This is a genomic window from Pseudomonas sp. 20-5 (genome assembly GCF_056782835.1).
Genome location: NZ_CM165584.1, coordinates 2,985,688 through 3,042,179, shown reverse-complemented (window position 1 = coordinate 3,042,179; position 56,492 = coordinate 2,985,688). Strand labels below are relative to the sequence as shown.

Here is a 56,492-nt window from a genome sequence, read left to right as displayed (position 1 = left end):
ATCTGCACGATGCACAGGCCTTCCGGCAGCACCTTGTGGGTTCGCAGCGGCTCGGTGAAGCTCAGGTCGCAATCGAAATACTGCATCGACGGGCGCACCGTCCGCGCCTGGTAGTGACCGGTGGCGCTGCCGAGCATTTCGCGCGCGTCGAGGATCTGCGACTGGCACAGGGGTGAAGGAGCGTCGAAATAGAGCTCCGTGTCGTGGTAGGGATTCCAGCTTTCCATGGCGTAGGTATCGGTGGGACGCAACCATCTGAACCGGTTCAGGCAGCGGCTTTCCAGGATGGTTCCGTGCGCTGATCGAACCGAACCTGTGGGCGACGACACTTTTCCTGTGAGCGGCGGCCGCCTCGGTTGTTCGTGGCTCGCGCCTGTATTAATAGATGCGCCCCTTTTACATCGCGTTGCCAAAGGGGGCGAGAATGATAGCAAAGTGGACTGCGGCGCTGCTGATGGGCGCACTGGCGTGGGGATCCTGCACGGCGCAGGCCGAAGAGGCGCGGCCGCCAGTCGCCGACAAGGTGGTGGCCTATCAGGGCCAGCAGGGGCTCAAGGTCTGGACCCTGCGTATCGGCGAGGCGGCGGCCGGCGAAGCGCTGTTGCAGGTCGAAGGACTGGACCACGACTGGGACCGCCTGATCCACAAGGTAAAGGTGGAAAAGAGCGCCAGGGACAGTCGCTACTCCACCGAACTGAACGGCAGCAAGTATGTGATCCTGATCGTGCGCGACGGCTGGGGCGAGCTCTACCTGCCCGGCGAACAGCAGACGCGGCAGGTCGCCTATAGCGAGTCGCTGTCGTCCGCAGGCGAGCCCCAGGCATTCCTGACCGACTACCTCGAGCAGAAATAAACGCGGATGAGCCACGATACGCTGCGGGTAAGGCTGCTCGCATTCCTCTTCCTGATTCCCCTGGCGCTCTACGCCTGGTCCGCCGTGCAGGCCTTCCGGGTCGACTCGACCCTGCGCGACGAACAGTTCATGCGCGACTGGAGCGCCTCGGTGCGCAACGACCCGGACACCGCCGGCGCCATTCCCCGTCACCTGTTCCGTCCGGCCTATGGCGTCGAAGGTCATCTTCACCAGTTCGCCGAAGACGCCGAGGCCATCCGCCGCGACCATCCTTGGCTGGCTCTGCGCGGCTGGCTGGCCGCTATCGGCAAGCTCTGCGCGCTGGCGTCGGCGCTGGTCGCGGCCGCCTTGCTGGCGAGACTGGAATACGACGGGCGCCGCTCGATGCGCTCGCAAGCCTACCTGCTCGGCCACCTCGCGCCGGCCTGGCGGCGCCTCGGTCGACTGGTCCCGCTGCACGCCGGCCTGCTGGTCGCCGCCCTGGCCAGCCAGTTGCTCTACGAAGCGCTGTGGAGCTACAGCCACTGGCACAGCCACGGCTTCGTCGCCCTGCTCTTCTCACTGCCGCTGTGGCTGCTGTTCCTCGGCGGCCTGCTCATGCTGCGGCGCCTGCGCGGCGAACTGCTGCCGCTGGAGGAACCGGTGCTCCACCTGCTCGGCCGCGAACTCGACCGCGTCGCCGCGCCCGGCCTCTGGCAATGGCTGGGACAGATCGCCGACCGCGCCGGAGCGCCGCTACCGGACCATGTCGTCACCGGCATCGAGCACTGCTACTTCGTCACCCAGGCCAAGGTCCTGCTGGCACCCCGCGGCATTCCGCTGGAGGGGCGTACCCTGTACATCCCGCTGACCTATGCCTCGGTCATGAGCGAGGCCGAAAGCGCCGCGATCATCGGCCACGAACTGGGCCACTTCGCCGCCGGCGACACCGCCCACGGTGCATCCCTGTCGCTCCTGCAGCGGCAGGTGCGCCTGCGCATCGAACGCATCGCCGCCCCCGAGGATGGGCATGTCGGCCTGCTCGGCAAGCCGGGCCTGTGGGCCGCGCTGTACTTCCTCGATCGCTTCGAGCGCGCCTACCTGCACTGGAATCGCCGCCAGGAACTGGCCGCCGACAAGGTCGGGGCGCGGGTAGCCGGCGCGCGGGTCTTCGCCATCGCGCTGCTACGCACCTGCGCCCTTGCAGGACTGATCGAACGCCTGCTGGCCAGCCCGCAGACGCGCAACCTGGTGCATGCGCTGACCGACCATCTGCGCGGGAACTCCCTGGAACTGGACGAACACGACAGCGCTCGCCGCCTGGAACACCCCTTCGACAGTCACCCGCCGACCTTCCAGCGGATCGCGGACCTTTCCCTGGCGCTCGACGACGACCTGCTGCGACAGGCAAGGCGCATCGTCAGCGCCGACGACACGCAGTGGCTCAACCGCCTGCTCGATGCAGGCCACGGGGAAAGCCGGTGATCCCGCCGGGCGCGCAAACGCCCTGCCCCGCCGGGACAAGGGGCGACGAAGCCACGCAGTTGCGGCGCTTCGTCGCCAGCGTCCCCAACCGGATAAGCATCGGCGCCGCCCGTGGCGCGGCGCCGCTGTCCGCCCTGCTCGGCCTGCTGCTGCTCGGCGGCGCCTGGACCTTGCGCGACCACCCCGGTCCCGGGCATGAGGCGGCGGCGCTGTGCCTGCTGGCGGCGGCCGCCCTCCTCATGTGCCTGGCCTGCCTGCAGCGCAACGCCAGGAACGCGCCGTTCCTCGTCCTCGGCCAGGGGCGCCTGCGCGCCCGCAGCCTGTCGGCGCCGCTGGACCTGCTGGAGGTCGCCGACCTGCGCCTGGAGGACGGGGTCTGGTTCTCCGCGATAGTCCTCGAACTGCACGGCAAGGCGCTACCGGCACCATCCACGCGCCCGCTCGATCCGTTCGCCGCGCGTGCCGTCAGCGAATGCCGGGACGGCCCACGGGTTCGCCTGCTGTCCCCCGGCTGGCGCCTCAACGGTCGCAACCTGTCGCTACTGGAAGCCGCGGAGGTCATCGACCTCTACCTGGACATCGCCCGCGCCCAGGCCCGGCTCCGCCAACTGGGCGAGATCCCGCCCAGTGCTTCCTCTTCACTCCCAACTCCAAGGATATTTCCATGAGCAACCAGGAACCCCGGGACCTCGTCTCCAACCTCGCCGAAACCCTCGGTGCCGAACACGAAGAGCTGAACCAGGCGAAGACCGCCGAGGTCATCGCCCACCTGGAGCGGGTGATCGCCAACGTACCGCCGGCCACCGAGTTCACCAATACCCGCAAGTACGTGGTGCTGGGTCCGCTGCTGAGCATCGTGCCCTTCATCATGACCGGCATGTGGTTCTCCCAGGGCAAGCCGGGGGTCGGCGTCGTCGGCTTGCTGCTCGGCCTGTTCGGGCTGTTCCTCGGCTACCAGCATCGCAACTCCGGCAAGACCCCCTTCATGCGCCTGACCCGTACCCAGCTCTGGGCCGACAGCCTGTCGGCTCCGGTCGAGCTGGCCGACGTCATCGATTTCAGCGTCAAGGCCGACATGCTGCAAACCACCCAGACCCTCCACCTGCGGCCCGAAACGCCGCTGCCGACCCATCGCGCCGTACGCCAGGTGTTCGCCTCCCAGGCCATGGCCTTCAAAGGCAAGGACCCGCGCATCACCATCATGTCGGCCGGCCTGCAGAGCGATGGCAAGAAGCTGGACTGCGACGACATGGCGGCGATCCTCGACGCCTACATCCAGGCCGCCCACGCCCAGCGCTACCTGCAACAACTGCGCAGCCAGGGCTGAGTGAAGGGCACGGTCCATCCGCGAAGGCTGCTGCTTTGCCTGGTGCTGGTTCCAGCGCTGCTGGCGGGGCTCGGCGCCTGGCAGTCCTGGCGCGCCGAGCAGCAGGCCGAGCGACTGGGCGCCGCGCAGCAGCGGGTCGAGCGCGCGCTCGCCGAAGCGCGGGCGCTGCCGCCGAGGGCCAGCGTCCGGGTGGACGGCCGGGCCTATGTGCGCGACCTGGCCCTGGCGCGGCTCGACGAGCAACTCGCCGACACACGAAGCGCACAGCGCCTGAATCGCTTTGCCGCCGTCCTCGCCGATAGCGGAGCCTGCCTGGCGGCGCTGGTCGCCGTATTGGGAGCCGTCTCCCTGGCCGGCATCGCCGGCGCCGCACGCAGCGCACTGCGCTCGCGTCGCTGCCTGCTCCTGTGGTTCGAGCTGGGCCGACGCCTGCTGCCCTGCCTGCTCCTCGCCCAGATCGGCCTGCTCGCCCTGGCCCTGGCCTGTGCCGGAACGTTCGAGATCCTCGGGCTGTGGCGGGTCGGCCAGGTTCCGGTCAGCGAAGGACGCACCCAACTGAGCGTGGCGCTGATCCTTCTCGGCCTGCTGGCGTCGGCGTGGCAAATGCTGGCGAAGATCAGCCGCTTGCGCCTGCGCCCGGCGCCGGCCCTGGATGTCATCGGCCGCCGGCTGGGCGAAGAGGATGCACCGGAACTCTGGACGCTACTGCGCGAGCTGGCGGCGCGCCTCGACACGCCAGCCCCGCAGCACCTGTTGGTAGGTCTCTGCGACGGCTTCTACGTGACCGCCAACCGCGTCTGCCTGCAACCTTCCGGCGAGCATCTGGAAGGACGCAGCCTATACCTCTCGCTACCGTTGCTGGGCCTGCTGGACCGCGCCGAACTGAGTGCAGTGATCGCTCACGAACTGGCCCACTTCGCCGGCCGCGACGCCCATTACAGCCTGCACTTCCTGCCGATCTACCAGGGCGCCGCGAGCCAACTGGCCGCCATCGAGGAGCAGGAAGCCAACGTCTTCGAACGTGCGGCACTGGAACCGGCGCGACTGTTGGCCGGGTACTTCCTCGAACGTTTCGGCCTCGCCGTGAACCACTGGAGCCGCCTGCGCGAATTCGCCGCCGACCGCCGCGCCGCACAACTGGCCGGTGCGCCGGCGATGGCCTCGGCCCTGCTGCGCAGCGCGGCGGCCGGCGCGCCGATACGGGCGTTCCTCGAACACTGCCTGCTCGCTCCGGCGCGCGCGCCGGACAACCTGGTGGACGCCATCCACGTCTACCTGGGCCAGTCCGACCTGGAAGCACCGGCCCCCGGGGCGGAGGGACTCCAGGTCCATCCGCAGGATACCCACCCTCCGCTGGGCCTGCGCTGCACGGCGCTGGGAGAGAGCTTCGAACGCACCTGGGCCGGGACCGCCGGCCGGGCCGTTCCGACACGACCGCCGAGCCAGGCGCTGGGCGTCTGGTTCGGCGCCCCCCTGGCGTTGAGCCGAGCGCTCAGCGCCGACCTGCTCGGCAAGACCTGTGAGAATCCCCATGCAAGAAACTGACGAAACCCTCGACGAACTGCCGCCGCTGGAAGCCCGCTGCGAGATCCGCGAGGTCTCGCGGGGCACCGCCTGCGTTGCCCTGCTCGCTGGCCTGGTGGCTGGCGCCACCGGTCTCTGGCTCGCTTCGCTGCCCAACGCCTGGCGCCTGGCCAGTGGCCAATGGCTGTTCTGGCTGCCAGCCGCGCTGCTGCTGGGCGGCGGCCTGTACGCCTGCCTGGCGGGCGTGTTCCTCTACCGGCGCCACGGCCAGGTCGCGCTCACCCTGACGCCGGAGAGCATCGCCTTCGCCAACGCGCCGCAGGTGCCGATGTACACCTTCCAGTCGCTGGAGATCGAGCGCGGGCGCTGGCTGGAACTCACCTTCGCGACCACCTTCGATTGCACGGCACCGCGCTTCGACAGCCATGCCCGTTTCGACCCGCGGGCTTTCGCCCGCCCCGAAGCCCGCGCGGTGGCCGGCGGCAAGCGGGTCAAGCTGGCGCTGTGCGGCGCCGCGCTGAACGGCCAGAAAATGGAGCTGGAGCCGCTCGCACGACTGATCTACCGGTACATCCTCGCCGGCCATCGCCAGCGCGCCCTGCAACATCATCGCGCGCCCGGGAGCGACGGCAGCGGGGCCTGAAGCGAGCAACGCTCAGGCTGCGCGCTGGCGTTGCCAGTCCACCGCGGCTTTCAGGCGCGCCACCACCTTGCGCACGAAGAGCGGGTCGTCCGCCACGCAGAGCTCCGCGCTGACCCACTCCGGCCAGCCGGCCCCCTGGCGTTCGCGGGCACCCAGCAGGCGCTCGACTTCGTCGCGCACGGCGCGCTCCAGGCGTTCGCTGGCACGATTGCGGGACAGGTGGAGGCGCAGGCAGGCCTGTTTCTCGCGCTCCAGGGCGCGGCGTCGGGACAGCGGCAGTTCGGCAAGGTTGTGGCTCATGATCGGTGCTCCTTGTCGCGCAGGCAGGCGATTTCCGATTACTGTACATTCATACAGTAATCGGAATTGACGACGCTGACAAGGGCTGGCCGGGTAGCGCGAACAAGCGCATCCGGCACTTCAGAACTGGTATTCGACCCCGGCTCCCGCGTACCAGGACAGCCCGGGGGCCGCTTCGTAGTAACGCCGGTTGCCGTCGCCGACGATGACCGAGCCGACGTACTGGCGGTCGAACAGGTTGTCCAGGCGCACCAGCTGGTGGAAGGCCCAGGCTCCCAGGCGCTGCTCGAAGCGGGTGCGCCAGTTGAATACCGCATAGCTCGGCGCGGCCTTTTCGCTGTTGCTGTCCTCGACGTAGACCTGGCTGCGGTACATGCCTTCCCAGCCCATGCTGATGCCCTCCGCGGGCTTCCACACCAGTTCGCCGAACAGGCTGCTTTCCGGCACGCCCGGCAGGTGCTTGCCCTTGCCGATGGTCTTGCCGCCGGCCTCGAAATCCGAATCGTAGGTGGCGGATAGCCGGGTATAGGCCAGGTTGGCGTTCCAGTGCTCGCTCAGTTCGCTCTCCAGGCCCAGTTCGAAGCCGCGACGCAGGGTCTTGCCGGCGTTCTGGTAGCTGGTGCGACCGCCGAGGGAGCTGGCGACGACGATCTCGTCCTCGGTGCGGATCTGGAAGATCGCCGCGTTGACCCGCGTATTGCCCCACAGGCGCGCCTTCAGCCCGGCTTCGTACTGGCTGCTGGTGGCTGGCTTGAGGCCGAAGTTGAAGACGTCCGGCGCGTTCGCCGCCACCGGCGCATAGGCCATCTCCGCCTGGGTCGGAGTCTCGAAGCCCTTGCCGGCGCTGAGGTAGCCGTGCAGGTCGGGGGTGAAGGCGTACATCACCGAGAACGACGGGGTGTTCTTCCGGTAGCGCCGCGAGCCGCTGGCATCGCCGTTGCTCAGGTAGCGGTCGTCGACCTCCATCTTCATGGTGCTGTGGCGCACCCCGGCCTGCAGGGTCCAGGCGTCGATGGCCCAGCTCGCCTGCAGGTAGGGATCGAGGCTGGTGGCGGTGTCCACCTCGTCGCGACGCAACTCGCCCTTCACGCCGAGCTGGTCGCCGTTGAAGTTCTGGTAGCCGCGGCGGTCGTCGCGGCTCTGGTCGTAGTCGAGGCCGACGGTCAGGTTCAGCTCGCCCGGCGCCTGGCGTACCGGTTGCAGCCAGCGCACGGTGCCACCGTGGAAGTCGCGGTCGAAGTCCACCACGCCGCCACCGCGCTGACTGTTGGAGGCCACCCCCCTGGGGATCGACAGGTACTGCACGACACTGCGCTTGCCCACGTAGGCGTTGACCTGCAAGGTCGCCTCGCCGAAGTAGCGCTCGTAGTTCATCCCGGCCTGCTGGTGGTCGATGCTCTTGCGCGTGTCGTACAGCTCGGCGTTGGCGGTGACGGAGCGCGGGTCGTGCTTGTAGGCGTCCCAGGTCTGCCCCAGCGGATCTTCAGTGTCGTTCTGCTCCAGGCTGCTGTAGATCAGCGCCAGGCGGCTGTCGGCGTCGGGCCTGAAGTTGAGCTTGGCGAAGGTCTGGTCGCGGCGCGCGGCGCTGTGGTCGCGGTAGCCGTCGGTGTCCATCCGCGAGGCATCCACCAGGAAACCGACCCCGTCGCCCTCGCCTTCCGTGTACAGGTGGTTGCGGCTCAGGCCATCGCTGCCGACGGTGGTTTCCGCGCCGACCCGCGGGGCGCCCTGGCCGTCGCGGGAGAACATCTGGATCACCCCGCCGGCGTTGCTGCCGTAGATCGTCGAGGCCGGCCCGCGCAGTACCTCGATGCGCTCGGCGACATCGAGGTTGAGGGTCGCGGCCTGGCCCTGGCCATCCGGCGTGCTGGCCGGGATGCCGTCGGCGAGCAGCTTCAGCCCGCGGATACCGAAGGCCGAGCGGGCGCCGTAGCCGCGCGAGGAGATTTGCAGGTCCTGGGCGTAGTTCTGGCGGTTCTGCACCACCAGGCCGGGTACCCGCGGCAGGACTTCGGAGAGGTTGATGCCGAGCTGGCCGTCGGCGATCTGCCGGCGCTCGATGCTATCCACCGAGAACGGCAGGTCGAAGGTATCGCTGGGGTTGTAGCTGCCGGTCACCACCATGGGTTCGAGGCTGCGTCGCTCCTCGCCCTGGACGGCGCAGGCGATGGCCAGGCCGCAGAGCGCGAGGGAGCCGGGCAACAGGTGGGAGACGAAGCTGGGACGGGGTCGGGACGGCATGCAGGGTTCCGCGGGTCGCAAGGTATCGAAGGGGCTTTGCCAAGGGCGGGAACGCGCCTCCCCTTGGCAAAGCCCCTTCCGGGCCGAGGCCCGGAAGGCCGGGAGCCGGCTGTGGGCTCCCGGTGGGCGGGTCATTGCCTGGGCAGGGCGTAGGCGATGATGTAGTCGCCCATGCGGGTGCCGAAGGAGCCGTGTCCGCCAGCGACGATCAGCACGTACTGGCGACCGTCCTTGCCGGTGTAGCTCATCGGCGTGGCCTGGCCGCCGGCCGGCAGGCGCGCCTGCCAGAGCTGCTTGCCGTCCTTCACGTCGTAGGCGCGCAGGTACTGGTCGAGCGTACCGCTGAGGAAGGCCACGCCGCCGGCGGTGGTGATCGAGCCGCCCATGCTCGGTACGCCGACGGTGAGGCCGATCGGCACCGGGGTGTTGTCGCGGCTGGTGCCGTTCTTGTGCTGCCAGACGACCTTGGCGGTGGTCAGGTCGATACCCGCCACGTCACCCCAGGACGGCGCCTGGCACGGCAGGCCGATGGGCGACATGAACGGATGCATGATCACCGCGTAGGGCGCGCCGGTGTTCGGCTGCACGCCGCTGGTCTCGCCCTCGCGCTTGCTTCCGCTGGGCACCTTGTCGCGCGGCACCATCTGCGAGACGAAGGCCATGTAGTTGGGGCTGGTGAAGAGGATCTGGCGCACCGGGTCGACCGACACCCCGCCCCAGTTGAACACTCCGACGTTGCCCGGATAGATCAGGCTGCCCTGCTCCGACGGCGGGGTGTACTGGCCCTCGTAGCGCAGCGAGCGGAACTGGATGCGGCAGAGCATCTGGTCGAACGGGCTGCTGCCCCACATGTCGCGCTCGGTCAGCGGCGGGCGCAGCAGGTTGAGGTCGGAACGCGCCTGGGTCGGCGCGGTATGGTCGCCCTCCACCGCGCCCTGCGGCGCCGGCACTTCGCGGATCGGCACGATCGGCGTGCCGTCGCGGCGGTCCAGCACGTACAGGCTGCCCTGCTTGGTCGGCGCGATCAGCGCCGGCTTGACGCCATCGGCGGTCTTCAGGTCGAGCAGGGTCGGCTGGCTGCCGACGTCCATGTCCCACAGGTCGTGGTGGGTGAACTGGTAGTTCCAGCGCAGCTTGCCGGTGTTCAGGTCGAGGGCCACCAGGCCGGCGCTGAACTTCTCGGCGCCGGGGGTGCGGTTGCCGCCCCACTGGTCGGGCATCTGGTTGCCCAGCGGCAGGTAGACCTGGCCGAGCTTCTCGTCGACGCTGGCCAGCGACCACATGTTCGGCGAGTTGCGGGTATAGAACTTGCCGGGAGCCAGGGGCTCGGTCTCGTCCGGGTTGCCGCTGTCCCAGTTCCACACCAGCTTGCCGTCGTGCACGTCGAAGGCGCGGATCACCCCGGACGGCTCGTTGGTCGACTCGTTGTCGGTGACGTGGCCGCCGATGATCACCAGATTGCGGGTGACCGCCGCCGGCGAGGTGGAGTAGTAGCCGCCCGGGGTGAACGGACCGATGCCGGCCGTCAGGTCGACCGCGCCCTTGACCCCGAAGTCCTCGCAGACCTTGCCGTTGTCGGCGTTGATCGCGATCAGGCGGGCGTCGGCGGTGGGCAGGAACAGGCGCCGCGGACAACTGGCGGCGACCGCCTTGCCGGCCTCGGAGAGCGCGGCCGGCGGCGCGCCGACGTCGCTCCTGGCGTACTGCTCTTCGTCGTAGTAGGAGACGCCACGGCAAGTCATGTGGGCGAAGCCCTTGAAGCCTACCGGGCTCTGGATCTGCGGATCGAAGCGCCAGATTTCCGCGCCGGTGTCCGGGTCGAGGGCCAGCACCTTGCTGTGCGCGGTGCAGGCGTAGAGCATGCCGTTGACCTTCAGCGGGGTGTTCTCGTTGGTCAGTTCGAGCGGATCGTCGGCGGTCGGCAGGTCGCCGGTACGGATGCGCCAGGCTTCCTCGAGCTGGCCGACGTTGGCCGGGGTGATCTGCTTCAACGGCGAGTAGCGGTCGCCGAACTCGGTGCGCCCGTAGGCCTGCCAGTCGCCGTCCGGCATCGCCGGGGCGGTGCTGGTCATGCCGCTGTCGCGGTCGATGCGACCGACGATCTGCCCCGGATTGGTGAACTGGCTGCCCACCGCGGCGGCGCCGGCCAGGACCACCGCCACGCCCAGCGCCGCGGTGCCCAGCGGCGCCGGACCGTCGGCCAGCAGCGGGCGGCGGAACCAGGGCAGCCAGAGCAGCAGGCCGAAGACGAACCACAGAGCCAGGCGCGGCACCAGTTGCCACCAGTCCAGGCCGACTTCCCACAGCGCCCAGACGGTGCTGGCGAACAGCACCAGAGCGTACAGGCCTAGCGCCGCACGCTTGCCCAGCAGCAGCAACAGTCCGCTCAGGGCCAGGCCGATGCCGGCCAGCAGGTAGTACAGCGAGCCGCCCAGGCTCGCCAGCTTGATGCCGCCGGCCAGCAGCGCCAGGCCGGACAGCAGGATCAACAGGCCGAGCAGGCTCGGCAGCAGGCGCGATCGACTGCGGTTACCTTCGCTCATCGTCCGGTACTCCCTTCGGGGTTGATGACAGGCATTGCTTACTCTCCTATTACGTTCTGCACGCCGGGCTGTTCAGCCCGCCGCGCCGCGTTGGGCGGCGCTGAAGAAATGGCCGCTGGCCATGACCGAATCGCGGTTGTCCGAAGCAACAGCCTAGAACACCGTCTGGATCTTGATCCCCGCCACCAGCGCGTTGTCGACCTCGTCGACCCCGCCCGGCTGCTTGATGTATTGCAGGTTCGGCCGCACCGTCAGCCAGTCGGTCACATGCACCCCGTAGTACAGCTCGGCGTTGTACTCGGTGTCCTGCAGCGGCTGGTACAGCGGGTTGTCGTAATCGTCGATGCCGTTCACCTGGTTCACCAGGCGCTGGCGCTTCTTCACATCGTCGTTGACATGGATGCGCGCGATGCCCAGGCCGATGTCGTCCTTCGGCCGCGCGTCGAACGGACCCTTGTAGACCACCCCGAGCTGCTGGTAGTTGTCCACCACGTTGGTCGCCTTGTCGTGGACCGTCAGGTTGGCGAACAGGCTCAACCCGCGCGAGGCATCGCCGTTGTGCGAAGTGACCTGCTGCTGCGCCACCATCCACCAGCCATGCTTGCTGCCGCGCGACTTGAAGTCGTTGCCGGTCAGCCCCTGCGGCTGGCCGTCGACGTCGTCGTAGACGTCATCGGCCTTCGCCGTGCTGTAGTAGTAACCCAGCCGGTACTCGCCCGGCAGTTGCTCGGCGCCGACCTTCGGCTGCCAGATCAGCTCCACCGGCAGCAGCGCGCCCTTGGTCCCGCTGCCGCTCATCTTGAAGCCGTTGCCGGTCTCCAGGTTCGACGGGTTCTGCTCGTAGGCGCCGACCTGCACGTACCAGTCCGGCGCGAAGTTGTACTTCACCCGCAACGCCCACTGGCTGACCGGCCAGTTGTACCAGATGCTCCCCGCCCAGTTGCCCACCTGCGAGCCGCAGAAGGCCAGGTTCTGGAAATCGCAGGGGAAGCTGTTGAAGTCCTCGCCCTCGCCGAAACGGCCGAATTTCACGTCCAGCGCGCCGTCGAAGTACTGCTGCTTGAGCCATAGCTGGGTCAGCCGCCAGGTCTGCCCGCGGCCCCAGACCTCCTGCACCGAGCTGATGTGCCCGGCACGCGGGTCGCCGATGCGGTCGTTGGAAAGGTTCTTGCCGTTGCGCTCGGTGACGGTGAACTGGAACTCGGTAGCCTTCCAGCCGAGGATCTTCTCCAGGTCCATGTGCACGCCCAGGGCGAACTGGTCGGTGTAGCGTCCGGTCTTGTCGTCGTCATAGCCGCCGTCGAGGTTGGCCGCCGCCTCGCCGACGTACTCCAGCTTGAAGTCGTAGCCCTTCTCCAGCAGCTCGGTGCGCTTGCCGCCCCAGTCGCCGAGCATCCATTTCGAGTTCGGGGAGAACGCCTCGGCGGCGTGCACCGCGTTGCACAGCAGGGAGGCGGACAATAGGCCGCCGGCCACGGGGCGCAGGGCCGGGCGGAGAAGATGGGATTTCACGCGAACGCTTCCTCGTTGCGAATGGTCGACTGGCCGCACGCAGCGACCGCTCTACTTCCTCGATAACCTTGCAAGGAGCAAGGGTTTATGAAGAGGACTCATGATCTGAGCCAAGCAGAACAATGGTTAATTTGCGAATGATAAGGTCTTTGCAAGTAAAGCTGAAACGTTTCAGGCTGGAAAACAGTGTTACGGAAACGACAACGAAGCCAGGCGGCGGGCCTTCGAGCGGGTCACCCGGGTGGTGGCCGTGGCGGGACGGGGACAACGCAGGGAGTGGCAACAATCTGAAACCCATGAACGCGCTTCACGTTGTTGCCGGGAGCGGAACAATACCCGCCTCAGAGTTCGTCGCGCAGATAGGACCAGGGGTAGATACCGCGCTCGTGGCCATCGTCGAACAGCAACTGCACGCCGTAGCCCTGCAGGCGGATATCGCGCAGGCGCACGCCCTGCTCCGCCGCGACGATCCGTCCGCGCAGGCGCTGCGCCCGGCATTGCGCACAGGGACAGGCGGCGCGCAGGCGAGCATGGTCGATCCGGCTGACCGCGCCGTCCGCCCATTCGAGCATCAGCCAGCCGTCCCTGGCGGAATTGCGCAGGCGCAGCGGCGGCTGGGTCATGCCGGCACCCGCAGTTGCGCCAGGGCGATACGCACCGCCTTGCGCACCTCGGGATCGCCGTCGCCTTCGGCGACCCGCAAGGCCTGGGCCGAGGCCGGGTCCGCCAGTTCGCCGAGGGCCAGGGCGGCCTCCTTGCGCAGGTTGCCGATGGGATGGCCGAGCAATGCTTCCAGCGCCTCCCGCGCCGGCCGGTGGCGCAAGCGCCCGAGCGCCCGCGCGGCGCGCAGGCGGACCTGCCAGTAGTCGTCCGCCAGGGCCTTCAGCAGCGGCTCGCCGGCCTCCTCCCGGCCCAGCTTGCCAAGGGTCGTCGCCGCCTCTTCGCGAACCTGCCATTGAGCGTCCGCCAGCGCCGCGCAGAGCGCCGGCAGCACCGTCGCCTCGCGGCTCAGGCCGAGGGCGCCGGTGGCCGCCCGGCGTACCTCCGGGTCGACATCGGCGCTGGCCAGCCTGGCCAGTTCGGCCAGGGCCGGCTGGTGGCGGAGCCAGCCGAGTACCGCCACCGCCTCGCGGCGCACCGCCGCCTGCGGATCGCCGAGGGCGGCCAGGGCCGGCACGGCGCTCTCCTCCAGGCGCAGTTCGCGCAACGCACGCAATACGCTGGCGCGGACGAAGGCATCGGCATGCCCGAGCCACGGCAGCAGGCGCCGCCCGGCGGCCGGTTCCTTGAGTTCGCCAAGGCTCTGCGCGGCGGCATCGGCCACCGCCGGCACCGGATCGGCCAGGGCCGCACAGAGCGCATCGACCACTGCGTCTTCCTCCCAGGCCTCCAGCAGGCGCGCGGCCTCGCCGCGCACGCCGGGGTCGGGATCGCCGCGCAGGGCCGCAACCAGCAACGGCAGCGCCTCCGGCAGCTCCAGGTCGGCCAGTTCGATCAGCGCCAGGCGGCGTACGCCGGGGTCGGCGTCCTCCAGGCGCGGCGACAGTTCGAGGATTTCGGGCAGGGTGGCGTTTTTACAGGTCATATGGCGATCCGCAGTCGGTCCGGGGTGATGCCCGGCGGCAAGCCGAGCGGGGTCAGGCGCGGCAACTGGCGGCCGTCGTCGTGGTCGAGCAGTTCCAGGCAGTGGCGTTTCAGGCGCACGAAGTCGGCGCTGGTCACCAGCCGGGTGTCGCGAGGGCGCGGGAAGTCCAGCGCCAGGTCGGCGATGATCCGTCCCGGACGGGGGCTCATCACCAGCACCCTGTCCGCCAGGTACAGGGCCTCGTCGATGTCGTGGGTGACGAACAGCACCGTGGTGCGGACCCGCGCCCATACGTCCAGCAGCAAGGTCTGCATCTTCAGCCGGGTCTGCGCGTCGAGGGCGCCGAAGGGCTCGTCCATCAGCAGCAGGCGCGGCCGGTTGACCAGCACCCGGGCGATCTCCACGCGCTGCTGCATACCCCCGGACAGTTGGCCGGGCCAGCGCCCGGCGAAGTCCGCCAGCCCCACCAGTCCGAGCATCTCCATGGCGCGCCGGTTGCGCTCGGCGCGGGCCAGGCCCTGCATCTTCAGGCCGAAGGCGACGTTGTCGCGGACCCGCCGCCAGGGGAACAGGGTGTGCTGCTGGAATACCATGCCACGCTGCGGCGAAGGTCCTTCCACGCTCCGGCCGTCGACCCTCACGCTGCCGGCGCTTGGCCGCAGGTGGCCGGCCAGGGCGCCGAGCAGGGTCGACTTGCCGCATCCCGAAGGCCCGAGCAGGCAGACGAACTCGCCCGGCCGCGCCTCCAGGCTCAGATCGCGGACCGCCTCGAAGGCTTCGCTCCCCTGCCCCAGGCGGATGCTCAGGTCGCGGATCTGGATGCGCCCCAGGCTGTTGCCGGCCGTCGTCATCGGACCTTGCCTCCCGCCGCGTACCAGGGCGTCAGCGACGCGCCGACGCGCTTCACCAACCCACTGCTGCCCATGCCGAAGAGGCCGATGAGCAGCATGCCGACCACCACCTCGTCGTAGTTCTGGATGTTGTAGGAAGCCCAGGTGTAGTAACCCAGTCCCCATTGCCCGGAGATCATCTCGGCGGTCACCAGGCAGAACCAGGAGGTGCCCATGCCGATCGCCAGGCCGGTGAAGATGCCCGGTCCGGCGCCGGGCAGCAGCACCTCGCGCAGCAGTGCCCGGCGCCCCGCCCCCAGGCTGCGCGCCGAAGCCAGCAGGCGCGGATCGAGCGCCTCCACGCCATGCACGGTATTGAGCAGGATCGGGAACAGCGCGCCGGTGAAGGTAATGAAGATCATCGAGGCCTCCGACGAAGGGAACATCAGGATCGCCAGGGGAATCCAGGCCACCGCCGGGATCGGCCGCAGCACTTCCAGCGGCGGCAGCAGCAAGGCCTCGGCCCAGGCCGAGCGGCCGATCGCCAGGCCGAGGGCGATGCCCAGCGCGGCGGCCAGCAGATAGCCGGCGAAGACCCGCGCCAGACTGGCGCCGAGGTGCGCCAGGAGCACGCTGGACTGGGCCAGGTTGCAGGCCGCCAGCAACACCGCACCGGGCGTCGGCACGTTGGCGAAGGTCACCAGGCCCAGATTCAGTTGCAGACCGGCGGCGAGCTGCCAGAACGCCAGGCAGGCCGCCAGCGAAGCGGCGCGGGTGGCCCAGCGCCAGGGTCGGGAGATCGGAAGCGAACTCATGGGCGGACTCCGAAGACGCCCGCCTCAGCGGAGCGCCAGCGCCTGCTGGCTGGCGGCGGCAAAGTCGCGTACCTCGCCGCCATGGCGGCGGGCATAGTCCTGGGCCTGCTCGCGGAGCAGGAAGGCGTTGAGGCGACCCTCGCCGTCGCGGACGAACCACGCCTGGTTGGCCAGCAGCTTGATCCCGCTGTCACGATCCTGGGCGTAGATCGCACGAATCGCCTTGCCCTGCGCCTTCAGCTCGGCAAGATCGGCCAGGGCCGACTCCGGCGAAGCGTAATGGCGCACCCTGGCCTCGCCCTTCACCCAGATCTGCGCTACCCGTTCGAACTCCTCGATCGGCCGGCCGCTGCGCGCGTCGCTGGCGCGCAGCGGCGACGGTGCGTAGTCTGCCAGCGCCGCCTGGTAGTCCAGCCCGGCCTGACGGTAGGCCTCGCGGATGTAGCGGTCGTCGACGAAACGCTCGACGTCCAGCCCACGGTCGGCCTTCTTCAGCAGCTTCAGGGTGTCGATGGAGGTCGCCAGCGCCTGGCGGTATTCGGGTTTCCAGGCCTGGTCGCGGGTCTGCAGGCCGAGCGGACCGTGGAACAGGTAATTGACCTCGGCCTCGATGCCGGTGACCTTCTCGATCAGCTCGCTGTATTTCTCCGGTTCGGCGGCCAGCAGTCGATTGGCTTCGATGCTCGCCCGCAGGTAGGCCACCACCACCTCCGGATAGCGCTCGGCGTAGGCGGCGTCCACCAGCGCGCCATGGAAGGTCGGCGCGTTGGCCTGGGAACCGTCGTAGATCTTGCGGGCGAAGCCGCGATTGGGGAACAGCTCGGCGAAGGGTACGAAGTCGGCATGGGCGGCAATCTTGTTCGCCTGCAAGGCCGAACCGGCGATTTCCGGCGGCTGGGCGATGATGGTCACGTCGCGCTGCGGGTCCCAGCCTTGCGCCGCCACCGCGCGCAGCAGCATGCCATGGGCGGTGGAGGCGAACGGTACGGAGATGGTCTGGCCTTTCAGTTCGGCCAGCGACTGCACCGGCGAGCCGCTCGGTACCACGATGCCGTTGCCGCTGCCACGGGTGCTGCCGGACAGCACGCTGATGAACAGGCTGCGCTTGCCGGCGGCGGCGAAGGCCACGCCGTTGAAGGTGCCGGGAAAGTCGGCCATGGCGCCGAAGTCGAGCTTGCCGGCGACCATCTCGTTGGTCAGCGGTGCGCCACTGGTGAAGTTCTTCCACTCCACCCGGTAGTCCGCATCCTTGTAGCGGCCGTCGCGCGGCAGGTATTTCTCCAGCAGGCCCAGCTCGCGGATCAGCAGCCCGCCGGCGGCGCAGTTGATGGTGGTGTCCTGAGTGCCGATGGCCACGCGGATGGTTTCCGCCTGGGCACCCAGGGAAGTCAGGGCCAGCGCCAGGCTGGCCAGGATTGCACGCAGTCGCATGGGGATTCCCCTCGAATCATGGTCATGGGAATCGTCTCCGCCACCCGGACGGTGGTGGGAAACGAGGGGTGTTTCAGGGTGGCGTCCGGGAGTGGCCGGATGGCGGGTTCTGCCTCGCTTGCCGGGAGCGGGCGTCAGCGCAGCAGGTAGGGAATCTCGACCTTCACCGCGCCGGTCGGGCAGTCCTTTTCGCAAGGCATGCAGTACCAGCACTCGTCGTAGGCCATGTAGGCCTTGCGGGTCGTCGGATCGATGGCCAGCAGGTCCATCGGGCAGACCTCGACGCAGACGGTGCAGCCCTTGTCGGCGATGCAGCGGTCTTCGTCGATGGTCACCGGGGCGCTGCTGCGGAAGAAGATGTCCTGGGGTCGGTAGGCCATGGCACGCGGTCCTCGTGGTTCGATCTGGCCCGCTTTCGTGGCGGCGGGCTCGGTGTCTAGCGGTACTACGCCGGGGCGTGGGGCCCTAGGCGGCGTCGTTCCTCAGCCGCAGGCGCTGGTAGGCCTGCTGTTCGCCCTCGTCGATGGCGAACAGGTAGGGTTCGACCGGTTTCCTGAAGCTGGCCATGCGTCCCTGCTCGTCCTTCTTCAGGTGCGCGTGGCAGAACCAGGCAGCGTCGTCGCGCCGCGGATAGTCCACCCGGTGGTGGTACAGGCCCCAGCGGCTCTCGGTGCGGAACAGCGAGGCGCGCGCGGCCATCTCCGCGCAATCGCGGATAACGCTGACTTCCAGGGCGCGCATCAGCTCGTGGGGGTTGTCCGCCTTGATCCGCTCCAGGTCCTCGGCGATGGCCTGGATGCGTTGCAGGCCCAATTCCATCTTGCGGGTCACCTTGGGCGGTTGCAGGTAGTCGTTGACCAGCCGGCGCAGCTTGTACTCCACCTGCGCCGCCGGCAGGCCATGCTCGCGCAGCAGCGGCGCCTCGATCCGCGCACGCTCGCGCTCGACCTGGGCGCGGTCGACCGCGCTGAAGGCGCGCCCGGCGACGTATTCGGCGGCGTTGCGCCCGGCGAACCAGCCATAGGTGAAGGCGCCGAGCATGTAGTTGTGCGGCACCGCGGCCATGTCGCCGGCGGCGTAGAGGCCCTTCACGCTGGTCTCGGCCTTCTCGTTGACCCACACGCCGGAGGCCGAGTGGCCGGAGCAGAAGCCGATCTCGGAAATGTGCATCTCGACCATCTGCTGGCGGTAGTCGGTGCCGCGCCCGGCGTGGAACTGCCCGCGACTGGGGCGTTCGTTGCCATGGAGGATGTCCTCGATGGTCTGGATGGTTTCCTCCGCCAGGTGGTCGAGCTTGAGGAACACCGGGCCATTGCCGCCTTCGAGTTCCTGGTGGAACTCCCACATCATCTGCCCGCTCCAGTAGTCGCATTCGATGAAGCGCTCACCCCTGGCGTTGGCGGTATAGCCACCCAGCGGGCCGGTGACGTAGGCACAGGCCGGGCCGTTGTAGTCCTTGATCAGCGGGTTGATCTGGAAGCATTCCAGGTTGGCCAGCTCGGCGCCGGCATGATAGGCCATGGCGTAGCCGTCGCCGGCGTTGGTCGGGTTCTCGTAGGTACCCATCAGGTAGCCCGAGGACGGCAGGCCCAGGCGGCCCGCCGCGCCGCAGCAAAGGATCACCGCCTTGGCGCGGATCACATGGAAGTCGCCGCTGCGGCAGTCGAAACCGAGTACGCCGTTCACCGCGCCCTCGGCATCGGTGAGCAGGCGGGTGCAGACCAGGCGGTTGGCGATGGGGATCCGCGCACGCTTGAGCTGGCGGTAGAGCACCTTCTTGATGTCGTGCCCTTCCGGCATCGGCAGCACATAGGCGCCCATGTGGTGGACCTTCTTCACCGCATAGTCGCCGGTCTCGTCCTTTTCGAACCTGACGCCCCAGCGATCCAGCTGCCGCAGGGTCTCGAAGCTGTGGCTGGCATAGGCGTATACCGCCGCCTGGTTGACGATGCCGTCGTTGGCCACGGTGATTTCCCGAGTGTACTGCTCGGCCGTGGCGTGGCCGGGGACGATGGCGTTGTTCAACCCGTCCATGCCCATGCTGATGGCGCCGCTGCGCTTGACGTTGGCCTTGTCCACCAGCAGCACGCGCAGTTCGCGGTCGTGCTCCTTGGCCTTGATCGCCGCCATCGGCCCGGCGGTGCCGCCGCCGATCACCACGATGTCGTATTCCTGCTCCAGGGTGTTCATGCCCGCTCTCCCTTCTGCCGATCGATGCGCAGGCGATACTGGAAAGCGTCGCCGCGGTAGTAGAGGTATTCGAAGTCCAGCGGCGCGCCGTCGGCGGCATGGGTCAGGCGCTCGATACGCATGATCGGCGCGCCCTCCTCGACCGCCAGGGCGCGGGTCAGGTCGGCATCGGCGAGCACCGCGTCGATGGCCAGGTCGGCATGGCCGAGGGGAATGCCGCAATCGTTCTCGAGGATCAGGAAGATGTCACGGGTCACCAGGTCGGCCTTCTCCAGGCGCTCGCCGAGCGCCTGCGGCAGGTAGGTGACTTCCAGCGAAACCGGCTCGCGGTTGACCAGCCGCACCCGCTTGATCTCGCACACAGGGCTGCCCTCTTCCACCCGCAGGCGCTCGGCCACCCGCGCGCCGGCCGGCACGTAGCGCAGGCCATGCAGGCGGTTGATGACCTCGTAGCCCATCTGCGTCATGGACTCGCCCAGGCCTTGCAGGGTGCTGACGTTCTGGAACGCCTTCGGCCGGGCGACGAAGGTGCCCTTGCCGTGGATCTTGAAGATCAGCCCTTCCTTCTGCAGGTCGCCGAGCGCCTGGCGCACGGTGATGCGGCTGACGTCGAAGGCCTTGCCCAGCTCGTTCTCCGAGGGCATGCGGCTGAGCGGCGGGTAGACGCCGTCGAGGATGCGCCCGCGCAGCAGCTCCTTGAGCTGGCTGTACAGCGGCACGGGAGAAAGCGGGAGCAGTTTGCCCATGGTCGGATTCGCTTGTCGGAGTGGCTCGGACACTTGTTATAACAAGTTATGCTGTGATGGTAAACGCCATGAACGATCAAGCGGAAATACCGAAAACGCATATGGATATGGCGCCACCCGTGCGTGGCTCTCGCCGGCCAAAGGACCGGCCCGCAGCGCGGACCGGCCCGCCCCCTCAGCGCAGCGGCCGCCAGAGGGTGAAGGCTACCGGCGGCGTCCAGCCGCTGTTGGAGGTGTGCGCCTGCAGGCAGAGATAGCGCAGCCCCTCGTAGGTCACCCCATCGTCGACCCGATAGGCCTGGTTTTCCCGCCATTGCGGGAATTGCGGATCCACCGCCCCGCCGCTGGTGCTGACCTCCAGGCCTTCGCTGGGCAGCGACTGGTTGCCCTGGGTATCGGTGGCGGTGACGAAATAGCTGTAGCGGGTGTCCGCCGTCAGGCCGCTGTCGGTGGAACCCAGCGCGGCGCTCTGGCCAACCATGGCGCCGTCGCGATAGAGGCTGTAGTAATCGATCGGACGCTGCCCGCTGGAGGCGTTCCAGGCCAGCACCAGGCTGGTCTCGCCGCGCTCCAGCAGACGCAGGCCCTGCGGCGCCGCCGGGCGCTGGTCGCCGCCCTCGCCGTCATGGATGAGGCTGGCGTAGCGCTTGCGGAACTCCCAGTTGTAGCGCTCGCCGCGCTTGTTCAGGCCATCGTCCCAGTTCACCGACCAGGTCATCAGGCCCTTGATCGCGTGACCGGCGGCTTCCAGGCGGCGAAACGCGTTGCTCACCGCGGCGGGATCGATCACGTAGCCGGTGGCCGCCGCATCGACGTTGCTCGGCAGGCCGATGGCCAGGCGCTGCGCCGGGATCCGCACGAAGTCGCGGCTGCCGGTGGCCAGGCTCTCGGTGAGGTAGTAGAGGAAGTCTTCTTTCATCGCGTCGTTGTTCTGCGCGATCCAGGCGCCCTTGCCGCCGTTCGCCTCCTGGACCCACAGGCCGTCGCCGCCCTGGTTGTAGTACTGCGGCGCGATGAAGTCGTAGACACCTTCCAGGGCCTGCAGATAAGGCACGTACTTGCCGTTCTTGTGCAGATAGGGGAACTCCGGGGCCATGCTGACGATGAAGTGCTTGCCCTGCCCGGTGTAGTGCTCGCGCACCAGCTTGAGGGCCGCCGGCAGCACCCGCTGGTTGTCGGCCAGGTCGATGGCGCTCTGCTCGAGGTCGATGTCCAGGCCGTCGAAACCGTAGGTTTCCACCAGGCGGACGATCTCGGCGGCCAGCGCCTGCTCCTGCCCGGCGTGCAACTCGATGTGCGCGTCGGCGCCCCCCAGCGAAATCAGCACCGCGCGGCCCTGGGCGTTGAGCACGCCGACCTGGCGGCGAAACTCCGCGTCGGACAGGTTGTATGGCTGGAAGGTCGGGATGCCGCGCCCTTTCATGAAGGCCACGGCGACCACGTTGTACTCGCTCGGCACGTCTTCCAGCGCGATGTTGGCGAACGAGCCTTGCTGGTAGCCGTCGGCGGCGCCGGCCGGCCAGTTGTGCCAGAAGCCCATGAGAATCTTCTTGCCGGCGATGCTCGGCATGGCCGCCGCGGCATCTTCGCGGGCCTGGTGCAACTGGGAAAAGTCGATCCTGATCATTTACCGCTCCTCGGATGAAGGTAGGAAACGCATCCGGAGGGGCTGTCCGACGAACCGCGCCGTGGCCACCGCGAACGCTTAGAAAAAACAGGCGCGAGCGTCTACCACGGGGCATTCCGGCGTTTGTCACGATCAGGGCGGGGGCATGGTTGCAGAGACGGCGGAAGGCTTCACCTACCACAATTGGCAGAGCCGCGGCGGCGATGCTCCGCGCCGGGTTCAACCGGCTTCGCTGAGTTCGGCGACCACCACTCCGGGAAGGTCTTTCAGCAGTGCCGGGGACAGCAGCAGCTTGGTCTCGCGGACCCCGGCGCCCATCACCACCAACGGCCGTTCGAAGACCGCCGCGTCGACCAGCAGCGGCATGCCTTCGGGCAAGCCGAACGCGGTGATGCCGCCGAACTGCATGCCGGTCAGCTCGGTGGCGACCTCGCGGGCGGCGAAGGACAGCCGGCGGGCCCCGAGCAGCGCCTTGACCGCGCCGTTCACGTCGAGCCGCCGCGAGCCCAGGTTGACCACCGCGGCATAGCCTTCGGCGCCGTCGCGCTTGTAGCGCAGGACCAGGGTGTTGGCGCAGTCCTCCAGGCCAAAGCCGTAGCGTGCGCTGAACGCCGCGGTGTCGGAATGCTCGTCGGCGACGCGGAACACCACCAGCTCGGCGGAAGGCAGGCCGCGCGCGACCTGCTCCGGCAGATGGCGGTGGTAGTCGGCCGGGGCGACGGCGTCGAGCCGGTGGCGTTGGGTGTATTCGCGCAGAACCATGGGCAACCTCGAATGAAGACGGACGGCACCGGCCCCTGCCGCCAGGCGGGCGGCAGGGGCCGGCGGTTCAGGTTGCCAGGTTCGCCGGCACGCCGCCAGGCACATCGGGCGCCAGGCGCTGCCGCAGGATCGCGCAGACCTCCTCCGCCGCCGTCACCACCAGGCCGTGGCCGCCGGCCAGGGTCTCCAGCTCGTAGCGGCTGGCGTGCCGCCGCCAGCCGTCGATGGCCGCCCTGGAGACGCCCGGGTCCTGCTCGCCGAGGATCGCGGTGATCGGTATGGCCAGCGGCTCGCGCGGGCGGTAGCGATAGTCGGCGGCCAGGCGCGAATCGGCGCGCAGGGTGGCCAGGCTGATCTCGCGCAGCTCCGGGTCGTCGAGCACTTCCAGCGGCAGCACGTCGTACTCGCGCAGGGTTCGCAGCAACTCGGCGTCGCCCATCGCATGGAAGCGCGGGTATTCCAGGTCCGGCCCCGGAGCGCGGCTGCTGATCACGAACAACTGCCTGGCGCGCAGGCCGTGCAGGCTTTCCAGGCGTGCCGCCAGTTCGTAGGCGAGCATGCCACCGAGGCTGGCGCCGACCAGGGCGAACGGACGGTCGAGCAATGGCAGGAGCGCGTCGTCGATGGCACAGAGCATGGCCTCTACATCGGTGACGAATGGCTCGTCCTGGCGTTCCTGGCGCCCCGGATACTGGATCGCCAGCAGCTCCACGTCCGCCGGCAGGCGCGCGTCCCAACCACGGAAAGTGCCGGCGTTGCCGCCCGCGGGCGGCAGCGCGATCAGGCGCAGGCGCGGCTGCGCGCTCCCGCTGCGCTGCAACCACAGGGCCCGGGCGCGCTCGGTGGCGGGCGGCAACGGCGGCGCGTCGGCGGCATGGCAGCGGCGCACCACTTCGCGGGCATCCGGATCGCCCTGCAACAGCCCCAGGCTCAGTTGCCTGCCGGTCAGCCGGCGCAATTCGGCGATCGCCTGCACGCCCAGCAGCGAATGCCCGCCGGCACTGGCGAAGCCCTGGTCGGCCGCCAGCGGCCGGCCGAGCACCCGGGACAACACCTTGAGCACCCGCCGCAGCTCCACGCTGTCCTCGGCCTGGGCCGCCGTGGGCGGCTGCGCCGGGTCCTCGAGCAGCGCCAGCAACGCCTCGCGGTAGGCGTCGGCCAGCGCCTCGGCGCGCTCGGCGGGGAAACGTCCGGCGGCGTACTGGAAGCCCACCTCGAGGCGCTCGCCGGCCACCTCGAAGTCCACCGCCAGCGGCACGTCGACGTCCACCACCACCTGGTCGAGGATGCCGCCGTGCCTTACTCCCGCCGTCGGCGCGGCGTCGTCCTGGTGGAAGTCGACGAAGTTGAACAGGCTGTCCAGGCGCAACTCGCGGTTGCGCCTGCGAATCGCCGCCAGCGGATGGCGCCGATGTTCCAGGCTCGCGCGCTCGTAGTCGAATGCGCGACGGGCGCTGTCGAGCAGATCGACGGAAGCCGACAGCCGGCACGGCAGGGTGTTCAGGAACAGGCCGAGCAGGCGGTCCGCTCCCGGCTCCTCGGGGCGCCCGTGGCTGACGAAGCCGGTGACTACTTCATCGGCATCGCTGAAGCGGCACAACGCTCGGCCATGCACCGCCAGCAACAACGAACGCAAGGGCAAGCCGCTGCGTTCGGCCAGGGCGCGCAAGCGCGACAGGCTGTCGGCCGGCACGTCCACGCGGACCGCCGCCATGCGCCGGGGTCCCTCCTCCGCCAGGCCGGGCAACGGCCGGTAGCGGGCGCCGGCCAGGTAGTCGAGCCAGAACAGCGCCGAGGCGGCGTTGGCCTCGGCCTCACGCTCCAGCGCCACGTAGTCGCGGAAGCCTACCGCGGGCGCTTCCGCTTCCCGCGCGACGACACCGGCGAGAAGGTCGGCGTAGACCGCCAGCAGCTCGTCCACCAGGCTTTGCAGGCTCCAGCCGTCCAGCACGCTATGGTGTTCGGCGACGCCCAGGGCGAAGCGCCGCTCGTCCAGCGCCAGCGCGGCGAGGCGCACCAGCGGTGGGCGGCTCCAGTCGAACGGGGTGGCCTGCTCTTCCTCGATCCAGGCACGCAGGCGCAGGCGCCGTGTTTCCCCATCGAGGCCACACAGGTCGTGCACCGGCACCTCGGCGGCGACCGCAGCGGCCGGGTGGACCCATTGCAGGGGAACCTGGCCACCGTGCAGATCGAAGCCGGTACGCAGGATCGCGTGGCGGCCGATCAGGATCGCCCAGGCGCGCGCCAGCAACTCGCCGTCCAGGCGTCCATGCACCTCGTGCAGGACGACGTTGTGCAACAGCCGTGGATCGCCGCTGGCCTCGCTTTGCAGGAGCATGCCCTGTTGCAGGCTGGTCATCGGATAGGCGTCGTCGAGCCCCTCCGGCAGGCGCTTGCGTTCCGCCGCCGACAACAGGGCGAACGGCTCCAGCGACTGCGGCGCCGAGGTCCCGAGCGCATCCGCCGGACTCGCCGGAGCGGCCAGCAGGCGCGCCAGTTCGCGGATGCTCTGGTGGTTGAACACGTCGCGCAGGGTAAAGGCAAGCCCCGCCTCGCGCGCCATGACCTGCATCTGGATCAGGCGGATGGAGTCGCCGCCGACCTGGAAGAAATTGTCGCTGATGCCGATCGCCGGGCGTTTCAGCACGCTCTTCCAGATCTCCAGCAGGGCCGCCTCGGTGGCATTGGCCGGCGCTTCCAGGGTCTGCGCGGCCGCCTCGGCGGCCAGCGCCGCCAACAGCGCGCGACGGTCGAGCTTGCCTTCGGCGGTCAGCGGCAGGCGTTCGACCCGGGCGATCCGGCTCGGCAGCATGTAGGCCGGCAGGCGCGCCTCGAGGAAGCCACGCAGGGCCTGCTCGCTCAGCTCGCCGCCGAGGGCCGCGGCGGGGCGCGGCGCGAGCGCGCGCCAGTCGATGCGCTCAGCCAGCGACTCGGCATAGCCCGGGCGCACCGCGTAGCAGTTGTAACGGTCGGTACCCTCCAGCAGCGCGTCCTGACGGATGCTCACCTCGAAGCCATGGCGGCGCAGCAGGTCGCTCAAGGCATCGGCGCGGCCGGCGGTGGCACCGTCGCGCTTGTCATGGACCTCCAGGACGATCTGCCGGACCTTGGCCAGCGCCGCATCGTCGAGACCGAGCAGCACATCCATTTCCGCGCGCTGCACGTCGATCTTCAGCAGGTCGATACGCTCCAGGCCCAGTTCGCCGATCACCTGGTCGAGGCGGCGCAGGCGGCAGCGGTGGGCTTCGGCGCGCAAGCGGTCGTCGAGGATTTCGTCGATGTTGTCCAGCAGCAGGTTGGCCCCGCCCTCCTCGCCCTGGTTGCTCAGGTAGCGTCGGATGACGTCGCGTTCGCCGCTGGCGTCGGCGTACTCGGCGATCCCGGAGAAGGTCGAGTAGCCCGGATAGTAGGTGAAGGTTTCCTCGCGCTCGGCGTCGGACAGGCCGATGCCGAATACCTCGACCTGCGGTGCGTAGCGTCCGAGGTTGGCCTCCAGGCGCCGGCGGATCGGTGCCAGCGGCTCGAAGGCGACCACTCGCGCGCGCGGCGCGCGGCTGGCGATGTACAGCGAGAACAGGCCGATGTTGGCACCGACGTCGAGGACCACCGCGTCCGGCGGCAGGACGATGCCGTCGCGGCTGTAGACCTCGTCGACGAAGATTTCCTGGTAGACGTACTCGGTTTCGTTGAGGTTCAGTCCGGCGACCCGGTGCCCGCTGGGCAGGTCGACTTCCAGCCAGGACTCGTCCGCGGTCTCACCGGCGGCGGTGACGAAGGCGACGATCCGGCGATCCGCGCCCGGTTCGGCCGCATCGGCCTCGTCGGTGAGTACCGCCGCCTCGCCCACCGCTGGGTGTTCCAGCAACGCGCTGCGGATCTCGCCCAGTTCGATGCGGTAGCCGTTGATCTTCACCTGTTCGTCGATCCGCCCGAGGAACTCCAGGCAACCGTCGGCGCGCCAGCGCACCAGGTCGCCGCTGCGGTACAGGCGGCCGCTGCCCGGCCAGCCCTCCTCGAGGAAGCGCCCGGCCGCCTCGCCGGCGTCGCCGGCATAGCCGCGCGCCACCCCGGCGCCGCCGATCCACAGTTCGCCGCTGGCGCCACGGGTCTTGCGACGACCGAGGCCATCGACCACATGCAGATCGACGTTGGCCAGGGCGCGGCCGATGGTCGGCCGCGCATGCTCGGCGACCCGCGCCAGGCTGGCGTTCACCGTGGCTTCGGTAGGACCGTAGAGATTGAACACCTGGCAGCGGCGCCAGCCGGCGGCGACCTCCCAGGACGCTTCGTCGAAGCGCTCGCCCCCTACCAGGATGCGCCCGGGCAGCGCCGGGTGGGCATCGTCGAGGCCGGCCTGGAGCAGCAGGCGGAACAGCGACGGGGTGCAGTCGAGCACGTCGATGCGCCGTTCTTCGAGGAACCCCAGCATCCGCTGCGGATCGCTGCGCACCTCCTGCGGCACCAGGACCAGGCAATGGCCGGAGAGCAACTGGAGAATCTGCTTGATCGAGGAGTCGAAGGAGAACGGCGCGTTGACCGTCACCCGCAGGCCCTCGCCCACCACGTTCGCGTATACCGTGCGCGCCAGGGCCTGGGACAGGTTGAGCGCGCTGGCGTGCTCGACCACCACGCCTTTGGGCTGGCCGCTGGTGCCCGAGGTGAAGATCATGTAGGCCGCATCGCGCCCGCCCGGCGCCGGCAGGCTCATGCCGCTGCCGGCAAGCGGCAGCGTCGACAGGTCCAGGCAGGCCCCGGCGAAGGCCTCGCGGGCGCGCCCGGCGCACTCGGCATCGGCAAGGGCGAAGACGATCCCGCCCGCTTCGCGCATCCGCTCCACCCGCGCCGCCGGAAACTCCGGATTGACCGGGGTGTACACCGCCGCCGCGCGCATCACCCCGAGCAGGGCGACGATCGCCTCGCGGTTGCGCCCGGTCATCACCGCCACCGCCTGGCCGGGCCGCACGCCGGCAGCCAGCAGCGCTTCGGCGACCGCTTCGCTGCGCGCGCGCAGCGTGGCGAAATCCAGGCTGCCGTGGGCATCCAGCAACGCCGGCGCCTGCGGCTGCAGGGCGGCGCGCAGATCGAACGCGGCCACCAGGGATTCCACCGGCGCGGGCTCCACGCGCTCGCCCTGCCAGGCCTGGTAGCGCTCGCGCTCGGCCGCGCCGATCAACGGCAGCCCGGCCAGTGGCAGTTGCCTGTCGGCGGCGATGCTTTCCAGGCATTCGACCCAGGCGTCGAGCAAGCGCCCGGCCAGCGTTCCGTCATGGTCGCGGCGGACCCGCAGGCTGGCCAGCCGGCCTTCGCCGTGGGGCAGCACCTGCAACTCGAGGAACCCGCCCAGCGGCGGCTGACGGCAATCCAGCTCGGCCACCCCGGCGCCATCCAGTTCGCCCGCCAGCCAGGCGAAGCCCAACTCGGCGAGCGGCCAGTCGGGGGCAAAGGGATCGCGCAGGGCCGCTGCCTCCTCCTGGGCGAGGATCGCCGCCTGGAGGGCGTCGAGCCGCTCGCCGACGCTGCCCGCGCGGACATTCTCCAGGCACAGCGGCGCGACCCCGGCGAACGGTCCGGCCAGCTCGGCGAACTCGTTGAACAGGCGCCCCGAGACCAGTCGCGCCATTTCCAGAGGGAGTCCCTCGTCGCCCTGGAACTGCCCGGCGACCTGGGTCCAGGCCAGCAGGGCGGCCGCCTCCGGCAAGCCGTTGGCGGCCAGGCGTTCGAGCAGCGCGCGCGGCAGCAGGCGCCGCGCCGTCCACTCGCCTTCGCCCAGGTCGTCCGCCAGCGCCAGCGGACTCTCCGCCGCAACGGCCGCCTGCTCGCGCCAGTAACCGCTGGCGCTTTCGCCGTCTTCGCCGGCCAGCGCCTCGTTGGCCCACTCGGAGAAATGCTGGAACAGCAGCGCCTCGTCTCCCTCGTCCGCGCTCGCCTGGCCGGCCGGCCCCAGGCCGCGGCGCAGCAGCGCCACCAGGCTGGCCGCATCGACGACGAACGCCGGCGCCGCCAGCAACAGCCCCTGGAGCGTCTCTCCGGCGGCGTCCAGCAGCAGGCCGAGCGCCAGTACCGGCTGGCCTTCCCCGCCCAGGGGCGAAGCGGCGAGACGCGCGCTTTCGCGCGCGAAGCGTCCGGCCCAGTCGCCATCTCCCGGCAGGCGCTCGACCAGCAGATCGGCCGCGCGCCCATCCAGTACCTGCACCGGCAGGCTCATGCCCGGCATCGTCCGGTAGGCCACGCGCAGTTGCGCCTCGCCGTCCAGCGCCCGGCGCAGCCGCTCCAGCGTCGCCACGGGATCGGCCGGGGCGTGCAGGCGCACGCCGACAACCGTATTTTCCGGCCGCTCGGCATGGCGGCGCCAGGCGCGGGTCTGCAAGGGAGACAGCGGGAATCCTTCGAGCGCTTCGCTCGCGGCCGGTTGCACAGCGGATTGCAGGTCTTCTGACGCACTCATGGCTATCCCTCGCACGGGTTCAGGGTTGGTGGACATGCAGGTCGGTCATCGCCACCAGCACCTTGCGCTCGCCGGTGTACGGCTCGCGGCCGTGGACGCTGATGAAGTTGTCGAGCATCAGGACATCGCCGCGCTCCCAGGCGAACGCGCGGGTTTCCTCGCGGTAGGCGGCGCGGATGGTGTCCAGCACCTCCGCCTCAATCGGGCTGCCGTCGCCGTAGTAGGCGTTGCGCGGCAGGCCCTGTTCGCCGACCTCGTCGAGCAAGGCCCGGGCCAGGGCCGGCGGCATGTTGGAGACATGGAACATGTGCGCGTGGTTGAACCACAGCGTCTCGCCGCTGAGCGGGTGGCGCACCATCGCCTGGCGTACCTGGCGGGTATTCAGGCGCTGGTCGTCGAGCCAGGTCCATTGGGTACCGGTCTGCCGGCAGTAGGCCTCGACCTCGGCGCGACTGTCGGTCTGGAAGCCTTCCTGCCAGGTCAGGTCGATCTCCGGCCCGTAGTTGCGCACGTAGCACACCCCATGGCGGAGGAAGCGCTGCCTGATCGCCTCGGGTATCCGAGCGCTGACCCGGCGCTCGTCGGCCAGGGGCGTGCGGCCCTGGGTGGCGGGCGGCGTCTGGCAGTAGAAGTGGATATAGCTCGGCCAGTTGTGCGAGTAGGACATCTCGTGGTGCGGCGGAATCCAGCCGTCCGGCGAGAACTCGGTGGAGGTGAACACCCGGTGCGCCACTTCCTGGCGTGCCGCCGCGCGCTCCAGGTAGTCGAGCATGTTCGGCGAAAAGCTTTGTACCGCCTGGGAGAAGCCCTCCGCTCCGTCTACCGCGAAGCCACGAAACAGGATGCCGCCATGCCGCAGCAGGCTGTCGCGCAGCCCTGCGCCGGCGGCGGCGATCCATTGCCGCAGGTCCATGCCCGGCTGGCGCGCGCGGACGATGCGCAGGTAGTCGTTGGCCGGGTCGAGCAGGCTTTCCTCCACCAGGTCGCCGGCCGAGAGCTGCCGGGGGCGCAGGCGCGGCGCGCTGAACGAGGCGCTCATGCGGCACCTCCGAGCGCCAGGCGCGAAGGTGTCGGCGGAACGTCGGCGGGCGCCAGGCTGGAATACGGCGTGGACATGATGGTGAGGATCCGTCGCGGCCCGCGGAACGGCTCGCGGCCGTGCTGGGCGAGCATGTTGTCGAGGATCAGCACGTCGCCCACGCGCCAGTCGAAGCGCCGCGTCTCGCGGTCTATGGCGCTGCGGATGGTCGCCAGGGTCTGCGCCTCGATCGGGCTGCCATCGCCGTAGTAGGTCTGGTACGGCAGGTCTTCCTCGGCGACGCTGCGCAGCAGCGCATCGCGCAGGCCCGGCTCGAGACTGGTGGCATGGAAGAACATGCCGTGGTTGAACCACAGGCGCTCGCCGGTATACGGGTGGCGTTGGAACGCCGCGCGCCTCTGCCAGGTGCGCAGGTGCTCGTCGCCGATCCAGGCATGGGCGATCCTGTGCTCAGCGCAGAACGCCTCGACCTCGGCGCGGCTGTCGGTCTGGAACGCTTCGCGCCAGGACAGGCCGAGGCCGGCGCGGTAGTTGCGCACGTAGAGGATGCCCAGGCGCCCGAAGCGTTCCAGCAATTCGTCCGGCAGGTGGCGGAGCACCAGCCGGTTGGCCGCCACCGGGGTGGCGCCGCCCTCGAGCGGCGCGACCTGGCAATGGAACATGATGTACAGCGGCCAGTCGGCGGTATAGGACTGCTCGTTATGCAGGAAGATCGGCTGGTCCACCGGATGCTCGGTGGAGGTGTAGACCTCGCCGCTGACCTGGCTACGCGGCGAGGAACGCTCCTTGTAGTCGAGCAGTTGCGGGGCGAAGGCAGCGGCGGCTGCGCGGAAGCGCTCTGCCGAGTCGACCTCGAAGCCTCTCAGCAACAGGCCGCCAGCCAGGTTCAGGTCGTCGTGCAGGGACTGACCCTGCTCGCGAATCCAGTCGGCCAGGGACAGGCCGGGAGCCTGTGCCTCGATCAGCAGCGGCAGGCCGTCGCGCTCCGCCGCCGGGCGCCGCACCAGCGCCTCGCTGCTGCGCGGGCTGAGATTGCGCGGCCGGGCGAAGCCGCGACCGGTGAGACTGGGAGCTGTTCGTTCCATCGCTGTTCTCCGTGGGAGGCTCGGGGTCGTCAGGAAGCGTTGCAGCCCTCCGGCGACATGCGTTTCGAGATAGGTTCGCCGGCATTCGCCAGCAGGCGCCGCTCCCAGGCCTGGTGCAGGCGCTCGATGCGGTGCAGGTCGAAGATCGCGCTGGCCCCGGTCCAGACGGCCAGCCAACCCTGCGGCTGGTCTTCCAGCCACAGCGTCAGGTCGAGGCGCGCGCCAGGCACCGGGATGAAGTCGGCTTCGACGCGCACCCCGGCATCCACCGCCGGGGCCGCCCGACCGTTGTGCGCGCCGCAGGCGATGCGGATCGGCAGGCCGCTGGCGCCGCGCTGGCGCAGGGCCTGGGTCACGCATTCGAGGGGCACGTCCTGGTGTTCGAGCAGTTCCAGCAGATCATGGCCGACCTGGCGCAGGCGCCACTCCACGGACTGCTCCGGACGCAGGCCGACCGCCAGCGGCAGGAGGTTGACGAAGCAGCCGACCAGCCCCTGCATTTCCAGGCGCGAACGCCCGGCCAGGGCCACGCCGACGAGCAGGTCGTCGACGCCCAGTTCGGCGCCGAGCACTTCGGCGAAGGCCTGTAGCGCAGCACTGAACGGGCTTACCGAGGTGCGTTCGGCCAGCGCCCGGCAGGCGGCATGGACGGCGGCGGAAACCGGCAGGGCGAGGCGTTGGCCGGCGCGCCCGCCGCTCTCCTCCGGGCGCGCCGGCGCGGCGCCGGGAGCCTTCGCCAGCGGCAACAAACGCTCAGCCCAGCGCTCGGCGACACGGTCCAGGCGTCCCGAGGCCAACGCCGCGCGCTCGCGGGCGGCAACCTGTTCCGGCGTGCTGGCGAGCACGCCCAGGCGACCGCCATCGAGCAGCGTCTTCAGTTCCGCGGCAAAGACCGCCAGCGACACATCGTCGAAGGCGTAGTGATGGACGCTGAGCAGGAGGTCGGCGCGCGCGCTGTCGCGGGTGACGACCAGCAGCAGGCGTGCCGGCGCCTCGTGGGCGAGGTCGAAGACTCGCGCGCCCTCACGGCGCACGCCATCCTCCAGCAACCGCTCGGCGTGGACGGCGTCGCTCGCCAGCAGGCGTTGCAGGGGCACCGCATGCGCCGCCAGCGCATGCGGCTGCGGCCCGTCGACGCCCGTTTCGACACGCCGGCGCAGCGCCACATGCCGTTCCAGCAACTGGCGCAAGGCCTGTTCGATGGCGTCGGCCGTGGCGCCGACTATGCGCAGGTGGGCCAGCAGGTTGTAGGAGGTGTCCTCCGGCGCCAGTTGCTGGGCCACCCACAGGCGCCGTTCGGCGAGGCTCAGCCCGGCGGCGCCGGCGCTCGGCTCCGGCTCGTCGCCCTCGGGCGCGGCCTGGCGCAGCAGTTCCAGCAGGGCCTCGGGGGTCGCCGGGCCACCGGCGAACGCCTGCAACGGTACGCGGCGGGACAGTCGCTGGCGCAGCGTCGCGAGCAGGTGCACCGCCCGCAGGGAATCGCCGCCGGCGGCGTAGAAGCCCTGTCCGGCGCGCGGCGGCGCACCAAGCTGCGCCTGCCAGGCCTGGTGTAGCGCCTGCTCCAGCGGATCGCTGGGCAGCGCCTGGGGCTCGGCGCCGGTCGCCTGGGGACGCGGCAGGGCCTTGCGGTCGATCTTGCCGTTGAGCGTCTTGGGCAGCTCCGCCAGGACCACGAACGCCGACGGCAACATGTAGTGCGGCAGACTTTGCCCAAGGTGCTCGTTCAGCGCCTGGAGCGGCGGGGCGAACGGCGCCGCCAGGTAGCCGACCAGCCGACGCAGGCCGGCGCTGTCCTCGGTGAGCATGGCGCAGGCTTCGCTCACCCCGGGAAAACTCGCCAGGCACGAGGCGATCTCGCCCAGCTCGATGCGGAAGCCGTTGAACTTGACCTGGTCGTCGAGCCGGCCGAGGTGTTCCAGCACGCCGTCCTCGCGCATGCGTACGCGGTCGCCGGTGCGATAGCGGCGCTCGCCGCTGCCCGGATCGACGCGGAAACGCTCGGCGGTCTGCTCCGGCTTGCCGAAATAGCCACGCGCCAGGCCGATGCCGCCGAGGTACAGTTCCCCGGCCACGCCCAGCGGCAGCGGCGCCTCGAAGCCGTCGAGCACCTCCACCGTGGTGCCGGGCAGCGGTCGGCCGATGGGCGGCTCGTCGAGCGCTTCGGCGTGCAGGTCCAGTTCGTGCACCGTCGAATAGGTGGTGTCCTCGGTCGGCCCGTAGAGATTGACCAGGCGCCGTACCTGGGGTTGGCCACGAATCTGTCGCACCAGGTGGCCGCGCAGCGGTTCGCCGGCCAGGTTCAGCGTGCGCACCCCGCCCGGCAGGTCGCCGAGGGCGAGCAGCGCGGCACACACCGAGGGCACGGTATTGAGCAGGCTGATCTCGTCGCGGCGCGGGTAGTCCGGCAGGCTGAACAGGTTTTCCACCAGGTGCAGCGTGCCGCCTTCGGCCAGGGTGCCGAACAGCTCGTAGACCGACAGGTCGAAGCACACCGAGGTCGCCGCCAGTACCCCGCTCCATTCTTCGGCGGCATAGTGCTGGCCGGCCCAGCGCAGGAAGGCATGGGCGCTGCCGTGCTCGATGGCGACGCCCTTGGGGCGTCCGGTGGATCCGGAGGTATAGATGATGTAGGCGAGGTGGTCGGCGCCGACCTCGCTCGCGGGCAGCGCCAGGTCGTTCGCCTGGTCGCCGCCCTCCTCCAACGTCAGGCATGGCCGGCCCAGCGCGGCGACCCGCTCGCGGGTGCTCGCGTCGACCAGCACCAGCAGGCAGTCGGCGTCGTCGAGCATGTAGGCCACCCGCTCCTCCGGATAGGCCGGGTCCAGCGGGACGTAGCAACCGCCGGCGCGGAGCACGCCAAGCAGGCCGACCAGCAGGCCGCTGTCGCGCCGCAGGCAGACCCCGACCCGCTGCTCCGGAGCCACCCCGGCGGCGCGCAGGCGCACGGCGAGCGCGGCGCTTTCGCGCTCCAGCTCGGCATAGCTGAGGCTACGGTCGGCGGCGTGCACGGCGATGCGCTGCGGTGTGCGCCGCGCCTGGGCCTCGAACAGATGGTGGAGTACGCCGCGCGACGGGGCGGCCTGGGGCTCGCTGCGCAGGGCCTGCAAACGGCGCTCTTCGTCGGCGTCCAGCCAGGGCAGCCGGCCGACGCAGGCCTGGGCGTCGACCAGGCCGCGCGCCAGGCGCGCGAGATGGCCGGCGATACGCCGCAATTCGTCGTACTGGGGATCGCGCAGAGCCAGGCCGACGCTGCCGTCCGCCGCCAGCACCAGGGCCAGCCAGCCGGGGCTGCTCGCCGTCGGCCGCGCCGCCAGCACCTGGACCGCGCAGCGCCCGGCCAGGGCGGCGCGCTCCTGGCCGTCGGCGGATAGCTGCCGCCGGGCGTCATCGAGTTCTTCCGCCAGCCGCGCGCTACGTTCGGCGGACGACTCCATCGCCCGGTAGGCGGAACGCAGCAGCGCGGGCGCCTGCCGCCCGCGAACCGTGATCGGCTCGGGAAAGCCCAGGGTGATCTCTTCGTTGCCGTAGCGTCCCAGCAGTACCAGGAACGCCGCCAGCCAGTGCGCCGCCGGGAACGCTTCCGCGGCCGCCTCCGGCTCGAACCATTGCCAGGCGCAATGCGGGTCGCGCAAGGCGATTCGTCCCGGCAACTCCAGCCCCAGCGGGGCGCCTTGCAGGTAGCGCCGCTCCTGCGCAACCTCCGGGCGCACTGCGCGTCCCGCGGTCAGCGCCTTGCCCGACGAAAAGCTGCGTAACGGTAAGCCATGTCGCTCCTGCATCGCTCTCCCCCTTCCGAGGCTGGGCACCGAGCGAAAAACTCTTCACGAAATGGCGACGAGTTACGAGCTAATACAATTGATAGGGTGGTGACAGGTCAGGCCGAATGGCTTTCCGCGAGGATCGGGTACAGCGACGCGACCAACAGCAGCGCCATCCCTACGTTGAACACCCTCAGCCAGCGCGGATCGCGCAGCACGTTGCGCAGCATGCTGCCGAAACCGGCCCAGATTCCGATGGTCGGCGCGTTGATCAGGGCAAATACCGTCGAGATCACCACCACGTTGGTGAAGTAGCCCTGCAACGGCGTATAGGTGCTTATGGCGCCGACCGCCATCACCCAGGCCTTCGGGTTGACCCACTGGAACGCCGCCGCGCCCCAGTAGCTCAACGGCTTGCCACGTCCCTCCGGGTCGTTGCCGGCCGGGCCGGACGTGGCGATCTTCCAGGCCAGGTACAGCAGGTAGGCCGCGCCGACGTAGCGCAGGATGGTGTACAGCACCGGATAGGCCTCGAACACCGTGCCCAGGCCGAAGCCCACCGCCATCACCATGATGAAGAAGCCGCAACTGATCCCGAGGATGTGCGGGATGGAGCGGACGAAACCGAAGTTGACCCCCGAGGCCAGCAACATGGTGTTGTTCGGACCGGGCGTGACGGAGGTGACGAAGGCGAACAGGGAGAACGCCAGCAGCAGATCCACGGAGAGCGACATTCGTTCCATCCTTTGAAGTGGGTGCGGGCAAGACGTTACTCCGCTTTGCCGCCGCGCCAGCGCAACAGTTGCCGAGAAAGTTGCCGTAACACTCCACCCGTCCGCCGCCCTAGCGTTGCACTCCCCAGCGCTTCACCGTGAGGCGCTCGATGCTGCCGAACACCAGGTTCTCCACCAGCAGGCCGATCAGCACCACCACGGCCAGGCCGGCGAATACCTTGTCGGTGTACAGCTCGTTGCGGTTCTGGAAAATGTACCAGCCGAGCCCGCCCTTGCCGCTGCTCGCGCCGAACACCAGTTCCGCGGCGATCAGCGTGCGCCAGGCGAAGGCCCAGCCGATCTTCAGCCCGGCGAGAATCGACGGCAGCGCCGCCGGCACCAGGATCAGCAGGACGAAGCGCAGGCCACGCAGGCCGTAGTTGCGCCCTGCCATACGCAGGGTCTCCGAGACACCGAGGAAACCGGCATAGGTGTTCAGCGCCAGCGCCCAGAGCACCGAATGCACCAGCACGAAGATCAGGCTGTTCTGGCCCAGGCCGAACCAGAGCAGCGCCAGCGGCAGCAGCGCGATCGCCGGCAGCGGGTTGAACATCGCCGTGAGGGTCCCGAGCAGGTCGCGGCCCAACTGCGTGGAGACCGCCAGGCTGGTCAGAACGAAGGCCAGGACGATCCCCAGCAGGTAGCCCTTGAACAGCACCAGCAGGGAGATCCCCGCCTTGGCCGGCAGTTCGCCGCTGGCCAGGCCCTCGCCGAGGGCCCTGGCCGTCTGCAGGAAGCCTGGCAGCAGCAGGTCGTTGCCCTGGACCCGCGCCGCCAGCTCCCAGGCCAGCGCCAGCAGCGCCAGGATCAGCCCCTTGCGCAGCCAGCCCTGTTGCCAGAGACGCTGGCTCAGGGGCAGGCGCCGCTCCAGGGAGACCTCCAGCAGGGGTTCGAGCTGGACTTCGTATTCTTCGCGAACGCGCGTGACTCGACTCATCGATCGATTCCTCTGCTCAATGGGCCAGCCGGATATCGGCGAAGTCGAGGGTCGCGGCCGCCGTCGGTTCGCCGCCCTCGTCGAACAGCAAGCGGTGGATGCGTCGCGCCGCGGCTTGCAGCGGCTCGCCGCCAAGGCTGTGCAGCCCGAACGGGTGGCCGTGCACTTCGGCCCGGACCCGCCCCGGGTGCGGCGAGAGCAGCAGGATGCGGTTGCCCACCACCAACGCCTCCTCGATGGAGTGGGTGACGAACAGCAGGGTGAAACGCACCTCTTCCCACAGGCGCAGCAGTTCTTCCTGCATCTTTCGCCGGGTCAGCGCGTCCAGCGCGGCGAACGGCTCGTCCATCAGCAGGATCTTCGGCTGCATCGCCAGCGCCCGGGCGATCGCCACCCGCGCCTTCATGCCCCCGGACAGCGTGTGCGGGTAGGCCTCGGCGAAGCCCGCCAGGCCGACCTTCTCGAGGCATTCGTCGGCGCGTCGCTCGGCCTCGTCGCGCGTCACCTGGCCGGACACCCGCAAGGGGAACAGCACGTTCTGCCGTACGGTCTTCCATGGCGGCAACTGGTCGAACTCCTGGAACACCACGATACGGTCGGGGCCGGGCGCCCTGACCGCCTGTCCCTGAAGGCGGATCTCGCCCTCGCTGGGCGTGATGAAGCCGGCCACCGCCTTGAGCAGGGTCGACTTGCCGCAACCGGACGGGCCGAGCAGGACGAAGCGATCGGCCGGGTCGACTTCGAAGCTGACCCGCTGGGTGGCCCGCACCACGCGCGAGCGGGTGCGGTATTCGAGGCTGACTCCGTCCACCGCCAGCAGGGCGTCGGCGGGGAGCGTGGAAGGTTGGCGGGAGGCGGCGTTCATCGGCGTCTCAACTCCCCTGCAACGGCGCGCCGTCCTGGAAGAAATAGTCCTGCCAGGAGGCCGGCTTGTTGCGGATCGCACCGACCCGGTAGAGAAACTCCGCCAGCGGATAGGTGTTCTTCGGCGTGACGCTGAACTCCACCTGCGGATTGGCGATGATCTTCAGCAGCGCGGCTCGGTCGATCTTCGCCCCGGTCACCCGGATATAGGTATCGGCGGCGGCCGCCTTGTCGTTCTGGGCGAAGGCCGCCGCTTCCTTCAGCGCCTCGACGAAGGCCCGGTAGGTCTTCGGGTTGTCCTGGCGGAACTTCTCCGTGGCGAACAGCACGGTCGGCGAATTCGGCCCCAGCAGCTCGTAGCTGTCGAGCACCACGTGGACCTTCGGGTTGGCCAGCGCCTGGTCCTGGAACGGCGGGTTGGAGAAATGCCCGGTCAGCTCGGTGCCGCCGGCCACCAGCGCGGCGGTGGCGTCCGGATGCGGCAGCGCCACGGTGTACTTGTCGAGGCGGTCGAACTGCTTGTCGCCCCACTGCTTCGCCGCGGCGTACTGGAGGAAGCGCGACTGCACCGAAACCCCCACCGCCGGCACGGCGATGCGATCCCCGGCGCCGAAGTCGGCGATGCTCCTGACCCGCGGGTCGTTGCTCAGCAGGTAGTAGGGGAAGTTGCCCAGCGAAGCCACCGCCTTGACGTTCTGGCGCCCGCGGGTACGGTCCCAGATGGTCAGCAGCGGACCGACGCCGGCACCGGCGATATCGATCGCCCCGGACAGCAGCGCATCGTTGACCGCCGCGCCGCCGGACAGTTGGGTCCAGTCGACCTTGATTTGCAGGCCCTCGGCCTGGCCGTGCTTTTCGATCAGGCGCTGGTCGCGGACCACGTTGAGCAGCAGGTAGACGATGCCGAACTGCTCGGCGATGCGGATCTCGCCCTCGGCCTGCGCCGGCCGGCTGGCCAGCAGCGTGGTGGCGAGGCTCAGGCCCAGGCCGAGCGCGGCGACCAGGCGGGTGAAACGGGGAATGCTGTTCATGGAAACGCTCCTGGCGAAGAAGGGGAAGCGCGTGCCGTCGTCAGAACGGCGCGTCGCCCTGGATGGTGGTGCGGTAGAGCTTGCGCCGCAGGTGGGGCGGGCAACCGCCGGCGAGATGGATCAGCGAGCGGTTGTCCCAGAACACCAGGTCATGCGCCTGCCAGCGATGCCGGTAGATGTGCTCGGGGCGCACGCTGTGCGCATACAGCTCGGCGAGCAGTTGGGCGCTCTCGTCGGCCGGCAGGCCGACGATGCGGGTGGTGAAACCTTCGCTGACGAACAGCGCCTTGCGCCCGCTTTCCGGGTGGGTGCGCACGATCGGATGGACCACTTCGCGCACCTCGGCGAGCTGGGCGGCGCTCAGGGTCGGCCGCCAGTTGCCCTCGAAGCGCGGTTCGCTGTAGCGGGCGGTATAGGAATGCGCCGCCGTGCGTCCCTCGATGGCCTTGCGCAGGGCTTCCGGCAGGCTGTCCCAGGCCTTGTGCATGTCGGCGAACAGAGTATCGCCGCCCTCCTCCGGCAGCTCCTGGGCATGCAGCATCGAGCCGAGGCTCGGCAGCTCCTTATAGGAAAGGTCGGAGTGCCAGAACTTGCCGGCATCGCCGAGACCGACGGGCTGGCCGTTCTCGACGATGTTGGAAACGATGAGGATCTCCGGATGCCCTGGGAGCAGGAACTGCTTCAGCACATGGATCTGCAACTCACCGAAGCGCCGGCTGAAGGCGATCTGCTGCGCCGGGGTGATGCGCTGCTCGCGGAACACCAGCACATGGTGGTCCAGGTGCGCCCGGTGGATACGGCGGAAGTCCTCGGCGGCCAGGGGCAACCCGAGGTCGAGGCCGAGCACCTCGGCGCCGAACGCGGCATCGAGGGCACGGATCTGCAAGGGAAAGTCGGCGCGCGCTGGCGCCGGAAGGGAAACGGACATCGCTGACTCCCACGCAAGCCCGGACACGCCAGGCACGAGATACCGCGCAAGGCGGCATGGATTCGGTGCGGCGCGCCGATTGGTCGGCAGGTACGCGAGAGCCTTTAATTTATTGGAATAAGAAAATTAATTTAAATACCTTTAAAGAATATAAATATGCTGCTCCGTACGGTTCGGCGTCCCTTTTTAAGCACAAAAGTGAATTAATAAATAAAAACTTAGTATTTATGGCTCTAAGCGGCGAAGGGATAGTCTGGCTGCCATCGAACCCGCCGCCCGAGGAGTGCCTCATGGACCGCACCGACAACGTCATCGATTTCGCCCGCTACCGCTCGCGCCGCCAGGCACGCCGCCTGGGCGAAATGATGTGGGCGGTGTACGCCTGGCGGGCCGGCTACGCCGTGCCGCAACCGCCAGCCAGGCACGACGAGCGCAGCCGCCGGGCCTGACCGATGAACCTGCCCGCCAGCGATGGCGTTGCCCACCTGGAACTGGCCGCCGGCGTGCATACCGAACCCGATGATCTGATTGGCCAGCGCGTCGCCCACAACCTGCTGCGCCTGCGCGGCAAGCGCAATCTCTCGCTGGACGCCCTGGCGCGGATTTCCGGTGTCAGCCGGGCGATGCTGGCGCAGATCGAGTCCGGGCGCAGCGTGCCGTCGATCAAGGTGCTGTGCAAGATCGCCCAGGGTCTCAAGGTGTCGGTGGCAGCCTTCCTCGACGATCGCGCCTTCGCCGGTGTCGCCGTGCTGCCGGCGCAACAGAGCAAGCGCCTGGTCAGCGCCGACGGCGCCTTCACCAGCCGCGCGCTGTTCCCCTTCGATGTGGCGCGCCAGGTGGAGTTCTACGAACTGCGCCTGCGCGGCCTCGGCCAGGAAGACGCCGAAGCCCACGCCCCCGGCACCCAGGAGAACCTGGTGGTGGCGCAGGGGGTACTGGAAGTGCGGGTCAACGAGGAGCGCTTCCTGCTCGCCACCGGCGACTCGATCCTGTTCTACGCCGACCAGCCGCACAGCTACCGCAACCCCGCCGATAGCGAAGCCCTGGCGTACCTGGTGATGACCTACCCGGAGCGCCTGGACTGACCCCCGGCCCTGCTGCCATGGACGAAGAAAGGCCCGCCCGGTCATCCCGGGCGGGCCTTTTCCATCCGGCGACGGATCAGCAGGTGCAGCACATCATCGGCATGCCGTTGCAACTCATCATCATCGGCATGCCGCACTCCATCATCTTCGCCATCAGCATGCAGCAGTTCTTGAACATCTCCATGTCCATGCCCTGCATCGGCATCATCCTGCAATGCATGGCGTCGCCCTGCATGGAGCACTCCATCATGCACTTCATCGGAGCCATGCCCATCATCGGCATGCCCATCCCCATGCCCATCGTCGGCATCATCGCCATGCAGGCCTGGGACATGCCCATCATCGCCAGGTTGCCGCACTGCATCATCATGGGCATGCCGCAGTTCATCATCATCGCCATCATCTCGGCGCTGTTGCGGAACTGGCCCATGTCCATGCCCATCGCCGGCATCATCTTGCACAGCATGCCGTCGTCCATCGTTTCGCACTGCATGGTCGCCATCATCATCGGCATGCCCATCATGGGCATCATCGGCATGGCGGCATTCATGTTCATCGGCATCTGCATGGCATTCATCATGGCGGTAACTCCTGTAGGCGAAGCGGGGGTAGGTGCGAATGGGGCCGATTCTAGGCAGCGCCGACGCACCGGCAAGATGCCGGTGCAACAGCCGAGCCGGGCGCTGCATGGTGGCTAGCGGCGAGACAGCGAAGATGTTCGGCGCAATGACGGCGGATTCCGCTGCATGGCGGAGGAACGCATCGTCACGGCCGGTATTTCGACGCGATGGATATTCGAAACGGACCTATCCAAATAACCCAGGTGAATAAACGTTCTAAGACCCGCAGCCTTTTTCCCCTTGCCGGGCGCAGCCCCGTCTATTGCGCCGCTTTCCGGTGCTCGGGCGATGCCCTGCGGAAGTCGCGCGGGCCGACGCGGAAAGCGTGCGCGGCATTGCCCCAGGCCAGCACGGCGGCCAAGCCGATCAGCGGTAGCAGGGTCCAGGGCAGCATCTCGCTGCCCCAGCGCTGCAACACCATGCCACCCAACGCTCCGCCGCCGGCGATGGCCAGGTTCCAGGCCACCACGATCATCGATTGGGCCAGGTCGGCGCCCTCCCCGGCGGCGTCCGCCGAGGCGGTCTGCAGCAGCGTCGCCGCGCCACCGAACGTCAGTCCCCAGAGGGCCAGGCCGGCGAACGCCAGCCAGCTCCAGCGAGCGCCCAGGCACAGCGCCAGCGCCGCCACGGCGAACAGCGCCAGGCTGGCCAGGACCATCCGCCGCAGGTGCCGGTCGACCAGCACGCCAACCAGCCAGATTCCCGCCACCGCGGCGCTGCCGAATACCAGCAGGGCCAGGTCCACCGAGGCGCCCAGGCCGACCTTGGCGAGGAACGGCGCGATATAGGTGTAGAGGATGTTGTGCGCCAGCACCCAGGCGACGATCACCAGCAATACCGGACGCACGCCCGGCGTGCGCAGCACCCCGAGCAGACGCAGGCGCCGCCCGGCCGGCTGGCCAGGGAAGTCCGGCACGCTGCGCAGCACCCAGCCGACCAGCAGCAGCGCGGTCAGCGACAACAGGCCGAAGGCCCAGCGCCAGCCGAGCAGGCCGCCCAGCCAGGTGCCCAGCGGAACGCCGAGCGACAGCGCCAGCGGCGCACCGAGCATGGCCACCGCCAACGCCCGCCCCTGCTGCTCCGGCGGCACCAGGCGCCGCGCGTAGCCGGCCAGCAGGCCCCAGGCGAGGCCGGCGGCGACGCCGCTGCCGAAGCGCGCCAGCAGGGTCAGGCGGTAATCCGAGGAAACGGCGGTTAGGCTGTTGCAGACGAAGAAGATCAGCAGCGCCAGCAGCAGCACCCGGCGCCGCCGCCAGCCCTGGGTCAGGCTCGCCGCCGGCAGCGCGGCCAGTAGCGAACCCAAGGCGTAGACGCTGACCAGTTGCCCGGCCAGCGCCTCGCTGACCGCCAGCCCCGCGCCGATTTGCGGCAGCAGGCCGGCCGGCAGGGTTTCGCTGAGAATGGCGACGAAGCCGGACATCGCCATCGCCAGCAGCGCACTCAGCGGCAGCCGCGGCGCCACGGCCGACGCAGCGGCCCCGGCGTTCTCCGGAAATGCTTCGCGGCGTCCCATCAGCGCAGCTCCGCGGAACGGTAGACGGCGTCGCGCAGGTCGTTGACGAAGCGTCCCGACATGCCCTCGAACAGGGTGTTGGTAAGCGCCACCACCGACAGTTCGCGGGCCCGGTCGACGAACCAGGAATGCCCGTAGGCGCCACCCCAGCGCCAGGTGCCGGGAGCCTCCGGCGATTGCGCGATAGCCGGGTCGCGCAGCACGGAGAAACCCAGGCCGAAGCCGAAACCGGGATTGGCCGGCAGTTCCAGGCCGGGTACCTGGTCGCGACCCATCTCCTCCACCAGGCCAGGCGTCAGCAACGGCGCGCCGCCCTGGCGAAGGATTTCCAAAAGGCGCAGCACGTCGCCGGCGCTGCCGATCATCCCCGCCCCGCCGGACGCATAGGCAGACGGTTCGAAGGCCCGATTCGGCTCGAAGCGAATGCCGACGCTGTCCTCGAACGGCGCCACGGTCTCCCGCCCGGCCATTCGGCGCGGGCGTGGCCGGTCGCTGACGTAGACCGCCGCCAGTCGGCACGCGTCGGCGCAGAGGAAGCCGCTGTCGCGCATGCCGGCTGGAATCCCGACCCGCTGCCGCAGCGCTTCCGCCAGCGGCCGCCCGTCGACCCGCTCCACCAGCGCGCCGAGCACGTCGGTGGCCAGCGAATAGCCCCAGGCGCGGCCGGGTTCGTAGAGCAAGGGCACGGAGGCCAGGCGACGGAGATTCTCGGCCAGGTCGAAACCCGGCAGGTCCATGCCATCGGAAATCCCGGCGCGGGCATAGGGGCCGTCTGCGTCGGCTTCGAGGAAGCGATAGCCGAGGCCGGCGCTGTGGCTCAGCAACTGCCGCGGCGTGATGCGCGCCTCGCGGCCGTCGGCCAGGCGCGGACGGAACGCCGGCAACCAGTCGGCGATCGGCTCATCGAGGGCCAGCCGGCCCTCATCCACCAGGCTCAGGGCCGCGACGCTGACGATCGGCTTGCTCACCGAGGCCAGGCGGAACAGGCTGTCCTCGCCCATTATCCGGCCGGCTTCGCGGTCGGCCAGGCCGGCAGCCCGTCGATAGAGCCACTGCCCCCGGTGTGCCACCAGCACCACCGCCCCCACCAGGCGCTGGTCGGCGAATGCCGCCTCGATCACCTGATCGACATTTTCCGCCAGGCCGCAGCCTGGCTCTCGTTCGAAACTGGACATGCGGGACTCTCCGCAGATGAAGGATGCGGACAGGCTAAGAGCGCTGCAAAAGCGGAAAAAGACGGATAGAGTTCCGTTCTATCCGGACCGTCATGTCCGTAATCGGAGCCTTGCATGGACAGCCTCAGCGGTTTCACCGTCTTCGTCCGCGTCGCCGAGACCCGCAGCATCGTCGGCGCCGCCCGGACCCTCGGCGTCAGCGCCTCGGCGGTGGGCAAGCGGGTCGCCCGCCTGGAAGAGAAACTCGGCGTGCGCCTGTTCCACCGCAGCACCCGCAGCATCACCCTGACCGCCGAAGGCAGCCTGTTCCTCGAGCGCAGCCGGCGCATCCTGGCCGAGATCGAAGCCACCGAGCTGGAGCTGTCGCAAAGCCGCGAGACCCCGCGCGGGCGCCTGCGGGTCAGCCTGCCGCTGGTCAGCGGGCTGGTCCTGCCGACGCTCGCCGATTTCATGCAGGCCTATCCGGACATCGAGCTAGACCTCGACTTCAGCGATCGCGTGGTGGATGTCGTCGACGAAGGCTTCGACGTGGTCCTGCGCACCGGCCAGCCGGTGGATTCGCGGCTGTCCATGCGCGAACTGGGTGAGTTCCAGCTGAAGCTGGTCGGCTCGCCGGCCTACTTCGCCCGCCACGGCACGCCGCGCTGCCCGGAAGACCTGCTGCGGCACACCTGCCTGCACTACCGCTTCCCCAATACCGGCCGCCTCGAGGAATGGCCGCTGCGCCGCGCGGACGGCGAAGCCCCGCCGCAGATCCCGGTGTCGATGGTCTGCAACAACATCGAGACCCGCGTCTGCTTCGCCCTGCGCGACCAGGGCATCGCCTGCCTGCCGGACTTCTCGATCCGCGAGGCGCTGCGCGAAGGGCGCCTGGTCAGCGTCCTCGACACCTTCTGCGAGCGCCGCGCGCGGTTCTTCCTGCTCTGGCCGTCCGGCCGCCAGGTCTCGCCCAAGCTGCGCGCCTTCATCGACTTCGTCGCGCCACGGGTGATCGCCACGCTGGGCTGAAGCGCGCCTGGCAGGGCCGGTCAAGCCGGCGGCAGACAGGAACAAGACCGCGGCGGCCACGGAGCGTCTAATAGGTACATCCACCCCTTGCCAGGCCGCATCCATGATCAACATCGAGACGCCGACCTACTACACGGCGACCAAGAAGTACGAATTGTCCTTCCCCTCCCTGGAAACCGACCTGGACGCCGACGTGGTGGTGATCGGCGGCGGCTTCTCCGGGATCAACACCGCGCTTGAGCTGGCCGAGCACGGCATCACCGACATCGTCGTGCTGGAGGCCCGCCACCTCGGCTTCGGCGGTACCGGGCGCAACGGCGGGCAGATCATGGCCGGCATCGGCCACGACCTGGAGAAGATCCGCAAGGATGTCGGCGAGGACGGCCTGCGGGCGATCTTCGAGATCAGCGACCTCGGCGCCGACATCATCAAGGGCCGTATCGAGAAGTACGCCATCGACGCCGACTTCTGCCACGGCTACGGCTACATGGGCTTCAACGCACGCCAGGCGAAGACCCTGCAGGCCTGGGAAAAGGAATTCCGGTCGCTCGGCTCGCCCCATGAGATCCGTTACCTGCACGGTGCCGAGGTGCGCCAGATCATCGGCTCGGACGCCTACGGCAGCGCCCTGCTGCACATGGGCGGCGGCCATGTGCACTCGCTCAACCTGCTGCTCGGCGAAGCCAAGGCACTGGCCGGCCTCGGCGCACGGATATTCGAATACAGCCCGGCGCTGGAGGTGCAATACGGCGAGCGCATCCGCGTGCGCACGGCCAAGGGCTCGGTCACCGCGAACAAGCTGCTCTGGGCCTGCGACAGCTTCCTCAACCGGCTCGAACCCGAGCTGCACCGCACCACCATCAATACCTACGCGTTCCAGATGATGACCGAGCCGCTGCCGGACGAACTGATCCAGCGGATCAGCCCGATCCGCGGCGCCTACAGCGACATCCGCCCGGTCATCGACTACTACCGGGTGACCAACGAGAACCGCCTGCTGTTCGGCGCCGCCACGCCCTTCGTCGAACGCATCCCCGGCGACCTCAAGGCCTGGAACCGCAAGCTGATGCTGAAGATCTTCCCCTACCTGGAGCACGTCCGCATCGACCTCGCCTGGGGTGGGCCGATGGCTTGCAGCGCCAACCTGTTCCCGCAGATCGGCAGCCTCTCGGGGCGGCCCAACGCGTTCTTCGTCCAGGGTTATTCCGGGTTCGGCGTGACCCCCAGCCACATCGTCTGCAAGGTCCTCGCCGAAGGCATGAGCGAAGGCTCGGCGCGCTACGACCTGCTCAGCTCGGTGCGCCGCATCCCGATCCACGGCAAGGACCACTTCCGCCCGCTGCTGCTCAGCGCGGGCAAGACCTGGCACCAGCTCTCCGGCTACTGGAACGGCCGGCGCTGAAACCTACCGATCACTCTACAAGGAGCATTCCCATGGCCATTACCGTTATCCGCCACGGCATCACCCTCGACGAACTGGACGCCTGGGGCAGCGTCGCCGACCTCGGCTCGGAGATCCTCGAAGGCGAGGTGAAAGCCTTCGGCAAGATGACCGCAGGAGCCCCCACCGACCCGGTCAGCGCCGCCTACTTCGGCACCACCGCCGGCAAGTTCCGCATGACCTATCCGTTCAGCGAACAGGCCACGGTGGTCAGCGGCGAGGTCCGCCTCACCGACGAGTCCACCGGCCAGAGCACGCTCTACAAGGCCGGCGACAGCTGGTTCGTCAGCAAGGGCACCCCGGTGCTCTGGGAGGTTGCCGACGGCGGCTTCGTCAAGCATTACTACGCGGTGGCTTGAGACACCGAAGAGACGGCGAGCCGTTACGCAAGGCGTGCGCCTGCGGCGCTGCCCAACCCTCGACACGCCCCCGTAGGGCGAATAACCGCTCGCGGTTATCCGCCGTGAAACCCGGCGTAACGGCGGATAGCGCCCGCGGCGCTGCCCAACCCTCGACATGTCCCCGTAGGGCGAATAACCGCTCGCGGTTATCCGCCGTGAAATCCGGCGTAACGGCGGATAGCGCCTGCGGCGCTATTCGCCCTACCCGGCGAGCCGTTCCGCCCGGCGGCGCTGCCCAGCCCTCGACACGCCCCCGTAGGGCGAATAACCGCTCGCGGTTATCCGCCGTGAAACCCGGCGTAACGGCGAATAGCGCCTGCGGCGCTATTCGCCCTACCCGGCAAGCCGTTACGCCCGGCGGCGCTGCCCAGCCCTCGACATGTCCCTGAACGGCCGCACCGTCGGGCCGCGGGTTCAGGTGCTCTCCCGCGCCATCAGCTCGAACCCCATGTCCAGCGCGCTATCGCGCACCTCCTTGCCGGCGATCAGCGCCAGCAACTGCTCCGCCGCGCGCCGGCCGATGGCTTCGCGCGGGGTGCGGATGCTGCTCAGGCGCGGGACCGTGCAGTCCGAACCCGGCAGGTCGTTGAAACCGAGCACGGCGATCTGTTCCGGCACCTTGACCCCACGGCGCAGGGCCTCCAGCAGCGCGCCCTGGGCCAGGTCGTCGTTGCAGAAGAACACCCCGTCGACCTGCGGCTGGCTGGCCAGCAACTGCACGAAGAGTTCGCCGCCGAGGGCCACCGAGGACGGCCGCGGCGTAAGGATTTCCAGCCCCGGGTCGTAGCAGCCGGCCTTTTGCAAGGCGCGGCGGAACCCCTCGCCGCGCAGCAGGGTGCGCTGGTCGAGCTGGGCGCCGATGTAGGCCAGGCGCCTGCGGCCGCGTGCCAGCAGGTGCTCGGCGGCGGCCTCGCCGGCGCGCAACTGGGAGAAGCCGACGCAATTGAGCCCGGAGCCGGAGTCCAGGTCCATCATGTACACGCAGGGAATGCCGCTGGCCTCGATCATCCGCCGGGCGCTCTCGGTGCGCTCGAAGCCGGTCAGCAGCAGGCCGCGCGGCTGGTAGGCCAGGTAGTTGCGGATCAGGTCCTCTTCCTCGTTGCGCGAGTAGTGGAAGTTGCCGATCAGCACTTCCAGGCCCTGCGGCCGCAGTACCGCGTGGATCGCCTCGAGGGTCTCGATGAACAGCAGGTTGGCCAGCGACGGCACCAGCACCGCCACGCTGTGGCTTTGCGCCGAGGCCAGCGCGCGCGCCGCGGGGTTGGCCACGTAGCCGAGTTCGCGGGCGGCGTCGCGGACCTTCTGCGCCAGTTCTTCGGCGACGCTGGCGACGCCGCGCAACGCGCGCGACGCGGTGATCGGGCTGACCCCGGCGCGGCGCGCGACTTCGTTGAGGGTGGGACGTCCGGTGGTTCGCGTGTTCTTGTCGTTCTTGGTGATGCTCATCGTGGCCTGCTTGCCAAACAAAATTCCAGGCACTAAGGTAGCGCTGTCTCGCGACCTGGGCAATCGCCTGAGGCGGCCTGTCCGCCACTGCCCGCGCGGGATTCGACAGACCACAACGACAAGAAGGCGGAGCCGGGCTCGCGCGATTTTTTCCAGGTCGCAAAGACAGCGCTGTCTCACGCTTGAGGTGTTCCATGCATCCACCCCTCCAAGCCCTGGTCATCATGGGTGTCGCCGGTTGCGGCAAGTCCAGCGTCAGCCAGGCCCTCTGCCAGCGCAGCGGCGCCCACGGCATCGAAGGCGACAGCTTCCATCCCGCCGCCAACATCCGCAAGATGAGCGCCGGCATCCCCCTCACCGACGACGACCGCGCCGGCTGGCTGGACACCCTCGCCGAGCAGCTGCGCCAGGCGGTGGCCGCCGGCAAGCTGCCGGTACTGACCTGTTCCGCCCTCAAGCGCGCCTACCGCGACCGGTTGCGCCGCGCGGTGCCCGGCCTCGGCATCGTCTACCTGGAACTGACCCCGGCGGTCGCCGCCGAGCGCGTCGCCCAGCGCCCCGGCCACTTCATGCCGGCGACCCTGATCGACAGCCAGTTCGCCGCCCTCGAGCCGCCGCTCGACGAACCCCTGACCCTGCGCCTGGACGCCACCCTGCCGGTGGAATGCCTGGCGCAGGCCGCCCACGCCTGGTGGCTGGAGCACGCCGCCGCCTGAATTCTTTCGCTTGTCCGACAAAGATAGCGCTACCCCGAAAAAGCGCTTCAATGAAACAGCAACTCCGGTAGAACAACGACAAAAGGAGAGCCCTCCATGTTCGGCATGTCACACGATGCCTACCTGCTCCTCGACGCCCTGGTGACCATCATCGGCCTGATCGTGCTGATCACCCGCTTCAAGGTGCATCCCTTCATCGCCCTGATCATCGCCGCCGGCTTCCTCGGCCTGACCTCGGGGATGCCGGTGGAGAAGATCGTCAAATCCTTCCAGGACGGCTTCGGCGGCGTGCTCGGCTTCGTCGGCGTGATCCTCGCCCTGGGCACCATGCTCGGCAAGCTGATGGCCGATTCCGGCGGCGCCGACCAGATCGCCCGCACCCTGATCCGCGCCTTCGGCAAGGAGCGGGTGCACTGGTCGATGATGCTCGCCGCGTTCCTGGTGGGCATCCCGCTGTTCTTCGAGATCGGCTTCATCCTGCTGATCCCGCTGGTGTTCATCGTCGCCCGGCGCAGCGGCGTGTCCCTGATCAAGATCGGCATCCCGTTGCTCGCCGGCCTTTCCGCGGTGCACGGTCTGGTGCCGCCGCATCCCGGCCCGCTGCTGGCGATCGGCGTGTTCGGCGCCGACATCGGCAAGACCATCCTCTACGGCCTGATCGTCGCCCTGCCCACCGCCGCCATCGCCGGCCCGCTGTTCGGCGCGCTGGTCTCGCGCTACATACCCGGCACGCCATCGGCGGAACTGGTCGAGCAGATCGCCCACGAGCCCGAGACCCAGGACCTGCCCAGCTTCGGCGTGACCCTGGCGACCGTGCTGCTGCCGGTGTTCCTGATGCTGCTGAAGACCTTCGCCGACGTCGCCTTCCCCGATGGCCACGCGTTCCGCGCCTGGATGGACATGATCGGCCATCCGATCAGCGCCCTGCTCCTGGCCCTGCTGGTGGCGCTCTATACCTTCGGCTACGCCCGTGGCTTCGACTCGAAGAAGATCCTCAGGCTGCTCGACCAGAGCCTGGCACCGACCGCCGCCATCGTGATGATCATCGGCGCCGGCGGCGGCTTCAAGCAGATGCTGGTGGCCAGCGGGGTCGGCGACGTCATCGGCCATCTCGCGGTGAACGCGCAGATCTCGCCGATCCTGCTGGCCTGGCTGGTGGCCGCGGTGATCCGCATCGCCACCGGCTCGGCCACCGTCGCCACCATCACCGGGGCCGGCATCGTGGTGCCGGTGATCGACCTGATTCCCGGCGTCAACCGCGAGTTGCTGGTGCTCGCCACCGGCGCCGGCTCGCTGATCCTCTCCCATGTCAACGACGCCGGGTTCTGGCTGGTCAAGCAGTACTTCAACATGAGCGTCAGCGAGACCTTCAAGACCTGGACCGCGATGGAGACCATCCTCTCCGTGGTCGGCCTGGTCTTCATCCTGTTGCTGTCGCTGGTGCTCTGAGCACCAGCCCGACCGGAGTTCAGCCATGACCGAACCAATGCAACGCCCCGACCACGAAGCCTCGCGCTGGCCGCGCGACTTCGATATCCGCCAGCGCTATGCCGAGCAGCAGGAACTGCTTGAGCCACCGCCGGCGCGGCCCCGCGAAGAGCCTACCGCCGACGCCTGAAGCCAGCCGGCGCCATGCCTTTGCTCCCGCCCCCCACGAAGCGGGAGCAAAGGCTGATTTCCGGCAAGGGCGCGACGGTTTTCCTGCTGAAACGATTTACCTTCGATCCGGACCGCGCTACAACAGTCCCACGCCTTTCATCCACGTCATTCGAGGACCCGCCATGACCGCCCCGCTCCACCTCGATTCGCTGTTTCCCAGCCTCGACGCCATTCCCGAGCAGTACCGCCCCGACGCCCCCATCGAGCAGCGCGACTACCTGGTCGACGGCCAACTGCGACATTGGGACGGCCCGCTGGCGCCGGTACGCAGCCCGGTATTCCTCGCCGAGGCCGACGGCGAGCGCCAGGTGATCCTCGGCAGCACCCCGCTGCTCGACGCCGACGCGGCGCTCGCCGCGCTCGACGCCGCGGTGCGGGCCTACGACCACGGCCAGGGCCTGTGGCCGAACCTGCGGGTGGCCGAGCGCATCCAGCACGTCGAACGCTTCCTGGCGCGGATGCGCGAGCAACGCGAGGCGGTGGTCAAGCTGCTGATGTGGGAAATCGGCAAGAACCTCAAGGACTCCGAGAAAGAGTTCGACCGCACCTGCGACTACATCGTCGATACCATCGAAGCGCTGAAGGAACTCGACCGCCGCTCCAGCCGTTTCGAACTGGAACAGGGCACCCTCGGCCAGATCCGCCGGGTTCCGCTGGGCGTGGCGCTGTGCATGGGGCCGTACAACTACCCGCTGAACGAAACCTTCACCACCCTGATCCCGGCGCTGATCATGGGCAATACGGTGGTGTTCAAGCCGGCCAAGTTCGGCGTGCTGCTGATCCGCCCGTTGCTGGAAGCCTTCCGCGACAGCTTCCCGCCAGGAGTGATCAACGTCATCTACGGGCGCGGCCGGGAAACCGTGTCGGCGCTGATGGCCAGCGGCAAGGTCGACGTGTTCGCCTTCATCGGCACCCATTCCGGCGCCAGCGACCTGAAGAAGCTGCACCCCCGCCCGCACCGCCTGCGCGCCGCCCTCGGCCTGGACGCGAAGAACCCGGGTATCGTCCTGCCGCAGGTCGACCTGGACAACGCGGTGAACGAGGCGGTCACCGGCGCGCTGTCCTTCAACGGCCAGCGCTGCACCGCGCTGAAGATCCTGTTCGTCCACGAAAGCGTGCTGCGACCGTTCCTCGACAAGTTCAGCGCGCGCCTGGCCAGCCTCAAGCCGGGCATGCCGTGGGAACCGGGAGTGGCGCTGACGCCGCTGCCGGAGCCGGGCAAGGTCGACTATCTCGAAGGCCTGCTGAACGACGCCCTGGCCAAGGGCGCACGAGTGGTCAATGCGGGCGGCGGCGAGCATCGGCAAAGTTTCTTCTACCCCGCTCTGCTGAGTCCGGTGAGCCCGGACATGCGCCTCTACCACGAGGAGCAGTTCGGTCCGCTGGTGCCGGTGGTGCCCTATCGCGAGCTGGACGAGGTGATCGACTACGTCCTGCGCTCCGACTACGGCCAGCAGTTGAGCCTGTTCGGCAACGACCCGGCGCAGATCGGCCGGCTGGTCGACGCCTTCGCCAACCAGGTCGGCAGGATCAACGTCAACGCCCAGTGCCAGCGCGGCCCGGACAGCTACCCGTTCAACGGCCGGAAGAATTCGGCGGAAGGCACCCTGTCGGTCCATGACGCGCTGCGGGTGTTCTCCATCCGCACCCTGGTGGCGACCCGCGACACCGAGGCGAACAAGACCCTGGTCAGCGAGATCATCCGCAACCGCGCGTCGAACTTCCTCACCACCGACTACATCTTCTGAAGCGCCTGTCCCTCTCCCGCCGGGAGAGGGACCTGCCGCCACCTCCCCCACTGTCCGCCAGGCAGCAGCCGCGCAACAGGCTGCCGCCCCGGCAACACCTCCTGCTCGCGCGAACCCGCGCAACCAGTGGCCTGCGCGGGTCGGCACAGGCTGTGCAACGGCCCGGACTCCAGGGTAGCCGTCGACCGGACGGCCCCGCTGCCTACCAGGAGTCCGCATGAACGCCCGCGTCCATCCCGAAGCCACCGCCGCCAGTCTCTCCGAAGGCGCCGACTACGAACTGCTCGCCCAGCGTTTCCGACCGATCTTCGCGCGCATCGCCGAAGGCGCCGTCGAGCGCGAACGGCAACGCGAACTGCCCCACGAGGCGATCGCCTGGCTCAAGCAGGCCGGCTTCGGCGCCGTGCGCGTGCCGCGCGAGCACGGCGGCGCCGGCGCCTCGCTGCCGCAGTTGGTTCAGTTGCTGATCGAACTGGCCGAGGCCGACTCCAACATCACCCAGGCCCTGCGCGGCCACTTCGCCTTCGTCGAGGACCGTCTCAATGCCGAGCCCGGCCCTGGCCGCGACCGTTGGCTGCGGCGCTTCGTCGAGGGCGACCTGGTCGGCTGCGCCTGGACCGAGGTCGGTTCGGTACGGCTGGGCGAAGTGCTCACCCGCGTCTCGCGCAAGGACGACGGTCGCTGGGTGGTGAACGGCAGTAAGTACTACAGCACCGGCAGCCTCTTCTCCGACTGGATCGATCTGTATGCCCAGCGCGACGACACCGGCGCCGACGTGATCGCGGCGATCCGCACCGACCAGCCCGGCGTGCGCCAGAGCGACGACTGGGACGGCTTCGGCCAGCGCACCACCGGCAGCGGCACGTCGCTGTTCGAGGACGCCGAGGTGGAGGAAGAGAACCTCATCGACTTCGCCAGCCGCTTCAAGTACCAGACCGCGTTCTACCAGTTGGTCCTGCTCGCGGTGCTGGCCGGCACCGGCCGCGCCGCCTTGCGCGACGTCGCCGCCGAGGTGCGCGGGCGGACCCGTATCTACAGCCACGGCAATGCCCTGCGAGTCAGCCAGGATCCCCAGGTGCAGCAGGTGGTCGGGCGCATCGCCGCGCGCGTCTACGCCGCCGAGGCGGCCACCCTGCGCGCCGCCGAAGCGGCCCAGCGCGCCTACCTGGCGCGATTCGTAGGCGACCCGCAGGCGGAGAAGGAGGCCAATATCGCCGCCGAGATCGAATCGGCCAAGGCCCAGGCGATCGTCGCCGAACTGGTGTTGCAGGCCACCAGCGAGCTGTTCGACGCCAGCGGCGCTTCCGCCGTCGGCCGCGGCAAGCAGCTCGACCGCCACTGGCGCAATGCGCGCACCGCCGCCTCGCACAATCCCCTGATCTACAAGCAACGGATCGTCGGCGACTGGGAGATCAACGGCAGCGAGCCGCCCTACGTCTGGCAGATCGGCAGCGGTCCGGCCACGGCGTCCCGCTGAACCTCGCCCATCCCATCGCAAGGAGTTGCCATGAGCGCACTGGAAAAGAACGCCGCCGATCCCTATCGGCAACCGCTGCCACGGACCCCGGCCCGGCGTATCGCCGACGACGCCGAGGCGATCCGCGTCGCCCGCGAACTGGCCGGGCTGTTCGCCGAGGAAGCCTCGCTGCGCGACCGCCAGCGCCGACTGCCGGTGGCCGAACTGGAAGCCTTCTCGCAGAGCGGCCTATGGGGCATCAGCGTACCGCGCGCCTACGGCGGCGCCGAGGTCGGCTACCGGACCCTGGCCGAAGTACTGAAGACCATCGCCGCGGTAGACCCGTCCCTGGCGCAGTTGCCGCAGAACCACCTGGCGGTGCTCGACCATTTGCGCCTGGACGGCAGCGAGGAGCAGAAACGCTTCTTCTACGGCCTGGTGCTAGACGGCGTGCGCTTCGGCAACGCCTTCTCCGAACGCCACAGCCGTACCGTCGCCGAATTCCAGACACGAGTGCTGGCGGATGGCGACGGGTTCCGCATCGACGGCCGCAAGTTCTATTCGAGCGGCGCCCTGCTCGCCCACTGGGTACCGGCCGTCGGCCTCGACGCCGAGCAGCGCGCGCACCTGGCGTTCATCCCGCGCGACGCGCCGGGGATGACGGTGATCGACGACTGGTCCGGCTTCGGCCAGCGCACCACCGCCAGCGGCACCGTCATCCTGGACAACGTGCGGGTGCCGGCCGAGCACGTCATCCCGGTGCACCGCGCCTTCGACCGCCCCACCGCCGCCGGCGCCGTATCGCAGTTCATCCAGGCCGCCATCGACGCCGGCATCGCCCGTGGCATCCTCGCCGAGACCGTGCAGCAGGTGCGCCGCCACGCGCGGCCATGGATAGACGCCAACCAGCAGCATGCCTGGGAAGACCCCTACACCATCCAGCAGGTCGGCGACCTGCGCATCCGCGTGCGCGCCGCGGAAGCCGTGCTCGACCTGGCGGCCGACGCCATCGAAGCGGCGCTCGCCGCCCCCGACGAGGAGAGCGTGGCCGCCGCCTCGATCGCCGTGGCCGAGGCCAAGGTGCTCACCACCGAAGCCGCCCTGCTCGCCGCCAACCGGCTGTTCGAACTGGCCGGCACGCGCTCGACCCTGGAGGAACTCAATCTCGACCGTCACTGGCGCAACGCCCGCACCCACACCCTGCATGACCCGGTGCGCTGGAAATACCATGCCATCGGCAACTACCAGTTGAATGGGGTGAAGCCACCGCGGCACGCCTGGCTCTAGGGGCCGTCCCGGGCCCTGGGGCGGATAGCGCCACCGGCGTCATCCGCCGTCCGCCCAGGTCAGGCCGGCAGCGCGTTGCGCCCGGCCTCCTTCTCCCAGAGCGCCCGCAGGTCGCGATAGCCGGCCGCCGGATGGGAATCCGGCAGCCGCGGGCCGTCGCCGAACAACTTCTCGCGCAGAGTCCCCGGCGCATATTCGGTCTTGTACACCCCGCGCTTCTGCAACTCCGGCACCAGCAATTCGACCACGTCGCTGAAGGTTTCGTGGGCCAGCGCATAGGCCAGGTTGAAGCCATCCACGTCGGTGTCCTCCACCCACTCCTGCAACAGGTCGGCGACGGTCGCCGGGCTGCCGACGAACAGCGGGCCGAAGCCGCCGATACCGACCCAGTCGGCCAGCTCGCGGACCGTCCAGGTGCGCGTCGGATCGGCGCTGGAAAACGCTTCCACCGCCGATTGGATCGCATTGGTGTGGATGTGCCGCAGCACCTGATCCGGCCGATACTGGCCGAAGTCGATCCCGGTCCAGCCGGAGATCAGCGCCAGGGCCCCTTCGTAGCTGACGAAGGCGCGGTATTCGTCGAACTTGGCCCTGGCCTTGGCGTCGGTTTCGCCCAGCACCACCGTCTGCAGGTTGAACACCAGTACCTTGCGCGGATCGCGGCCGGCCTCGGCGACGCGCTGGCGGATGTCGGCGACCGCCTGCTTGAGCACGGTCTTCGATGGCGCGGCGACGAACACGCACTCGGCGTGCTCGGCGGCGAAGCGCTTGCCACGACTCGACGCGCCGGCCTGGTAGAGCACCGGCGTGCGCTGCGGCGACGGTTCGCAGAGATGGATGCCGGGTACCTGGAAGTGCTCGCCGACATGGCGGATCTCGTGAATCTTGCCCGGGTCGCTGAAGATCCTTCGGCGACGGTCGCGGAGCACCGCGCCGTCCTCCCAACTGCCTTCGAAGAGCTTGTAGAGCACCTGGAGGTATTCGTCGGCATAGTCGTAGCGGCGGTCGTGGTCGAGCTGGGCCTGCTGGCCGAGGTTGCGCGCGCCGCTTTCCAGGTAGGAGGTCACTACGTTCCAGCCGATCCGGCCCTTGGTCAGGTGGTCCAGGGTCGAGAGTCGGCGGGCGAAGGGATAGGGATGCTCGAAGGACAGCGAGGCGGTCAGGCCGAAGCCCAGGTGGCGAGTCACCGCGGCCATCGGCGTGATCAGCGCCAGCGGGTCGTTCACCGGTACCTGGGCGGCCTGGCGGATCGCCGCGTCGCCATTGCCGTCGAGCACATCGTAGATGCCCAGCACGTCGGCGATGAACAGTCCGTCGAAACGGCCGCATTCGAGCAACCGCGCCAGGTCGGTCCAGTACTCCAGGTCCTTGTACTGCGAGGAGCGGTCGCGCGGATGCACCCAGAGGCCGGGCGACTGGTGGCCGACACAGTTCATTTCGAAGGCGTTGAGACGGATTTCGCGCGGCATGGGGACTCCTTGGCTTGCCTGTGCATCCGGCACCCCGTGCACAGCCCGTGCCGGGCCGCGGGGCCGCGCCGGACAAGGCCTGGGTGGCAAGCCCCTGTCGCTGTGCGGGCGCAACTGCTGGGCAAGTGTTGGTGGATCAACACATTCGCCCGCCCCACCCGAGCCCCGAGCCCCGAACCCCGTAGGGCGAATAGCGCCCTGGCGCTATCCGCCAG

Annotated in this window: 46 protein-coding genes (1 of these 46 running past the window's edge); 17 read left to right on the top strand and 29 right to left on the bottom strand. The window is 69.1% G+C overall.

Annotated features, from left to right (window positions below):
- On the bottom strand, positions 1 to 137 hold the start of the coding sequence (locus AC1RB9_RS13975) for a helix-turn-helix transcriptional regulator (RefSeq protein ID WP_003122741.1). It extends 718 nt beyond the left edge of the window; only the first 137 of its 855 coding nucleotides appear in the window; it begins with the start codon at positions 135 to 137; its stop codon lies off the left edge, out of view.
- A gap of 287 nt (positions 138 to 424) precedes the next feature.
- Here AC1RB9_RS13975 and AC1RB9_RS13970 point away from each other — a divergent pair, with 287 nt between their 5' ends.
- From AC1RB9_RS13970 to AC1RB9_RS13945, 6 genes are read left to right on the top strand one after another with little or no spacing between them, the layout of a single operon-like run.
- Positions 425 to 853: a hypothetical protein gene (locus AC1RB9_RS13970; RefSeq protein ID WP_003089323.1), complete on the top strand. Its 429-nt coding sequence runs from the start codon at positions 425 to 427 to the stop codon at positions 851 to 853.
- Between the two features lie 6 nt (positions 854 to 859).
- Positions 860 to 2,317, top strand: a complete 1,458-nt coding sequence (locus AC1RB9_RS13965; protein ID WP_003450845.1) for a M48 family metalloprotease — start codon at positions 860 to 862, stop codon at positions 2,315 to 2,317.
- On the top strand, positions 2,314 to 2,985 hold the full coding sequence (locus AC1RB9_RS13960; RefSeq protein WP_023084260.1) for a hypothetical protein: 672 nt from the start codon (positions 2,314 to 2,316) through the stop codon (positions 2,983 to 2,985). The genes AC1RB9_RS13965 and AC1RB9_RS13960 overlap by 4 nt, the downstream gene beginning before the upstream one ends.
- Entirely contained in the window at positions 2,982 to 3,644 is a 663-nt protein-coding gene (locus AC1RB9_RS13955; RefSeq protein ID WP_003089328.1) for a hypothetical protein, read from the top strand. Before AC1RB9_RS13960 ends, AC1RB9_RS13955 begins: the two co-directional genes overlap by 4 nt.
- The gene (locus tag AC1RB9_RS13950; RefSeq protein WP_003450852.1) at positions 3,645 to 5,189 is read left to right on the top strand and encodes a M48 family metallopeptidase; all 1,545 of its coding nucleotides are present in this window, start codon (positions 3,645 to 3,647) and stop codon (positions 5,187 to 5,189) included.
- Positions 5,176 to 5,811, top strand: coding sequence for a hypothetical protein (locus AC1RB9_RS13945; protein WP_003113758.1), 636 nt, complete (start codon positions 5,176 to 5,178; stop codon positions 5,809 to 5,811). Before AC1RB9_RS13950 ends, AC1RB9_RS13945 begins: the two co-directional genes overlap by 14 nt.
- A 12-nt stretch (positions 5,812 to 5,823) precedes the next feature.
- On the opposite strand, the gene AC1RB9_RS13940 is transcribed toward AC1RB9_RS13945, so the two are convergent.
- The 23 genes from AC1RB9_RS13940 to AC1RB9_RS13830 form a co-directional block, all read right to left on the bottom strand.
- Positions 5,824 to 6,111 (bottom strand): hypothetical protein, encoded by a 288-nt coding sequence (locus AC1RB9_RS13940; RefSeq protein WP_003089338.1) that lies wholly within the window; start codon positions 6,109 to 6,111, stop codon positions 5,824 to 5,826.
- Between the two features lie 120 nt (positions 6,112 to 6,231).
- Positions 6,232 to 8,352, bottom strand: a complete 2,121-nt coding sequence (locus AC1RB9_RS13935; protein ID WP_003450856.1) for a TonB-dependent receptor family protein — start codon at positions 8,350 to 8,352, stop codon at positions 6,232 to 6,234.
- A gap of 131 nt (positions 8,353 to 8,483) precedes the next feature.
- Positions 8,484 to 10,895 (bottom strand): glucose/quinate/shikimate family membrane-bound PQQ-dependent dehydrogenase, encoded by a 2,412-nt coding sequence (locus AC1RB9_RS13930; protein WP_003089344.1) that lies wholly within the window; start codon positions 10,893 to 10,895, stop codon positions 8,484 to 8,486.
- A gap of 153 nt (positions 10,896 to 11,048) precedes the next feature.
- Complete coding sequence (gene oprB, locus AC1RB9_RS13925; RefSeq protein WP_003450859.1) at positions 11,049 to 12,407, bottom strand: carbohydrate porin OprB; 1,359 nt, start codon at positions 12,405 to 12,407, stop codon at positions 11,049 to 11,051.
- A 341-nt stretch (positions 12,408 to 12,748) separates the two neighbouring features.
- The gene (locus tag AC1RB9_RS13920; protein WP_003113105.1) at positions 12,749 to 13,030 is read right to left on the bottom strand and encodes a DUF971 domain-containing protein; all 282 of its coding nucleotides are present in this window, start codon (positions 13,028 to 13,030) and stop codon (positions 12,749 to 12,751) included.
- Positions 13,027 to 13,992 carry a HEAT repeat domain-containing protein gene (locus tag AC1RB9_RS13915; RefSeq protein ID WP_003450862.1) on the bottom strand — a complete coding sequence of 322 codons (966 nt, stop codon included), beginning with the start codon at positions 13,990 to 13,992 and terminating at the stop codon, positions 13,027 to 13,029. The genes AC1RB9_RS13920 and AC1RB9_RS13915 overlap by 4 nt, the downstream gene beginning before the upstream one ends.
- Positions 13,989 to 14,843 carry an ABC transporter ATP-binding protein gene (locus AC1RB9_RS13910; RefSeq protein WP_003122732.1) on the bottom strand — a complete coding sequence of 285 codons (855 nt, stop codon included), beginning with the start codon at positions 14,841 to 14,843 and terminating at the stop codon, positions 13,989 to 13,991. Before AC1RB9_RS13910 ends, AC1RB9_RS13915 begins: the two co-directional genes overlap by 4 nt.
- Positions 14,840 to 15,637, bottom strand: coding sequence for an ABC transporter permease (locus AC1RB9_RS13905; RefSeq protein WP_003113102.1), 798 nt, complete (start codon positions 15,635 to 15,637; stop codon positions 14,840 to 14,842). Before AC1RB9_RS13905 ends, AC1RB9_RS13910 begins: the two co-directional genes overlap by 4 nt.
- A 24-nt stretch (positions 15,638 to 15,661) precedes the next feature.
- On the bottom strand, positions 15,662 to 17,068 hold the full coding sequence (locus AC1RB9_RS13900) for an ABC transporter substrate-binding protein (RefSeq protein WP_003113101.1): 1,407 nt from the start codon (positions 17,066 to 17,068) through the stop codon (positions 15,662 to 15,664).
- Between the two features lie 134 nt (positions 17,069 to 17,202).
- Complete coding sequence (locus AC1RB9_RS13895; protein WP_003089354.1) at positions 17,203 to 17,448, bottom strand: 4Fe-4S dicluster domain-containing protein; 246 nt, start codon at positions 17,446 to 17,448, stop codon at positions 17,203 to 17,205.
- A gap of 85 nt (positions 17,449 to 17,533) precedes the next feature.
- A complete protein-coding gene (locus AC1RB9_RS13890) occupies positions 17,534 to 19,258 on the bottom strand; it encodes a fumarate reductase/succinate dehydrogenase flavoprotein subunit (RefSeq protein WP_003113100.1) in 1,725 nt (574 codons plus the stop codon).
- Positions 19,255 to 20,004 carry a GntR family transcriptional regulator gene (locus tag AC1RB9_RS13885; RefSeq protein ID WP_003113099.1) on the bottom strand — a complete coding sequence of 250 codons (750 nt, stop codon included), beginning with the start codon at positions 20,002 to 20,004 and terminating at the stop codon, positions 19,255 to 19,257. Before AC1RB9_RS13885 ends, AC1RB9_RS13890 begins: the two co-directional genes overlap by 4 nt.
- 175 nt (positions 20,005 to 20,179) lie before the next feature.
- Positions 20,180 to 21,631, bottom strand: a complete 1,452-nt coding sequence (locus AC1RB9_RS13880; RefSeq protein ID WP_003450871.1) for a carbohydrate-binding protein — start codon at positions 21,629 to 21,631, stop codon at positions 20,180 to 20,182.
- A 219-nt stretch (positions 21,632 to 21,850) separates the two neighbouring features.
- Positions 21,851 to 22,393, bottom strand: a complete 543-nt coding sequence (locus AC1RB9_RS13875; protein WP_003089366.1) for a YbaK/EbsC family protein — start codon at positions 22,391 to 22,393, stop codon at positions 21,851 to 21,853.
- A gap of 67 nt (positions 22,394 to 22,460) precedes the next feature.
- Complete coding sequence (locus AC1RB9_RS13870) at positions 22,461 to 28,838, bottom strand: non-ribosomal peptide synthetase (protein ID WP_033873473.1); 6,378 nt, start codon at positions 28,836 to 28,838, stop codon at positions 22,461 to 22,463.
- A 19-nt stretch (positions 28,839 to 28,857) separates the two neighbouring features.
- A complete protein-coding gene (locus AC1RB9_RS13865) occupies positions 28,858 to 29,877 on the bottom strand; it encodes a TauD/TfdA family dioxygenase (RefSeq protein ID WP_003113096.1) in 1,020 nt (339 codons plus the stop codon).
- Positions 29,874 to 30,962: a TauD/TfdA family dioxygenase gene (locus AC1RB9_RS13860; RefSeq protein WP_003160283.1), complete on the bottom strand. Its 1,089-nt coding sequence runs from the start codon at positions 30,960 to 30,962 to the stop codon at positions 29,874 to 29,876. Before AC1RB9_RS13860 ends, AC1RB9_RS13865 begins: the two co-directional genes overlap by 4 nt.
- A 29-nt stretch (positions 30,963 to 30,991) precedes the next feature.
- Positions 30,992 to 34,672 (bottom strand): non-ribosomal peptide synthetase, encoded by a 3,681-nt coding sequence (locus tag AC1RB9_RS13855; protein ID WP_169057974.1) that lies wholly within the window; start codon positions 34,670 to 34,672, stop codon positions 30,992 to 30,994.
- Positions 34,673 to 34,836: 164 nt separating this feature from the next.
- On the bottom strand, positions 34,837 to 35,454 hold the full coding sequence (locus AC1RB9_RS13850) for a LysE family translocator (protein ID WP_003113093.1): 618 nt from the start codon (positions 35,452 to 35,454) through the stop codon (positions 34,837 to 34,839).
- Between the two features lie 109 nt (positions 35,455 to 35,563).
- Complete coding sequence (locus AC1RB9_RS13845) at positions 35,564 to 36,430, bottom strand: ABC transporter permease (RefSeq protein WP_003117834.1); 867 nt, start codon at positions 36,428 to 36,430, stop codon at positions 35,564 to 35,566.
- Positions 36,431 to 36,446: 16 nt separating this feature from the next.
- Positions 36,447 to 37,295: an ABC transporter ATP-binding protein gene (locus AC1RB9_RS13840; RefSeq protein WP_003113091.1), complete on the bottom strand. Its 849-nt coding sequence runs from the start codon at positions 37,293 to 37,295 to the stop codon at positions 36,447 to 36,449.
- Between the two features lie 7 nt (positions 37,296 to 37,302).
- Positions 37,303 to 38,325 (bottom strand): ABC transporter substrate-binding protein, encoded by a 1,023-nt coding sequence (locus AC1RB9_RS13835; RefSeq protein ID WP_003450890.1) that lies wholly within the window; start codon positions 38,323 to 38,325, stop codon positions 37,303 to 37,305.
- A 40-nt stretch (positions 38,326 to 38,365) separates the two neighbouring features.
- Positions 38,366 to 39,253, bottom strand: coding sequence for a TauD/TfdA dioxygenase family protein (locus AC1RB9_RS13830; RefSeq protein WP_003450892.1), 888 nt, complete (start codon positions 39,251 to 39,253; stop codon positions 38,366 to 38,368).
- 290 nt (positions 39,254 to 39,543) lie between these two features.
- Between AC1RB9_RS13830 and AC1RB9_RS13825 the strand changes: the two genes are divergently transcribed.
- The gene (locus AC1RB9_RS13825; RefSeq protein ID WP_003089396.1) at positions 39,544 to 39,702 is read left to right on the top strand and encodes a hypothetical protein; all 159 of its coding nucleotides are present in this window, start codon (positions 39,544 to 39,546) and stop codon (positions 39,700 to 39,702) included.
- Positions 39,703 to 39,756: 54 nt separating this feature from the next.
- Positions 39,757 to 40,338: a helix-turn-helix domain-containing protein gene (locus AC1RB9_RS13820; protein ID WP_003122724.1), complete on the top strand. Its 582-nt coding sequence runs from the start codon at positions 39,757 to 39,759 to the stop codon at positions 40,336 to 40,338.
- 76 nt (positions 40,339 to 40,414) lie between these two features.
- Here AC1RB9_RS13820 and AC1RB9_RS13815 read toward each other — a convergent pair whose 3' ends face one another.
- The 3 genes from AC1RB9_RS13815 to AC1RB9_RS13805 form a co-directional block, all read right to left on the bottom strand.
- Positions 40,415 to 40,918, bottom strand: coding sequence for a hypothetical protein (locus AC1RB9_RS13815; protein WP_003113089.1), 504 nt, complete (start codon positions 40,916 to 40,918; stop codon positions 40,415 to 40,417).
- A gap of 299 nt (positions 40,919 to 41,217) precedes the next feature.
- The gene (locus AC1RB9_RS13810) at positions 41,218 to 42,471 is read right to left on the bottom strand and encodes an MFS transporter (protein ID WP_003450896.1); all 1,254 of its coding nucleotides are present in this window, start codon (positions 42,469 to 42,471) and stop codon (positions 41,218 to 41,220) included.
- Positions 42,471 to 43,646 carry a serine hydrolase domain-containing protein gene (locus AC1RB9_RS13805; protein WP_003450898.1) on the bottom strand — a complete coding sequence of 392 codons (1,176 nt, stop codon included), beginning with the start codon at positions 43,644 to 43,646 and terminating at the stop codon, positions 42,471 to 42,473. Before AC1RB9_RS13805 ends, AC1RB9_RS13810 begins: the two co-directional genes overlap by 1 nt.
- Positions 43,647 to 43,760: 114 nt before the next feature.
- On the opposite strand from AC1RB9_RS13805, the gene AC1RB9_RS13800 reads away from it, so the two are divergent.
- The 3 genes from AC1RB9_RS13800 (at position 43,761) to AC1RB9_RS13790 (ending at position 46,454) form a co-directional block, all read left to right on the top strand.
- On the top strand, positions 43,761 to 44,654 hold the full coding sequence (locus AC1RB9_RS13800; protein WP_003117841.1) for a LysR family transcriptional regulator: 894 nt from the start codon (positions 43,761 to 43,763) through the stop codon (positions 44,652 to 44,654).
- A 103-nt stretch (positions 44,655 to 44,757) separates the two neighbouring features.
- Positions 44,758 to 46,056 carry an NAD(P)/FAD-dependent oxidoreductase gene (locus tag AC1RB9_RS13795; protein ID WP_003089406.1) on the top strand — a complete coding sequence of 433 codons (1,299 nt, stop codon included), beginning with the start codon at positions 44,758 to 44,760 and terminating at the stop codon, positions 46,054 to 46,056.
- A 32-nt stretch (positions 46,057 to 46,088) separates the two neighbouring features.
- Positions 46,089 to 46,454 (top strand): cupin domain-containing protein, encoded by a 366-nt coding sequence (locus AC1RB9_RS13790; RefSeq protein WP_003089408.1) that lies wholly within the window; start codon positions 46,089 to 46,091, stop codon positions 46,452 to 46,454.
- A 456-nt stretch (positions 46,455 to 46,910) separates the two neighbouring features.
- Here the strand turns inward: AC1RB9_RS13790 and gntR are convergent, their stop codons facing one another.
- Complete coding sequence (gntR, locus tag AC1RB9_RS13785; RefSeq protein WP_003107131.1) at positions 46,911 to 47,942, bottom strand: HTH-type transcriptional regulator GntR; 1,032 nt, start codon at positions 47,940 to 47,942, stop codon at positions 46,911 to 46,913.
- A gap of 194 nt (positions 47,943 to 48,136) precedes the next feature.
- Between gntR and AC1RB9_RS13780 the strand changes: the two genes are divergently transcribed.
- The 6 genes from AC1RB9_RS13780 to AC1RB9_RS13755 all read left to right on the top strand — a co-directional run bounded on the left by AC1RB9_RS13780 (position 48,137) and on the right by AC1RB9_RS13755 (position 54,808).
- Positions 48,137 to 48,658: a gluconokinase, GntK/IdnK-type gene (locus tag AC1RB9_RS13780; protein WP_003107130.1), complete on the top strand. Its 522-nt coding sequence runs from the start codon at positions 48,137 to 48,139 to the stop codon at positions 48,656 to 48,658.
- Between the two features lie 96 nt (positions 48,659 to 48,754).
- The gene (locus AC1RB9_RS13775) at positions 48,755 to 50,107 is read left to right on the top strand and encodes a GntP family permease (RefSeq protein ID WP_003107128.1); all 1,353 of its coding nucleotides are present in this window, start codon (positions 48,755 to 48,757) and stop codon (positions 50,105 to 50,107) included.
- A gap of 25 nt (positions 50,108 to 50,132) precedes the next feature.
- A complete protein-coding gene (locus AC1RB9_RS13770) occupies positions 50,133 to 50,276 on the top strand; it encodes a hypothetical protein (RefSeq protein ID WP_003089416.1) in 144 nt (47 codons plus the stop codon).
- 163 nt (positions 50,277 to 50,439) lie between these two features.
- Positions 50,440 to 52,065: an NADP-dependent glyceraldehyde-3-phosphate dehydrogenase gene (locus tag AC1RB9_RS13765; RefSeq protein ID WP_003117844.1), complete on the top strand. Its 1,626-nt coding sequence runs from the start codon at positions 50,440 to 50,442 to the stop codon at positions 52,063 to 52,065.
- A gap of 217 nt (positions 52,066 to 52,282) precedes the next feature.
- Complete coding sequence (locus AC1RB9_RS13760) at positions 52,283 to 53,542, top strand: acyl-CoA dehydrogenase family protein (protein WP_003450901.1); 1,260 nt, start codon at positions 52,283 to 52,285, stop codon at positions 53,540 to 53,542.
- Positions 53,543 to 53,572: 30 nt separating this feature from the next.
- A complete protein-coding gene (locus AC1RB9_RS13755; RefSeq protein WP_003450902.1) occupies positions 53,573 to 54,808 on the top strand; it encodes an SfnB family sulfur acquisition oxidoreductase in 1,236 nt (411 codons plus the stop codon).
- Between the two features lie 59 nt (positions 54,809 to 54,867).
- Here the strand turns inward: AC1RB9_RS13755 and AC1RB9_RS13750 are convergent, their stop codons facing one another.
- Positions 54,868 to 56,277 carry an LLM class flavin-dependent oxidoreductase gene (locus tag AC1RB9_RS13750; RefSeq protein ID WP_003450904.1) on the bottom strand — a complete coding sequence of 470 codons (1,410 nt, stop codon included), beginning with the start codon at positions 56,275 to 56,277 and terminating at the stop codon, positions 54,868 to 54,870.
- Positions 56,278 to 56,492 lie beyond the last annotated feature (215 nt).

What these genes read in the sequence shown, in the direction of transcription:
- AC1RB9_RS13795 (WP_003089406.1), top strand. Translation starts at nt 44,758, where the DNA reads ATGATCAACATCGAGACGCCGACCTACTACACGGCGACCAAGAAGTAC.
- AC1RB9_RS13825 (WP_003089396.1), top strand. Translation starts at nt 39,544, where the DNA reads ATGGACCGCACCGACAACGTCATCGATTTCGCCCGCTACCGCTCGCGC.
- AC1RB9_RS13910 (WP_003122732.1), bottom strand. Translation starts at nt 14,843, where the DNA reads ATGACGACGGCCGGCAACAGCCTGGGGCGCATCCAGATCCGCGACCTG.
- AC1RB9_RS13835 (WP_003450890.1), bottom strand. Translation starts at nt 38,325, where the DNA reads ATGAACAGCATTCCCCGTTTCACCCGCCTGGTCGCCGCGCTCGGCCTG.
- AC1RB9_RS13970 (WP_003089323.1), top strand. Translation starts at nt 425, where the DNA reads ATGATAGCAAAGTGGACTGCGGCGCTGCTGATGGGCGCACTGGCGTGG.
- AC1RB9_RS13905 (WP_003113102.1), bottom strand. Translation starts at nt 15,637, where the DNA reads ATGAGTTCGCTTCCGATCTCCCGACCCTGGCGCTGGGCCACCCGCGCC.
- AC1RB9_RS13875 (WP_003089366.1), bottom strand. Translation starts at nt 22,393, where the DNA reads ATGGTTCTGCGCGAATACACCCAACGCCACCGGCTCGACGCCGTCGCC.
- AC1RB9_RS13770 (WP_003089416.1), top strand. Translation starts at nt 50,133, where the DNA reads ATGACCGAACCAATGCAACGCCCCGACCACGAAGCCTCGCGCTGGCCG.
- AC1RB9_RS13880 (WP_003450871.1), bottom strand. Translation starts at nt 21,631, where the DNA reads ATGATCAGGATCGACTTTTCCCAGTTGCACCAGGCCCGCGAAGATGCC.
- AC1RB9_RS13940 (WP_003089338.1), bottom strand. Translation starts at nt 6,111, where the DNA reads ATGAGCCACAACCTTGCCGAACTGCCGCTGTCCCGACGCCGCGCCCTG.
- AC1RB9_RS13750 (WP_003450904.1), bottom strand. Translation starts at nt 56,277, where the DNA reads ATGCCGCGCGAAATCCGTCTCAACGCCTTCGAAATGAACTGTGTCGGC.
- AC1RB9_RS13895 (WP_003089354.1), bottom strand. Translation starts at nt 17,448, where the DNA reads ATGGCCTACCGACCCCAGGACATCTTCTTCCGCAGCAGCGCCCCGGTG.
- AC1RB9_RS13840 (WP_003113091.1), bottom strand. Translation starts at nt 37,295, where the DNA reads ATGAACGCCGCCTCCCGCCAACCTTCCACGCTCCCCGCCGACGCCCTG.
- AC1RB9_RS13885 (WP_003113099.1), bottom strand. Translation starts at nt 20,004, where the DNA reads ATGGGCAAACTGCTCCCGCTTTCTCCCGTGCCGCTGTACAGCCAGCTC.
- AC1RB9_RS13780 (WP_003107130.1), top strand. Translation starts at nt 48,137, where the DNA reads ATGCATCCACCCCTCCAAGCCCTGGTCATCATGGGTGTCGCCGGTTGC.
- AC1RB9_RS13955 (WP_003089328.1), top strand. Translation starts at nt 2,982, where the DNA reads ATGAGCAACCAGGAACCCCGGGACCTCGTCTCCAACCTCGCCGAAACC.
- AC1RB9_RS13805 (WP_003450898.1), bottom strand. Translation starts at nt 43,646, where the DNA reads ATGTCCAGTTTCGAACGAGAGCCAGGCTGCGGCCTGGCGGAAAATGTC.
- AC1RB9_RS13920 (WP_003113105.1), bottom strand. Translation starts at nt 13,030, where the DNA reads ATGACCCAGCCGCCGCTGCGCCTGCGCAATTCCGCCAGGGACGGCTGG.
- AC1RB9_RS13800 (WP_003117841.1), top strand. Translation starts at nt 43,761, where the DNA reads ATGGACAGCCTCAGCGGTTTCACCGTCTTCGTCCGCGTCGCCGAGACC.
- AC1RB9_RS13765 (WP_003117844.1), top strand. Translation starts at nt 50,440, where the DNA reads ATGACCGCCCCGCTCCACCTCGATTCGCTGTTTCCCAGCCTCGACGCC.
- AC1RB9_RS13810 (WP_003450896.1), bottom strand. Translation starts at nt 42,471, where the DNA reads ATGGGACGCCGCGAAGCATTTCCGGAGAACGCCGGGGCCGCTGCGTCG.
- AC1RB9_RS13830 (WP_003450892.1), bottom strand. Translation starts at nt 39,253, where the DNA reads ATGTCCGTTTCCCTTCCGGCGCCAGCGCGCGCCGACTTTCCCTTGCAG.
- AC1RB9_RS13915 (WP_003450862.1), bottom strand. Translation starts at nt 13,992, where the DNA reads ATGACCTGTAAAAACGCCACCCTGCCCGAAATCCTCGAACTGTCGCCG.
- AC1RB9_RS13790 (WP_003089408.1), top strand. Translation starts at nt 46,089, where the DNA reads ATGGCCATTACCGTTATCCGCCACGGCATCACCCTCGACGAACTGGAC.
- AC1RB9_RS13900 (WP_003113101.1), bottom strand. Translation starts at nt 17,068, where the DNA reads ATGCGACTGCGTGCAATCCTGGCCAGCCTGGCGCTGGCCCTGACTTCC.
- AC1RB9_RS13850 (WP_003113093.1), bottom strand. Translation starts at nt 35,454, where the DNA reads ATGTCGCTCTCCGTGGATCTGCTGCTGGCGTTCTCCCTGTTCGCCTTC.
- AC1RB9_RS13930 (WP_003089344.1), bottom strand. Translation starts at nt 10,895, where the DNA reads ATGAGCGAAGGTAACCGCAGTCGATCGCGCCTGCTGCCGAGCCTGCTC.
- AC1RB9_RS13760 (WP_003450901.1), top strand. Translation starts at nt 52,283, where the DNA reads ATGAACGCCCGCGTCCATCCCGAAGCCACCGCCGCCAGTCTCTCCGAA.
- AC1RB9_RS13870 (WP_033873473.1), bottom strand. Translation starts at nt 28,838, where the DNA reads ATGAGTGCGTCAGAAGACCTGCAATCCGCTGTGCAACCGGCCGCGAGC.
- AC1RB9_RS13865 (WP_003113096.1), bottom strand. Translation starts at nt 29,877, where the DNA reads ATGAGCGCCTCGTTCAGCGCGCCGCGCCTGCGCCCCCGGCAGCTCTCG.
- AC1RB9_RS13965 (WP_003450845.1), top strand. Translation starts at nt 860, where the DNA reads ATGAGCCACGATACGCTGCGGGTAAGGCTGCTCGCATTCCTCTTCCTG.
- AC1RB9_RS13890 (WP_003113100.1), bottom strand. Translation starts at nt 19,258, where the DNA reads ATGAACACCCTGGAGCAGGAATACGACATCGTGGTGATCGGCGGCGGC.
- AC1RB9_RS13860 (WP_003160283.1), bottom strand. Translation starts at nt 30,962, where the DNA reads ATGGAACGAACAGCTCCCAGTCTCACCGGTCGCGGCTTCGCCCGGCCG.
- AC1RB9_RS13755 (WP_003450902.1), top strand. Translation starts at nt 53,573, where the DNA reads ATGAGCGCACTGGAAAAGAACGCCGCCGATCCCTATCGGCAACCGCTG.
- AC1RB9_RS13935 (WP_003450856.1), bottom strand. Translation starts at nt 8,352, where the DNA reads ATGCCGTCCCGACCCCGTCCCAGCTTCGTCTCCCACCTGTTGCCCGGC.
- AC1RB9_RS13945 (WP_003113758.1), top strand. Translation starts at nt 5,176, where the DNA reads ATGCAAGAAACTGACGAAACCCTCGACGAACTGCCGCCGCTGGAAGCC.
- AC1RB9_RS13845 (WP_003117834.1), bottom strand. Translation starts at nt 36,430, where the DNA reads ATGAGTCGAGTCACGCGCGTTCGCGAAGAATACGAAGTCCAGCTCGAA.
- AC1RB9_RS13815 (WP_003113089.1), bottom strand. Translation starts at nt 40,918, where the DNA reads ATGATGAATGCCATGCAGATGCCGATGAACATGAATGCCGCCATGCCG.
- gntR (WP_003107131.1), bottom strand. Translation starts at nt 47,942, where the DNA reads ATGAGCATCACCAAGAACGACAAGAACACGCGAACCACCGGACGTCCC.
- AC1RB9_RS13775 (WP_003107128.1), top strand. Translation starts at nt 48,755, where the DNA reads ATGTTCGGCATGTCACACGATGCCTACCTGCTCCTCGACGCCCTGGTG.